This is a genomic window from Pseudomonas sp. FW300-N2F2, from assembly GCF_017351655.1.
In the GTDB taxonomy this organism is placed as follows: domain Bacteria; phylum Pseudomonadota; class Gammaproteobacteria; order Pseudomonadales; family Pseudomonadaceae; genus Aquipseudomonas; species Aquipseudomonas fluorescens_AA.
Window position 1 is genome coordinate 1365707 of record NZ_JACNDQ010000001.1, and the last position, 57671, is coordinate 1423377.

Sequence of the window (57671 nt, forward strand, 5' to 3'; positions counted from 1 at the left end):
CGTTCGCGCCTTCGAGCATTCCATTCCTGGCCTTGGGCTCGTGGATCCTGATTGTCGGCTGGTTCGGTTTCAACGTGATGAGTGCCCAGACCCTGCCTGGGGTGAGCGGGCTGGTGGCGGTCAATTCGTTGATGGCCATGGTGGGCGGTACCGTGGCGGCATTGATTGTCGGGCGCAATGACCCAGGCTTCCTGCACAACGGTCCGCTGGCCGGGTTGGTGGCGGTCTGTGCCGGTTCCGACCTGATGCACCCGGTGGGTGCGCTGGCCACCGGTGCCATTGCCGGTGCCTTGTTTGTCTGGTGCTTCACGGCGGCCCAAGGCAAGTGGAAGATCGACGACGTGCTCGGCGTCTGGCCGCTGCACGGGTTGTGCGGGGTCTGGGGTGGCATTGCCTGTGGCATCTTTGGCCAGGCTGCCCTGGGCGGCCTGGGTGGGGTCAGCCTGATCAGCCAGTTGATCGGCACGGCGCTGGGTGTTGTCGTCGCCCTGGCCGGTGGGTTCGCGGTCTATGGCGCGATCAAGGCCGTGCTGGGGCTGCGCCTGACCCAGGAAGAAGAGTATTACGGCGCCGACCTGTCGATTCACAAGATCGGCGCGGTCAGCCAGGACTGATCGTTGCACAGTATTTGTGATACAGGACACTAGGGCTCCTTGTCCTGGTTGCCAGGGTAAAAACCGTGGAGCAGGCGATAACGGTCGTGACGGACCTGATCCACATGATGCCGGACTTGTTGTTCGGGCAGGCCGAGCATGATCAGGGCGTGGGACGCCAGCATCAGGCTCGATTCCAACAGTTCCGGGACCACTTCGCTGGCCCCGGCGGCCTGCAACTCGGCCAATTGGCTGTCGTCTCGGGTGCGCACCAGGATCGGCACCTGTTGGTTGACCCGCCGGGCCGCCTTGAGCACGGTGATGGCGATGTCGGTCTTGTCCACCGCGATCACCAATAGCCTGGCGCGGCTCAAGCCAACGGCGGCGAGCAGGTCACCCCGTCGCGAATCGCCGTAATGCACGCAGTTTTCCCCGACGGTGGCTTCCTGGATGATCACCGGGTCGTCATCCAGGGCGACGAACGCCTGGCCTTCGCGGCGCAGAAAGCGCCCGATGGACTGGCCGACGCGCCCGTAGCCGCAAATCACCACGTGATCCGACAAGCCGGCATTGAGTGCGCTGATCTGGTCCAGTTGCGCCTCTTCGTTGGGTTTGCGATGCAGGCGCGCGGCGATGCGTGGTGCCGCACGCAGCAACAGCGGGGTCAGCAGCATCGAGCAGAATGTCGCGGCCAGCAGCAGGCCGCTGATGTCGGCGGGCATGAGACTGTTCTGTTGCATCAGCGCCATCAAGGCAAAACAGAATTCGCCGCCCTGGGCCAGGGCCAGGCCACTGCGCCAGGCGGTTTCCCCATCACTGCCGCGCCATTTCACCAGGGCGGCGACCACGCAGCCCTTGAGGAGCATCAAGCCGAGGGTCAATCCCAGGATCAAAAGGCCGTCATCGCGGAACAGTTGCAGATCGATCAGCATGCCGATGCTGACGAAAAACAGCCCCAGCAGGATGTCGCGGAACGGGCGTATGTCGGCTTCGATCTGATGCCGGTAGTGGCTTTCCCCCAGCAACATGCCCGCCAGGAAAGCCCCCAGGGCCGGCGACAAGCCGAGCAAGTGGGTCAGCCATGCCGTCAGCAGCACGATCACCAGGGCCAGCAGCACGAACAGTTCTGCGGACCGGGACGCCGCCACCTCATGGAACAGCCGGGGCAACAGCAGCCGGCTGGCCAGCAGCAGGCCACCGAACAACACCAGGGTCTTGCCCAGGGTCAGCGGTAGCGCCCAGTACCACGGGTGCTCGCTGCTGCCGGCGAAGACCGGCACCAGGGTCAACAGCAGCACCGCGACGACGTCCTGGAACAACAACACGCCAATGGCGTTCTGGCCGTGGCTGCTGAAGATCTCGCCCAGGCTGGTCAACTCCTTGCTGACAATGGCGGTGGAGGACAAGGCCAGCCCCGCACCGAGCAGCAGCGCGGCGATCACCGGCGCGCCGCACACGGCCAGCAATCCCGCCAGCAGCGCCCCCGAACACAACACCTGCAGGCTGCCGAGGCCGAACACGACCCGACGCAGTTCGAGCATTTTCGACAGGGAAAACTCCAGCCCCAACGAGAACAACAGGAACACCACCCCGAGCTCGGCCAGGTCTGGCAGTTCTTCGCTGTCGTTGACCCAGTCCAGCGCGGTAGGCCCGACCGCCAGCCCGACACAGAGATAACCCAGTACGGGCGGCAGGCGCAGCCGCCTGAAGAGGGCGATGACCACCAGGGACGAGGCAAGGATGATCAGCAGGTTGGCAAACAAGGGGAACTCCGTTTCAAGGCTACAACGCACAGCGTAGAGGGGAAAACGTGACCAGCGTCGCTGGAAAAGCATTTATGTTCAGTGATTTGCATCAGCGTTTTACCGAAACACCCGGAAGCGAGCCAGCGACTCGACGGTTTTCCGAGGCGGGCCTAGAATGACCGTCTATCTTTTTGGGGTCTACCCGCCATGCTTCCTGAATGCCAGTTGTTCGGCACCCTGGGGTGTCATCTTTGTGAGGTCGCCGAAGCTGAACTGATACCTTTCGTCGAACATGGATTGTTGGTGGAACTGGTGGACATTTCGGAACGTCAAGCCTGGGTGGACGATTATGGCCTGCGTATCCCCGTGCTGCGCAGGCTGGATACCGGTGCCGAACTGGACTGGCCCTTCGAGGCTGAACAGATCGTGACCTTCCTCCGTTGAACGGTTCGTCCTTCGGTTCCCAAGACAGCGGTTGGCGAAAGTAGCGAGCTTCGGTTACTGTATGTTCATACAGTTATCTGGAGTGCACCCCCTTGGTCAATGTCGAACAACTGAAAAGCAGCGTAAACAGGATGTCCGCGGACGTTGTGCGTGAGGCGGTCCTGGAGCTACGCCTGGATGGCTTGGTGACCGAAGGCAAGACGCCTTTCAATAAACTGCATTTCAACACCTGTTTCGCCGAGATCGAAGCGTTGTTCCAGCGTGCCGGCTATCACAAACAGTTGGATGTGGTGGGTTACCAGGGTTTGCTGTACGCGCTGTACGATCCAGGCCGCTGGGAGGCGGTGGAAGTGCTGCGCTGGTTGAAGGAGTTCACCGAAGCGGCGGCAAAATCGACGTCAGTCACGGCGTAAAGCAATCATCGCTGGGCTGACCGGTGCGACTGTCGGATAATGGCGCCCTGCAAAAACGCCTGAGAGTTTTCAATGTCCGGTTCATCGTTTTCCGCCGCTCATCATCAGGCCAGTACGCTGTATTTGCCGCCCGGGTCCTGGCCGACGGTGCTGGAGTGCCTGTGCGAGCATTTCAGCGCCATCAGTCGCGAGCAGTGGCTGGACCGGATCGCCCGGGGCAAGGTATTGGACGGGGAGGGCAAGGCCATCCATGTCGACTTGCCGTACCGCGAAGGCCTGCGCATCCACTACTTCCGTGAAGTACCCGACGAGAAGCCGATCCCGGTGGTGGAATCGATCCTGTACGCCGACGAGCATCTGGTGGTGGCAGACAAACCGCATTTTCTGCCTGTCACTCCGGCGGGCGAATACGTCGAGCAAACCTTGTTGCGGCGGCTGATCCGGCGGCTGGACAACCCGCATCTGGTGCCCCTGCATCGCATCGACCGGCACACGGCCGGGCTGGTGTTGTTTTCCGCCAATCCGCACACCCGTTCGGCGTATCAGTCGTTATTCCCGACGCGGCAGATCGAGAAGCGCTACCAGGCCATTGCCCGCGCGTTGCCTGGGTTGACCTTTCCCCGGGTGCATAGAAGCCGGATGATCGATGGTGAACCGTTCTTTCGGATGCAGGAAGGCCCTGGCGAGCCCAATACCGAAACGGCCATCGAAGTCCTGGAAAGACACGGTGACCTGTGGCGCTACGGGTTGTCTCCGGTCACGGGCAAGAAACACCAGTTGCGGGTGCATATGAATGCCCTGGGAGCGGGCATCTGCAACGATCCGTTTTACCCTGACGTGCTTCGGGACGCCGAGGACGACTACGCCAACCCGCTCAAGCTACTGGCACACGGGCTGCGTTTCATCGACCCGGTCACTGGCCAGGAGCGTGTATTCCAGAGCGAGATTACATTGCAGTGGTAGTGCCCATGGTTTTCGACCAGGCATAAAAAAGCCCGCAAATGCTGCGGGCTTTTCGTATCTGGCGGTAGCGTTGAAGATTAGAGGTCTTTAACGGTACGAACCTGATCCTTGTTCACGCGAGTCTGTTTGCCATCCAGTTGCTCGAATTCGTAGAAGCCGCTTTCTTCATCGTAATGAGGGGTATCGACGGCCTGGATTTCGCGACCGTCATTCAAGGTGATCACTGTTGGCGAAGCGCACCCGGCAAGGGTGGCGAGGCCCAGAGCGAGCATGAACGTGGCGAGGGTCCGTTGTATCATGGTGTTTCTCCGAATGGATTCTTCAAGTTACTGACCTTCAGACGTATACATTGCGCGCAAGTTCCTGGCTAGTGTCAATCTGACACGCCTTTATGTCGGGCCAGTAACTCCGGGGTGTTCAGATTGGCCAGCCGCGGATCGTCGGCAGGGCATTGCAAGGCAACGGCGTGCAGCGCGCGCATAACCCGACCGGGGCTGCGCTCGCCTTCGCTCCAGGCTTTTTCGAAGCTCGCTGCCAGGGCCAACGGGATGACACACAGCAGCGGTTCCCAATGCTCGCCGTGCCGCACCATCAATGGCTGATCGGGGTGCTGGCTGGCCGTCCTGCGCATGTTGTCGAGCAGGCTAGCGTCGACCTGCGGCACGTCGCACGGCAGCACCAGCAAATACGGATGCCTCGCAGCCTTGAGACCTGCCCGGATGCCCGCCAGTGGCCCGGGAAAGTCACCTTCCTCGTCATGCACCAACTGATCGGCATACGGTGCATAACGTTGCGCATTACGGTTGCAGGAAATGATCAGGTCATCGCTCATGGCGCGAGTCTGGCGATGGATATGGGCAATCAGCGGTTCGCCTTGCCAGTGCACCAAGCCTTTGTCCTGACCGCCCATGCGTTGCCCGCGGCCACCCGCCAAGAGCAGAATGGAGCAGGATGGCAGCGGCGTAATCGAGGTCATGGCGTGTCTCCGCACGGGCGAAAAAATGAAGCGCTGTGATATAACACCGGGCTGTTTCCTCCACAACTGGACGAGCCTATGAAAGCCAAGGCTGATGTACCTTTCGTGCCGCTCAATATCGCGGTGCTGACAGTCAGTGACACCCGTACCCTGGAAACCGATACGTCCGGGCAGGTCTTCGTCGATCGGCTCACGGCGGCCGGCCACAACCTGGCGGCGCGGGTCCTGCTCAAAGATGATTTGTACAAGATCCGGGCGCAAGTCGCGACCTGGATTGCCGAAGACGTGGTGCAAGTGGTGCTGATCACCGGCGGCACCGGCTTCACGGGGCGTGATAGCACGCCGGAAGCCGTCACGTGTCTGCTGGACAAGCAGGTCGATGGGTTTGGCGAGTTGTTCCGGCAAATATCAGTGGCCGACATCGGTACTTCCACTGTGCAGTCCCGCGCGCTGGCGGGCCTGGCCAATGGCACGCTGGTATGTTGCCTGCCGGGGTCGACCAACGCGGTGCGTACCGGATGGGATGGGATCCTGGCTGAACAATTGGATGTGCGGCATCGTCCGTGCAACTTCGTGGCCCATTTGAAACAGGCAGCCCCTTGTGAATCCCGTGGGTAAACCGGGCAAGGCCGGCGCCTTGATGGCCGTTGAGGTGGCGTTGGAGCGGCTGCTCGAGATGGCGGCGGCCACACCGATCGTTCAGCGCGAACATTTGCCTTTGGCCGCGGCGTCAGGGCGAGTGCTCGCCGAGGATCTGGTCTCGACCCTTGATTTGCCGCCATGGCCCAACAGCGCCATGGATGGCTATGCCTTGCGGCTGGCGGACTGGAACGGCGAGCCGTTGGTGGTCAGCCAGCGGATTTTCGCCGGCCAGGCTCCGGAGCCGTTGGCCGTTGGTACCTGCGCGCGGATCTTCACGGGGGCGCCAGTCCCTGCCGGAGCCGATTGCGTCGAGATGCAGGAAAACGCCGTGGTTGAAAGCGACCAGCGGGTGCGGTTTACCGAGCCCATGGTGAGTGGACAGAACATTCGTCCCCAGGGACAGGAGACCACCGTTGGCGAGCAAGTCCTTTCTGCCGGGACTCGCCTGGGGCCGATCGAGCTGGGCTTGGCGGCATCCTTGGGCCGTGCATCGCTGGACGTGGTGCGCAAGGCCCGCGTCGCCGTCCTGTCCACGGGCGATGAACTGGTCGAGCCCGGTCAGGCGTTGGGTCCTGGCCAGATCTACAACAGCAACCGCGTGCTGTTGTGTGGATGGTTGCAACGCATGGGCTGTGAAGTGGTTGACGCGGGTATCCTGCCCGACGACTTGTCGGCCACCCGCGAGCGCCTGGCACAGTTGTCGGATGTCGATCTGATCCTGTCCACCGGGGGGGTATCGGTGGGAGAGGCGGACTTCCTGGGTATCGCCTTGCGCGAGGACGGCGAGCTGGCGCTGTGGAAGCTCGCCATCAAACCGGGTAAGCCGCTGACGTTCGGGCATTACCGTGGCGTGCCGGTCATAGGCCTGCCTGGAAACCCCGCTTCGACCCTCGTGACGTTTGCCCTGCTGGCAAGGCCTTACCTATTGAGACGCCAAGGCGTTCAGTCGGTGGCGCCGCTCAAGTTCAAGGTGCCGGCCGGTTTCGCCTGGCCAAAGGCGGGCGGTCGCCGAGAGTACCTGCGAGGCCGTATGGAGAATGGTCGAGCGATCATCTACCGAAATCAGAGCTCGGGTGTCCTGCGCAGCGCGGCCTGGGCCGACGGGTTGGTCGAGGTGCTCGAAGGGCAGACGCTGGTGGAGGGCGACGAAGTGGGCTTCATTCCCTTGAGCGAAGTCCTGGGCTAGCACCTGGCAGGTGTTCTCCGGCCCGGGTTGGACGCCCGGGCCTTTGCGCGCCTCACCTTATCGCGTGAGCAGCGTCACCAACTGATCGAATCGATTGTTGGCAATCCAGCCCAGCAAACCGAGCACCACCGCCGCGGCGCCAGCCGAATAGGCCAGCCTGTGGCGGATCACCTTGACGTCGGTGCGTATTTCATCCATGTCTTTGCGGATGTATTTGAGGTGGGTTTCCAGTTCAACGACGCGCGGTTCCAAATCAATTCCTCCAACGGGATTACTGCAACTTTTGCATTCGTTTCGAGTATCGGCCTGCCCGCTTCCAAAGGACGCGAGCTGCCGGGGCGACAGCTTGTATTCACGGTTATGCATGGGACGGTCCATCCCCTTGGCCATAACTGTTCGAGCGACTGATCCGGCCCCTGCGGGCCGTGACGTATCCATCCATGGGAGAATGCTTCCTTGTGTGATGAGGGTTTAAGCGATCCAGCAAAACATGAAGCCAAGGTGTCTCAATACCGCTAGAGGGTCAATTGAGCTGATTCGCCAGATCTTGTAAGAAAACTCTTCGAATCAGGGCGTGTCGATCGGACCAGTCGTCCTGCTCGTTTAATAAATTGAGACGCGCCGGGCTTTTTCGCGCCAATGAGCGGTCCCATGCCTGAACCTTCCAATGACGGAGACCACGATGAGCAAAGGCAAGGCGCTGTTGATTCTGCATGGCAAGCAAGCGCTCAACGAAGAGGTTCGCTCGGCAGTGATGCTCAAGCGCGAACAGGGCTGGGAGCTGGCGGTACGGTTGACCTGGGAGGCCGGTGATGCCCAGCGATGTGTCGATGAAGCCCTGGATGCCGGTTATACGCGACTGATCGCCGGCGGCGGTGATGGAACCTTGCGTGATATCGCCGAAGCGATCGCCCACAAGTCCAGCGATGCCAGCCTGGTATTGCTGCCGCTGGGCACGGCCAATGATTTCGCCCGGGCGGCTGGTGTTCCGTTGGAACCCGCGCAGGCTCTGGATCTATTGGACGTTGCGCCCCAGGCTGTTGATGTGGGTGACGTCGGCGGGCGGATTTTCCTGAACATGGCCACCGGCGGTTTTGGCAGCCAGGTGACGGCAAACACCTCCGAGGATCTCAAGAAGGTCTTGGGCGGCGCCGCCTACCTGTTCACGGGCCTGTCTCGATTCAGTGAACTGAGTACCGCCTATGGTGAGTTGCAGGGCCCCGATTTTTACTGGCAGGGCGATTTGCTCGCGTTGGGCATCGGTAATGGCCGACAGGCGGGGGGAGGCCATGTGCTGTGCCCGCAAGCGTTGGCTGATGATGGGTTGCTGGACATCAGCATCCTGCCGGCGCCCCAGGAAGTGGTCAGTACGTTGAAAGACTTGCTGGCAGGCGGCCTGGGCATCGACAACATGTTTGTCCGCGCGCGCTTGCCATGGGTGGAAATCAAGGTCGCGCAAGGCCTGGACATCAACCTCGATGGCGAACCGTTGCAGGTCGATACCCTGCGCTTCACTGTCCGCCCGAAGGCGCTGCGGCTACACCTGCCGTCCGATTCGCCGCTGTTGGGCGGCGCGACGGCGCTCAGTCATCCAGGCTGATGATTTGCTCACGCACCGCGAACAGCACAAGGCCGGCCACGTCATGGATCTGCAAGCGCTTCATGACTTGCGCCCGGTGGGTTTCCACGGTCTTGACGCTCAGGTTCAGCCCACTGGCAATTTCCCGAGTGGACTTGCCGCGCACGATCAGCCGCAGAATTTCCAGCTGGCGTGCGGTCAGGTTATGGGCCTGGGCAGGGTCCGGCTGATGTTTCTGGACGCGGGTCAGCGCCTGGTTGATCACCGTGTGGGCGATGGCCGGGCTCAGGTAGCGTTCGTCATTGCGCAGCGCTTCCAGGGCGTGTTTCAGCTCGGTGGCGGTGGTGTCCTTGAGCAGGTAGCCATGGGCGCCTGATTCCAGCGCCTGCATGATCAGCGCAGGATCCGTATGCATCGACAGGATCAGCACCTTGCTGTGGGGGCGCACCCGCTTGAGCTGTTGCAAGGCATCCAGGCCGCTGGTGTCCTTCATGGAAATGTCCAGCAGCACGATGTCGGGGTTCAGTCGTTCTACCAGCTCCACCAATTGTGTGCCGTCATTGGCTTCGCCGATCACGGCATAGTCCGGGATATCCATGACCAGAGCTCGTACGCCGGCCCTGATCAGGGAGTGGTCATCTACCAGGAGCAAATTACAAATCAAAGGAGAACCTTATTCTTACTGGCTCGCTCCAGGGCACGCGGCGCCCAGGGAAAGCGTGCTTCGATGTGCGTGCCTTTGCCGGCCTCGCTCACGACCTTGAGGGTGCCGCCCAATTGTTCGACCCGCTCCGACATGCCGGCCATGCCCCGTTGACCTTCGCGAGCGGGGTGGCTGGCCGGGACAAATCCCTGGCCGTCGTCGCTGATCAGCAGGGTCAGGCCGTCGGGCTGGCGTTGCAGGCGTACCAGCAGATTCGTCGCCCGGGCATGGCGCAAGATATTGGTGATCGCTTCCTGGGTGATCCGGAACACCGCGACTGACATCTCCTCCGGGATACCGGTCATGCGCTGCTGGCAATCGAGGCTCCACTTCACCGGGACGTTGGCCAGGGTCTTGAGCAGGTGCGCCCGCAGGCTGGCCTCAAGCCCGAGGCTGGTCAGCTCCCTGGGGTTGAGGATCGCCGATACGTCGCGGACCTTGTTGAGGGTTTCGTCCAGGGTTTCGCACAGGAGTGCGCACTGACCTTGCAATTCTTCCGGCATCCGCCGCTTGAGCCATTCGCCTTGCAGTTTCGCCGCGGTCAGCAATTGGCCAATGTCGTCGTGCAATTCGCGGCTGAGCCGATGGCGCTCATTCTCCTGGACCTCGAGCAACCGCTCGGCCAGCTCCTGGGGCTGGAACTTGATGGACTTGCGCGACAATCGATGATGGATCCAGACACAGCTCAAGGCCGCGACATTCACGGCCAGCAGGCCCAGCGGCACCGTGTGGGCGTACAGGTAGGTCAGCAGGCAGCCGAGGGTCGAGCACATGCACAATAATAATGTGAAGCGACGGGCGTTTTCTCGGGAGGGAGGCCAGGTGATGAATGACTTGAGGCTGGCGTGCATAGCGGATGGAGCCAATGAATGTTCGCTGCGGGCAGGCCGGTCAGCTCATCTGACAGGCCGGGTCGGGTAAACGTTTCAGGTCGAAGGCAGCTTCGGTTGGCGGCTATTACGGCACTGCCTGGAAGTGGCTGACGCGGGAGATAGTACCACTTCGCCTATCGTTGGTCGCGCTCGGCATGGTGCGGTGAACGCACTAGGGAGCAGGCGTATTGCCATCGTATCAGGCTTGTTTCTGGGGATAAGACACCAACGCCAGCGGACGTGACGCGGCCAATGCCTGGTCGGGACTCTGGCCGACCTGGAAAGCGAATGCCTCGATCAAGGACGTTTGTTCGCTGTTGTCCAGGCTCAACTGGCCGGTGGTGTGATCGACCAGTTCCAATTGCCAGGCCATCAGCGTGAAGCAATCCTTCAAGGCATCCAGGGCCTGCTCATGCAACTCCATGTGGTTTTGCGCATGGCTGAGCAAGCCATGGATATGCAGGGAAAACTCCGAAACGGCTTCCAGCGCCAGGGCATTGGTCTTGTTTGCCAGTTTCAGCAAGGTGCTGAGCATGCAATCGATGGCGTCCTTGTCGTTGTTGATCAATTGCAGATGGCTCAGGCATTCCTCCGACTTGGCCAGCAGTGTCTCGGCCTCGATCAGAAGTTCGGGAAGACGTTGACTCCAGTTCCTACGATCGTTCGGCATGCTTATCTCCACAACATCATGTCAGGCGAAAGGAAACCGCGTATGGCGAACGGCTGGATCTCAAGGTCGACCGCGGACGGACGTGCGACGACACGCCCGTGCCGTTTAGCGAAGGTGAATTCGTAAACGATTGCACGGGTGGGATCGGCCGAAAGGCTGCAGGTCCGATGTCCTGTGGTCGCGCACAAAAGCCTGACTCCGTTCAGCAATGAGAATGGCGTCACATTAATGGCTATTGGATAACGGGAATATCAGGTTGGACCTGATTGTGCCTAGGGGAATCCCTTAGACAGGGGAACTTAGTGCGCAAACCGGAGTCGCGCAGCGGGATAAACAGCAGATGAAATCGTGAAGCCAGTAAAGCATGATGTTAATGTGATATCAATTCCCGTGCTGTATTTTATCCGGGGTCAAGATTCGGCTCGTGCAGCCGATATCGGTTTTATTGGATTCATCCGAACAAGCCCAGGAGTCATCGATGGCCGGCATTCTCGACACAGTAGATCAACGAACCCAACTGGTGGGTGAGAATCGCCTGGAAATTCTCATGTTTCGCCTGGCGGGTCGGCAGTTGTTTGCCATTAACGTATTCAAGGTCCAGGAAGTCCTGCAACTGCCGAAGTTGACCCTGATGCCGCAACGCCACCCGTTCGTGTGCGGCGTGGTCAATCTGCGAGGCCAGACGTTGCCGGTGATCGACCTGTCCCAGGCCATTGGCATGCGTCCGCTGGTGCCGGGTGCCAACAGCACCATCATCGTGACCGAATACAACCGTTCGGTTCAGGCGTTCCTGGTGGGCGGCGTCGACCGCATCGTCAACATGAACTGGGAAGCCATCCTGCCACCGCCGACCAGCGCCGGCCGCGAGCACTACCTGACCGCCATCAGCAAGGTGGACGATCAGTTGGTGGAAATCATCGACGTGGAAAAAGTCCTGGCCGAAATCGTGCCGTACAACGCCAAGGTCTCCCGGGACAAACTCGAAGACCCGGTGCTGGAGCGCGCCCGTGGCCGCGAAGTGCTGCTGGTGGACGACTCCAACGTTGCGCTCTCGCAATTGCGCGACACCCTGGGTCAACTGGGCGTGAAAATGCACATCGCCAGCGACGGCCTGAAGGCCCTGAACATGCTCAAGGCCTGGGCCGATACCGGCGAGGTCATGACCGACAAATTGCTGATGATCTTCACCGATGCGGAAATGCCGGAAATGGACGGCTACCGCTTGACCACCGAAATCCGCAACGACCCGCGTTTGCGTGGGCTCTATGTCGTACTGCACACCTCGCTGTCCGGCAGCTTCAACGATTCGATGGTCAAGAAGGTCGGTTGCGACAACTTCCTCTCCAAATTCCAGCCGGACAAGCTGGTCGATGTGGTGCGCCAGCGGCTGATGCTCGACTGAAACCGATGGTGGTTTGCTTCAATGGCCGGCTCGTATAAGGTGGCATTTTTTTGCCACCGGGGAAGTTGACCATGTTGCGGCTGAGCGCGCTGTATCGGTATCCGTTGAAGTCCGGCAAGGGCCAGCCCCTGCAGCAGATTGGCCTGGACAAGCTAGGGCTGGACGGTGATCGGCGCTGGATGCTGGTGGATGAGGGCACGGGGCGGTTCCTGACCCAGCGCGCCGTGGCGAAGATGAGCCAGCTTTCGGCCTTGTGGAACGAGGCGGGTGGCCTGACGCTCAGCGCGCCGGGCCATGGCGCCATCGATGTGCCGCTGCCACCCACCCAGCAAGAGCAGCGGCGCGGCGTGATCATCTGGCGTGACACCTTGCGTGTGCCGGATGCCGGGGATGAGGCGGCGGCCTGGGTCAGCGAATTCATTGGCAGCCCCACGCGGCTGGTGCATGTGCCGGTGGAACTGGCGCGCACCACCGCCGCCGGTTATGGCAAGGATGACGACAAGGTCGCCTTTGCCGATGGTTTCCCCCTGCTGCTGATTGGCCAGGCCTCATTGCAGGACCTGTCGAGCCGGGTCGGCCGTTCGCTGGAGATGTTGCGCTTTCGTCCCAACCTGGTGGTGGAGGGCAGTGAAGCGTTTGCCGAGGACGGTTGGAAGCGTATTCGTATCGGCGAGGTGGAGTTCCGGCTGGTCAAGCCCTGCTCGCGTTGCATCATGACCACGGTCGATCCGCACACCGGTGAACGCGATCCGAATCGCGAACCCTTTGCCACGTTGCAGCAATACCGTTCGACGCCGGACGGTGCGATGTTCGGCCAGAATCTGGTCAACGACAGCAACGGTCGGCTTGAAGTCGGCATGCCGGTTGAAGTGCTCGAATAAAAAGAACCGTGAACAAAAATGCCCGTGTCCAATGACCCGGGCATTTTTGTTTATCTGGCAACAGTTTTTCTAGCTTTTGTGGCGAGGGAGCTTGCTCCCGCTGGGCTGCGAAGCAGCCCCTCTTGCTAGCCGCAGGGGACGCTGGCGCGTCCAGCGGGAGCAAGCTCCCTCGCCACAGGGGGAACTGTGTCCCCGCTTTGTAGTGCGCTTAATCAGCCGCGATATTCACACAGGTAAGCGGTGTCGACGGCCACTTTGAGCTGGAACTTGCTGTTGGCCGGTACATTGAACTGGCTGCCGGCCGCGAAGGTTTCCCAATCGGTGCTGTCGGGCAGCTTCACGGTCAGGGCGCCGGAGACGACGTGCATGATTTCCCGTTGGGCCGTGCCGAACTCATATTCGCCCGGTGCCATGACGCCGATGGTCGCGGGGCCTTCGGCAGTGCCAAAAGCGATCGACTTGACGGTGCCGTCGAAGTACTCGTTGACTTTAAACATGGGCGATTCCTCGAAAAAGGGGCTGAAAAAGGCCGGCCAGTATGCACAAGGCTGCAACATTCGTCATCTGCCGCGCCGGGAAGTGGACGCCGCTCAACCCGGAAGCACCAGGGGCAACAACCGCGCGGTATTGCGGGCATCTTCCAGGGCGCGGTGCTGTTGCCCGCAAAATTGCAGGCCCGCCAGTTGCAGCGCGCCATTGAGGCCCAGCGGTCGTTCCAGTCGACGGGCCTTGGCGAAGCGTTGCTTGAGGTTCATGTGCGACACCTGGGCGAGGACACTGTGCAACTGCTGGCGCTGCCATTCCTGAAGCAGTTGCTTGCGGTCGTAGTCGCCCCAACTGACCCAGCTTTCCAGCTTCGGATGATACGGCGCCAGCCAGCGCTCGAACGCCGGCCAGACCTCGGTCAAGGGCGCGGCGCCGTCGATATTGGCCTGGGTGATGTGGGTCAGTTCGCGACAGAAAGGGGTGAGCAGCGGTCGTCTCAGGGGCCGCACGAAGCGCTGGAAGTGATCCACTTCGCGGCCGTCACGATTCACCAGCGTGGCGCCGATTTCGATAATTTCCATTTCGGTTACCGGCCAGCCACCCTCATCGGTGGTGGCCTCCAGATCAATCACCAGCCAGTGAGGCATTGCAGGGTTCCCGGTATCGGCGTGCTGATGGGTTTGAGCGTAGTCAAACCCCAGGCATCCGACTAGTGGGCTGTTTCAACGCGCAACAAAACCTGGCGTTTTCTCACCTGATCACCCTGTGTGACCTGCAATTGCCTGACCACCCCGTCGATGCCTGCCTTGAGTGGGTGCTCCATTTTCATCGCTTCGAGCACCATCAGCAGTTGGCCTTGGCGCACCGGGCTGCCTTCGCTGACCAGTACCTCGACAATGGCACCGTCCATGGGCGCCAGGAGCGTACTGGCACTGGCACTGGCCTTGCTGGCGACGGGGGCCAGGGTCCGGTCTTGCAGGTGCAGGCCGCCGGGGCGGGTGGACAGCCAGAGATCGTGGCCTTCGAGGCGCCAGGCATGGCGCTGGCCAATCCCGTCGATGACCAGCGTTGCGCCCTGCGCATCAACGTCGAGCAACCTCAGCTCGATCAAGTGCCCGGCGCTGCGGATGTTCAGTGTCCCGTCGGTTTCGGTTTCAAGGCTCAGCACCCAGTCGCGCTCCCCGACGCCGATCCGATAATGCAGCGCCGTGCCGATGCTGTTGCGCCACCCGCCCAGGCCGGGTGCATGCCGTGCCTGCGATGCCTGATAAAACGCCGCGGTGGCGATGGCCAGTTGTTCGACCGAGGGCTCAAGGGGCAGAAGCGCCGCATGATTGGCAAAATGCTGGCCGATGAAGCCGGTGTTGAAGTCGCCGTCGATGAACCGCGGATGCGCCAGCAAGCCGGCGAGCAAGCGCTGGTTGCTCTGGACCCCAAGCAGCACGCAGTCCTCTACCGCTCGCAACAGTTTGCGGCGTGTTTCGTCGCGGGTGGCGCCGTGGACGATGAGTTTGCCCAGCATCGAATCGTAGAACGGCGTGATGGCCTGGCCCTGCAGCAGGCCATGGTCGACTCGCACACCGTCGCGGATAGGGGGCTCCCAGCCAACCAAGCGCCCGGTCTGGGGCAGGAAGTCCGCCGCTGGGTCCTCGGCGTACAACCGCACTTGCAGGGCATGACCGCTGAGCGTCACCTGCTCCTGGCGCAGGGGCAGCGGCCTGCCGGCGGCGACGTCCAATTGCCAGGCCACCAGGTCCAGGCCGGTGATCAACTCGGTGACCGGGTGTTCGACCTGCAGGCGCGTGTTCATCTCCAGGAAGTAAAACCGACCGTCCGCCGCGAGCAGGAATTCCACAGTCCCGGCACCGACGTAATGCACTGCACGCCCCGCCTTGAGTGCCGCCTCGCCCATGGCCCGGCGCAGGTCGGCGGTCATGACCGGGCAGGGCGCTTCCTCGATGATTTTCTGGTGGCGTCGCTGGATCGAGCAGTCCCGTTCGCCCAGGTGGATCAACTGGCCGTGGTGGTCGCCGAAGATCTGCACCTCCACATGCCGCGGATCGATCAAGGCTTGTTCGAGGATCAACTCGTCGCTGCCGAAGCCGTGCAGGGCTTCCGAGCGTGCGCTGCGCAACTGCTCCAGCAGGTCCTCGGCGCGCTGGACCAGGCGCATGCCGCGGCCGCCGCCACCGGCACTGGCCTTGATCATCAGCGGGTAGCCGATGCGCCCGGCTTCGCGCTGCAGCGTGTCGTCGTCCTGGGCGGCGCCCTGGTAACCGGCGATGCAGGGAACACCGGCTTGGATCATGGCGATTTTTGCCCGGCGCTTGCTGCCCATCAGTTCGATGGCCTCGGGGCTGGGGCCGATGAAAACCAGGCCGGCCTGCGCGCAGGCGTGGGCGAACCGCGCATTTTCCGAAAGAAAGCCGTAGCCGGGGTGGATCGCATCGGCGCCGCTGCGCCGGGCCGCCTCGAGAATGGCCAAGGGGTCGAGGTAGGACTGCTGCACCGAGGCCGGGCCGATCAGCACGGCTTCATCGGCCATGCGCACGTGCAGCGCATCGGCGTCGGCCTCGCTGAACACCGCCACCGTGCGATAACCCAGGGCCTGGGCGGTACGCTGGATGCGACAGGCGATTTCGCCGCGGTTGGCGATGAGGATTTTGCTGAAGGCTGGCATGGGGGGCATTCCTGGGGGGATGGTGTTTATTCGGGCCTCATCGCGAGCGAGCTCGCTCCCACAGTGAGTGGTGAAAATGTGGGAGCGGGCTTGCTCGCGATAGCGGCCTGTCAGGCAAACCGCTCACTTGTTCTTCCCCGGCAAAATGCCCATGAGCTTGCAGATGATGCCCAGCATGATTTCGTCCGCGCCGGCGCCGATGGACACCAGCCGTACGTCGCGATAGGCGCGGGCGACCGGGTTGTCCCACATGAAGCCCATGCCGCCCCAGTATTGCAGGCAACTGTCGGTGGTTTCCCGGGCCAGGCGTCCGGCCTTGAGCTTGGCCATCGAGGCCAGTCGCGTGACATCCTGGCCGTGGATGTACTGCTCGGTGGCCTGGTAGACCAGCGCCCGCAGGCATTCGATTTCGCTGGCCAGTTCCGCCAGGCGGAAGTGGATCACCTGGTTGTCGATCAGGGCCGTGCCGAAGGTCTTGCGCTCCTTGCAGTACTCGATGGTGCTGTCGATGCAATGCTCCAGGCCCTTGAGCATGTTGGCCGCGCCGAACAAACGTTCCTCCTGGAATTGCAGCATCTGCATCATGAACCCGGCGCCTTCCTGGCCGATGCGATTGCGTTGTGGCACCCGCACGTCGTCGAAAAACACCTGGGCGGTTTCCGAGCTGCGCATGCCGAGTTTGTCCAGGTGCTGGCCGAGGCTGATGCCGGCGCTGCGCATCGGCACCATGATCAGCGATTTGTTGACGTGGGGCTTGTCGTCCGAGGTATTCGCCAACAGGCAGATGAAATCAGCGCTCGGTGCATTGGTGATCCACATCTTGCTGCCGTTGATGATGTAGTCGTCGCCGTCCTTGCGTGCCGTGGTCTTGAGGCCGGCGACGTCGGAGCCGGCACCGACTTCCGAGACGCCGATGCAGCCCACCTGTTCGCCGCGAATGGCCGGGCGCAGGAACGCTTCACGTAACTCATCGGAGCCGAAACGGGCCAGGGCCGGGGTGCACATGTCGGTCTGCACGCCGATGGACATCGGCACGCCGCCGCAATGAATAGTGCCGAACTCCTCGGCCGCGACGATCGAATAGCTGTAGTCCAGGCCCATGCCGCCGAAGGCCTGCGGCTTGGAAATACCCAGCAGGCCCAACTCGCCGGCCTTGCGGAAAATCTCGTGGATGGGGAAACGTCCGGCCCGCTCCCATTCGTCGACGTAGGGATTGATGTCGTGGTCGACAAACTGGCGGACGGTGCGCCGCAGTGCTTCGTGTTCCTGGGTGAAGATCATTTTTATTGTTCTCCTGGAGGTTGCGCTCAGAAGCGGGCCACGCCGAAGCTGTTGGCTTGCAGTGGCCGCTGCTCGGCCTCGTGACAGATGTCCAGCAGCAAGCCCAGCAAAGTACGGGTGTCGCGCGGGTCGATGAGCCCGTCGTCCCACAGGCTGGCGCTGCCGTAGAGGGCGGTGGATTGGCTGTCGAGTTTCTGCGCGGTGGTTTGCTCGAGCAGGTCCAGCATCTTCGGGTCGGGGCTCAGGCCGTTCTTGAGTTGCGTGGCCTCGGTGACCACCCGCAGGACCTTGCCGGCCTGGGCGCCGCCCATCACGGCGGTGTGGCTGTTGGGCCAGGCGAAGATGAAGCGCGGGTCAAGCCCGCGGCCGCACATGGCGTAGTTGCCGGCACCATAGGAGCCGCCCACCACGACGGTCAGCTTGGGCACCCGGGCATTGGCCACGGCCTGGATCATCTTGGCGCCATGCTTGATCACCCCTTGTCGCTCCGACTCGGTGCCGACCATGAACCCGGTGGTGTTGTGCAAGAACAGCAACGGCGTGCGGCTCTGATCGCACAACTGGATGAACTGCGCCGCCTTGGCCGCTCCCTGTGGCGTGATGGGGCCGTTGTTGCCGATCAGGCCGCAGGCATGGCCGCGAATGTGCAGGTGGCCGCAAATCGTCTGGGTGTCGAATTCGCTTTTGAAGGCCAGGAAATGCGAGCCGTCGGCGATGCGGGCGATGATTTCCCCCACGTCATAGGGTTTCTTCGGGTCGTCGGGCACCAGTCCCAATAATTCCTCGGCGGGATAGAGCGGCTCCGTCCAGGTCCGTTCGGGCTGTGGCGGCAATTGTGCATTCCAGGGCAGCAAGTCGAGGATTTCCCGGGCCAGGCGTATGCCATCGGCGTCGTTCTCCGCCAGGTATTCGGCAGTGCCGGCCACCTGCACGTGCATCAGCGCACCGCCCAGTTCCTCTTCGCTGGCCACTTCGCCGGTCGCGGCCTTGAGCAACGGCGGCCCGGCCAGGAACAGCCGCGCCTTGTCGCGCACCACCACAACATAATCCGACAAACCCGGCTGATAAGCGCCGCCGGCCGTGGCCGAGCCATGCACGACGGTGATCTGCGGCAGGCCCATGGCCGACATACGTGCCTGATTGGCGAAGCAGCGCGCGCCTTCGACGAAAATCTGCGCCGCGTAATTGAGATTGGCGCCGCCACTTTCGGCGAGGGTGATGACCGGCAGTTTGTTTTCCATGGCGATCTGTTGCAGGCGCAGGGTCTTGTGCAAACCGCTGGGGGAAATCGTGCCGCCCTTGATCGCGCTGTTGTTGGCCACCACCAGTGCCCGCACCCCGGACACGTAGCCGATTCCGGCGATCAGGCCGCCGCCGGCCTGGCTGCCGTCCTTGTCGTCATGGAGTTTGTAGCCGGCCAGACTCGCCAGCTCGAGGAACGGTGCGCCGGGGTCCAGCAGCAGGTTCAGGCGCTGGCGGGGCAACAGTTGGCCGCGCTGGTCGAACTTGTCCTGGGCCTGGGCGGCTTTCGCCAGCACGGCCCGTTCGAGTTGGCGCAGTTGTTCGACACCGGCCAGCATCGCCGCGTGGTTGCGTGCGAAGTCAGCGCTGTGGGGATCCAGGTGCGATTCGATGACCGGCATGCAGACTCCTCGTGTTGGAACGGATCAGAGAACTCCTGTGGCGAGGGAGCTTGCTCCCGCTCGATTGCGCAGCAATCGCAAAAGCCGGGGTCGCTGCGCAACCCAGCGGGAGCAAGCTCCCTCGCCACAGGGGCTGCTGATCGTTTATTTGCCATGGCGACCGCCCTTAGCCGACCTGATCGGCAATGCTTTGCGGCACCGGTATCTGAATCTCCAGCAACTGCTGGGCGAACGCCTTGCCCTGGGGATCGATGCGCAGGCTGGCGACACCGCCGCCAGCGAGGGCGTTTTCCAGCAGGAAATTCAAACTGTGGGTGCCCGGCAGGTACCAGCGTTCGACCCGGCCCAGCAGCGGGTCGAGCACGTGGCTCATCCAGTCGACCATCACCTCCGGGGTCAGCGCCTCGGCGATCCAGGGCAGGTATTCGGGTTCCCGGGCGATCACGCCAATGTTGCTGTGGTTGCCCTTGTCGCCGGAGCGCGCCACCGCCAGTTTGATCAGCGGCACGCTGGCGTCGGCCCGGCCCTGGGGTTTGGGCGGGGTCGGGGCGACCGGCAGATCGGTGGTGTGCAGTGGTTCGAAAGCGGGCAGGGAGCAGGGGTGGCGCTGGCCGTCGAGTTCGATGTCGAGCCGGCAGGTGGTTTTGTCGATCAGGAACGAGAACAGGCGAATCAACGGCGACACCGTCGGCCGGCCACCGACCAGGCCGGTCAGTCCCGGCGCCATGCCAGTGGCGGCCTGGGCGATTTCCCTGGAAAACAGCACCAGCGGCTGTTTATCCGGGTGCCGTACCGCCAGCTTGATCACCACCTCTCGGCTGTCCCGGCGCTGGCCGTGCTGGCCATAAGTGGCTTCGCTGCCCAGCAGTTCGATGTTCACGTCGCTGTAGGGCGCCCAGCCACGTTGACGCAACAGCTGTGAGGTCTTGGCGACGATCGCCTGGCTGACCCGTTCAGCCTTGGCCACCGCATCGATGCCGGCGATCAGGCAGGTGGTGGTGCAGCGCCAGCCGTCCAGCCAAGTGGCGCAGACCTTGTACCGGTCGCCGGGCGGCAGGCCCCTGGCCCCATGGACGCGCACGGCGTGCTTGCCCTGCTGGATCAACCTGACCTGGCTGAAATCGCAGATCACGTCGGGCAGCAGGTAGCCTTGCGGGTTGCCGATTTCGTAGAGCAACTGCTCGCCGACGGTCAACGGCGTAACCAGCCCGCCGCTGCCTTCGGTCTTGGTGACAATGAACTGGCCATCGGTGCTGACTTCGACGATGGGAAAGCCGATGTGCTCGTAATCCGGCACTGCCTGCCAGTCGGTAAAATTACCGCCCGTGCACTGGGCGCCACACTCGATGAGATGCCCCGCGAGCGCGGCCTGGGCCAATCTGTCGTAATCGTCCCAGGCCCAGCCGAACTCATGCACCAGGGCGGCGCTGACCACGGCACTGTCCACCACGCGGCCGGTGATCACCACATCGGCGCCCAGGCGCAGTGCCTCGACGATGCCGGGCGCGCCGAGGTAGGCGTTGATGGACACACACGCGGGAGGCAGGGGCTCGCCGCTGAACATCTCGTCGATGCCCTGGGCGGCGAGCCGTTCGTGTTGCGGTTGCAGGTCATCCCCCAGCAGCACGGCAATCTTCAGCGCTACGCCGGCCTGATCGCAGGCTGCTTGCAGAGCCTTCGCACAGGCCTGGGGATTGACCCCGCCGGCGTTGCTGATGACGCGGATCCCGTCGTCATGCAAACGCTGAAGCAGCGGGGTGAGGACCTCGATGAAGTCCGTGGCATAGCCGCTCGAAGCGTCTTTCAGGCGTGCCCCGGCCATGATCGACATCGTGACTTCGGCCAGATAGTCGAACACCAGGTAATCCAGCGCACCGCCCTCGACCAGTTGCGCCGCCGCGGTGCAGGTGTCGCCCCAAAAGGCGCTGGCGCAACCGATTCGGATCGTTTTGGGCATGGCGTTCCCTCCGGCAAAGGTGGCTCGAGACTACCAAGCAAGCGCTTGGTTTGTAAACGGCCGCCGGTTCTTCTGGCCGAGCGCTTGCTTGGTTGCTTCGCTCGGCTTAAATTGCCCGCGCCACCGATGGTTTGCTGTGCAGTGGCGGCGCGTTGGTTGATCGACTGTAGGAGAGAATGGGTGGACGAGCAAAAAGCCCTGGGCGTGATGCGTGAGCTGGTCGACAACGGGCAACTGACCGACCCGGACAGTGCGCGCGGCAAACTGCTCCAGACTGCCGCCCACCTGTTTCGCAACAAGGGCTTCGAGCGCACCACGGTGCGCGACCTGGCCAGTGCCGTGGGCATCCAGTCGGGCAGCATCTTTCACCATTTCAAGAGCAAGGACGACATCCTGCGGGCGGTGATGGAAGAAACCATCCGCTACAACACCGCCTTGATGCGCGCTGCCCTGGCCGAGGCCGACAACGTACGGGAGCGGGTGCTGGCGCTGATTCGCTGCGAATTGCAGTCGATCATGGGCGGCACTGGCGAGGCCATGGCGGTGCTGGTCTATGAATGGCGTTCGCTCTCGCCGGACGGACAGCGGCACGTGCTGGCCCTGCGTGATACATATGAAGACTTGTGGCTCGAGGTCTTGGGCCAGGCCAAGGAGGCCGGGTATATTCGCGGGGACGTGCCCATTACCCGGCGGTTCCTCACGGGAGCATTGTCCTGGACCACCACCTGGTTTCGCGCCGAAGGCAGCCTGAGCCTCGATGAACTGGCCGAGCAGGCCCTGATCCTGGTGCTTGAAGAAAAACAATAATCGAACGGCGCTTTAAATGGCCGGATGGCTGGCTAAGCGGCTGAAACCGCCTAGCTTGATTGTAGTGATGGGGACTTTTGGGGAGTGGGTTATCTTGACGTTTTCGCCGATGGGGATGACCTCCCGTGTGCTGCTGGCCACTCTGGCCGTTTTCCTGGCGTTGCCGATCGAGGCGGCGCAACTGGTGCGGATCGGCGCGGCCCACTTTCCACCCTATACCGTTCGTCCCGAGAACGGTGCCGACACCGGCCTGCTGCCGCAGATGGTGGAGGCCTTGAACCAGTCGCAAAGCGACTATCAGTTCATCCTGGTGCCGACGTCGATCCCGCGCCGGTTCAATGATTTCAAGCAGGGCCGGGTCGACATGGCGATTTTCGAGAACCCCGAATGGGGTTGGCAGGATGTGCCGCACACGTCGGTGGACATGGGCCTGGAAGATGCGGAAGTCTTCGTCGCCCAGCGCCAGCCGGAGCGCCAGCAAAGTTATTTCGCCGACCTCAGGGGCAAGCGCCTGGCGCTGTTCAGCGGTTATCACTACGCCTTTGCCGAATTCAACGCCGACCCCAAGTTTCTCGCCGGTCAATACAACGCCACGCTGACGTATTCCCACGACAGCAATCTGCTGATGGTCTTGCGCGGGCGGGCGGATATCGCCCTGGTGACCCGTTCGTACCTCAACGATTACGTGTTGCGCAATCCCGAAGTCGGCCCGCAGCTGCTGGTGTCTGAGCGCATCGATCAGGTTTACCACCATTACGCGCTGATCCGGCCACAGGCGCCCATTTCCAGTGAAGCGTTTGCACAGTTGCTGCAAACGCTGCGGGATAACGGTCAGATGCTGAAGATTTTCCAGCCCTACCAGATCCAACTGGTCTCCACGCATGCCCATTGAAGGCGACCCTAAATTTCCCGCCCCGGCTCACGTCACACGTTGACTACCGACGAATACGCGAGCCGTTCCCATGTCCAACCTCAACCACCCGACGACGCTGCCCTTGCCCGGTGGCCGTCGTCTCGGCGCCGATGAAACCGAACGCCACCTGAGCCTGATGCTCGAAGGTGCGCCGCTGATCCGGCTGCGCCTTGTGCGCGGCCCCGAGTTGCATGTGCATTTGCAGGAAATCAACGACCGCCCAGTGGGTCCGGCGCTATGGGCGGCCTGCTATTGGCTGTTTGCCCGCGATCCCGAGTGTCGGCACCTGACCTGGCACCTCGACGAGCGCCCCGGCGAAGCCTTGCTCAGCGGTTTATTGACGGTCACGGAGCGTGCCGGTGAATACCGTTGCGAGCGCACGATGTTCTGGCAGTTGCCGCAGCCCTGGCTGGGGGAGTCGTTCAGCGGCAGTTACCCGCAACAGATGGTCATCACCGATGGCCGCCGCCATCCGCGCCGGCCCATGAAGCCGCGTGGCGAGGTGTATCGACGTTTCGATGCGCGGCTGGGGGCCTGGGTGTCCTTGCGCACCCTGGAAATCGAGCAGGACCTGGAGCGTTTCAACCGCTGGCAGAACAGCCCGCGAGTGGCGAGCTTCTGGCAGGAGGAGGGCAGCCTGGAACAGCATCGCGAGTACCTGGGCAAGCTGCAGGCCGATCCCCGGGTCTTGACCCTGATCGGTTGCTTCGATGACCAGCCGTTCGCTTACTTCGAAGCCTATTGGGCCAAGGAGGATCGGATCGCGCCGTTCTATGAAGCCGACCACTACGATCGCGGCATCCACATGCTGGTGGGCGAAGAGCAGCACCGCGGGCCGCACAAGGTGGCGAGCTGGTTGTCGGCGTTGGTGCATTACCTGTTCCTGGACGACCCGCGCACCCAGCGCGTGGTCGCCGAGCCCCGGGCCGACAATGCGCGGATGATCGGGCACCTGCACAACCAGTGCTTCCATTGTGAAAAGGAATTCGATTTCCCCCACAAGCGCGCGGCGCTGATGATCCTGGGGCGTGAGCGGTTTTTTGATCGGTGTGGGTTGATGTAGGGCCTTATGGCCTTATGGCCTCATCGCGAGCAAGCTCGCTCCCACAGTTTTGTGGTCACTGAAGATCCACTGTGGGAGCGAGCTTGCTCGCGATAAGGCCGGCAAAACCACCACAAGTCAGCGCCGGGCGAAAGTATCCCCCCGAACCCCCGACACCTTGCGGCAATGCACCAGTGCGTCGCGGATCATGAAGTTCACCAGGGTCGGCGAGACCCCCAGTTCCTTGGCGATGTCCTTCTGTGGCACGCCGTGCAGGCGGTACATCTCGAAGGCATAGCGGGTGCGGCTGGGCAGTTCGGTCAGCGCGTCGGCGATGTGCTCCAGCGTGGAGAAGTTGATATGGGAGGTTTCTGGCGAAGCACCCTGGATCACCACGTTCAACCCTTCCTCCTCCGGCCCCGAGTATTTCTGTTCCAGCGCCTGCTTGCGGTAGTGGTCGATCGCCAGGTTGCGCACGATCTGGAACAGATAACTGAGTTGCGCCTTGAACGAGGAGGTGATCTGTGGTGCCGATTGCAGCCGGAAAAAGGCGTCCTGCACCACATCTTCCGCGCGGGACCGGCAACCGGTAATGCGCGCCGCGATCTTGACCAGGATCAGTCGGTTATCGACGAACGCCTGGAGTAACGGTGAGTCGCACCTGCTTGTGGATACTTGTTCCGTCATGGAATTCACCTTGCTGCAAAAAGTTAGCGGGACGTCCGGATGCCGGACCCGTCCTACACATCGAGCGCCAAATTAGGCTTAATGATAATGATTGTCAATTGAGAAGAAGAATTATTGATGTAATAAAGTCCAGCCTCGGCGCCGCGACCCATTGCCGCGGTGCCTGGCCGCTGGCTACTTCGCTGCATGCCTCGGTGAGTCGGCTGCCGGACTAATTATTTACCGCGGCTATCCGTTCCATGGGGGACAACTTGCAAGCCGAATTCAGGCAGGAAACCCCCATGACCGACGCGTTCGAACTCCCCAGCACCCTGGCTCATGCCCTCCAGCGCCGCGCCGCGTTGACGCCGGACCGGGTGGCCCTGCGCTTCCTTGCCGACACCCCTGGGCAGGGTGTGGTGTTGAGTTATCGCGACCTGGACCTGCGCGCCCGGACCATCGCCGGCGCCTTGCAGGCCGAAGCGGCGCTGGGTGATCGCGCCGTGCTGTTGTTCCCCAGTGGTCCGGATTACGTCGCGGCGTTCTTTGGCTGCCTCTACGCCGGGGTGATCGCGGTGCCGGCCTATCCGCCGGAGTCCGCCCGTCGCCACCATCAGGAGCGCCTGCTGTCGATCATCGCCGACGCCGAACCGCGCCTGCTGCTCACCAGCAGCGATCTGCGCGAACCGTTGCAGGCCATCGAGTCGGCGCCGCCGGTGTTGTGCGTCGATACCCTCGACCCGGCCCACGCCGGGCAATGGCGGATGCCGACGCTGCAGGACGATGACATTGCCTTCCTGCAATACACCTCCGGCTCCACCGCGCTGCCCAAGGGTGTGCAGGTCAGCCACGGCAACCTGGTGGCCAACGAACTGCTGATCCGCCATGGCTTCGGCATCGACCTGAACCCCGACGACGTCATCGTCAGCTGGCTGCCGCTGTACCACGACATGGGCCTGATCGGCGGTCTGTTGCAGCCGGTGTTCAGCGGCGTCCCCTGCGTATTGATGTCCCCGGCTTATTTCCTGGCCCGCCCCGTGCGTTGGCTCGAAGCGATCAGCGAGTACGGCGGCACCATCAGCGGCGGCCCGGATTTCGCCTATCGGTTGTGCAGCGAGCGGGTCAGTGATTCGGCCCTGGAACGTCTCGACCTGAGCGGCTGGCGCGTGGCCTATTCCGGCTCCGAGCCGATCCGCCTCGACACCCTGGAGCGTTTTGCCGAGAAATTCGCTCCGTGCGGCTTCACGCCGGACAATTTCATGGCCTCCTATGGCCTGGCCGAAGCGACTTTGTTCGTCGCCGGCACGCCGCGCCGCCACGGCATTCCTTCGTTGCGAGTGGATGACGCGGCCTTGGCGCAAAACCGCGCCGAGCCGGGGCAGGGCAGCGCGGTGATGAGTTGCGGTGTCAGCCAGCCCGGGCACGCGGTGCTGATCGTCGAGCCCGCCACGTTGCAGCCGTTGGCCGACAATCAGGTCGGTGAAGTCTGGGCCGCCGGGCCGAGCATCGCCCTGGGTTACTGGCGCAACCCTGAAGCCAGCGCCAAAACCTTTGTCCAGCACGACGGCCAGACCTGGCTGCGCACTGGCGACCTGGGTTTCCGGCGCGACGGCGAACTGTTCATCACCGGTCGCCTGAAAGACCTGCTGATCGTGCGCGGGCACAATCTCTATCCCCAGGACATCGAGCAAACCATCGAGCGCGAAGTGGAGGTGGTGCGCAAGGGCCGGGTGGCGGCGTTCGCGGTCAACGACAACGGCGAGGAGGGCATCGGCATCGCCGCGGAAATCAGCCGCAGCGTGCAGAAAATCCTGCCGCCCGAAGCCGTGATCAACGCCATTCGCCAGGCCGTGGCCGAGGCCTGCCAGCAAGCCCCGAGCGTGGTGGTGCTGCTCAATCCCGGCGCGCTGCCCAAGACCTCCAGCGGCAAGTTGCAGCGCTCGGCCTGCCGCATCCGGTTGGCCGACGGCAGTTTGGACAGTTACGCACAGTTCCCGTCAGCTGAAGCAGACGTGGCTGACGAACCCGCCCCGTCCTCCGAGTTGCAAGCCCTCATCGGTCAGGTCTGGCGGGAGCAATTGCAGGTCGGGCAGGTCCGGGCCGACGATCATTTCTTCCTGCTGGGCGGCAACTCCATCGCCGCCACCCAGGTGATCGCACGCCTGAGCGAAACCCTCGGGCTGGCGCTCAACCTGCGCCTGCTGTTCGAAGCGCCGACCCTGGCTGCGTTCGCGGCCGCGGTGGCGAACCAGCAGCAGGACGGCGGCCAGGCCCAGGGCGCGATCAGCCCATTGCCGCGCCATGCGCCACTGCCGCAATCCCTGGCGCAGAACCGTTTGTGGATCACCTGGCAGCTCGACCCGGCGAGCCGTGCCTACAACATTCCCGGCGCCTTGCACCTGCGCGGCGAGCTGGACGAAGACGCGCTGCGTGCCAGTTTCCAGCAACTGATCGAGCGTCACGAGTCCTTGCGCACGCGGTTCCTGGAGCGGGATGGGGTGGCCTTGCAACAGGTCGATCCGGCCGGCGAATTCAAGCTGCAGGTGATCGATCTCAGTGACGAACCTGCCAACCGGCGCGAAGCCCGGGCGCGGCAGGTTCGAGAAGACGAAGCGGCCACGCTGTTCGATCTGGAGAAGGGGCCGCTGCTGCGGGTCACCCTGTTGCGCCTCGACGAGGATGACCATCAACTGCTGGTGACGCTGCACCACATCATCGCCGACGGCTGGTCGATGAATGTATTGATCGAAGAATTCTCCCGCGTGTACGCCGCCGCCTCCCAAGGCCAGGTTGCTGAACTGACGCCATTGCCTTTGCAATACGCCGACTACGGCAGTTGGCAACGCCAGTGGCTCGCCCAGGGCGAGGGCGAGCGCCAACTGAGCTACTGGAAGCAGCAGCTGGGCGCTGAACAATCGCCCCTGGTGCTGGGCACGGATCATCCACGCAGCGCTCAACGCCAGTGCAGCGCCGCGCGGCACAGCCTGCGCCTGGACAAGGACCTCGGCGGGGCCCTGCGCCACGTAGCCCAGGCCCATGACGCGACGCCGTTCATGCTGTTGCTGGCGGCTTTCCAGGCGCTGTTGCAGCGTTACACCGGGCAATCCGACATCCGCGTCGGTGTGCCCAACGCCAACCGTCCGCGCCTGGAAACCCAGGGGCTGATCGGCTTCTTCATCAACACCCAGGTCTTGCGCGGGCAGGTCGATTCCCGTCAACCGTTTGCCGCGTTGCTGGCCCAGGCCCGGGAAGCCACGCTCGGGGCCCAGGCCCACCAGGACCTGCCATTCGAGCAACTGCTCGAAGCGTTTCCCGAGGCGCGCGAGCAAGGCCTGTTCCAGGTGATGTTCAACCACCAGCAGCGTGACCTGAGTGCCTTGCGCCGTCTGCCGGGGCTGCTGGCCGAGGAGTTGCCGTGGCACAGCCGCGAAGCCAAGTTCGACCTGCAATTGCACAGCGAAGAAGATCGCAACGGCCGGTTGACCCTGTCGTTCGACTACGCCGACGAACTGTTCGAGGCGGCGACCATCGAACGGCTGGCAGCGCATTACTGCAACCTGTTGCGGGCGGTCTGTGCCGATCCGCAGCAAGCCATCGGCGATGTACCGTTATTGACCGCCGATGAACACAGCCAACAGCAGCACTGGAGCGCGGCCCCGTGCGCGCCGGCCAGCCAATGGCTGCCGGAGCTGTTGAACGAGCAGGCCCGCAGCACGCCGCAACGGATCGCCCTGCGCTGGGACGGTGGTCAACTCGATTATGCCGAGCTGCACGCCCAGGCCAACCGCCTGGCCCATTACCTGCGGGACAAGGGCGTTGGCCCGGATGTGTGCGTGGCGATTGCCGCCGAGCGTTCGCCACAGTTGCTTATCGGCGTGTTGGCCATCATCAAGGCCGGCGGTGCCTATGTGCCGCTGGATGCGGACTACCCGGCCGAACGCCTGGCCTACATGCTCGACGACAGCGGCGTCGACCTGCTGCTGACCCAGACCGCGTTGCTGGAGCGTTTACCAGTCTGCGACGGCGTCAGTGTCATCGCCATGGACGCCTTGCACCTGGAACAATGGCCGAGCAACCCGCCGGGCCTGCACCTGCACGGCGATCACCTGGCCTACGTGATCTACACCTCCGGCTCCACCGGCCAGCCCAAAGGCGTCGGCAACACCCACGCGGCTTTGGCCGAGCGCCTGCAATGGATGCAAGCGACCTATGGGCTGGATGCCACCGATGTGCTGATGCAAAAGGCCCCCATCAGTTTCGACGTGTCGGTCTGGGAGTGCTTCTGGCCGCTGATCACCGGCAGTCAACTGGTCCTGGCTGGCCCCGGCGAGCACCGTGACCCGCACCGCATCGCCCAGTTGGTGCAGCAGTTTGGCGTCACCACGCTGCACTTCGTGCCGCCGTTGCTCAGCCTGTTTGTCGAAGAGCCGCTGAGTGCCCGCTGCACCAGCCTGCGCCGGCTGTTCTGTGGCGGTGAGGCCTTGTCGGCCGAATTGCGCAACCGGGTGTTGGCGCAACTGCCGTCGGCGCAATTGCACAACCGCTACGGCCCGACCGAAACCGCGATCAACGTCACCCATTGGCATTGCACCGAAGCTGATGGCGAGCGCTCGCCCATCGGTCGACCCCTGGGCAACGTGCTGTGCCGGGTGCTCGACAGCGACCTCAATCCCGTGCCGGCCGGTGTGCCGGGCGAGCTGTGCATTGGCGGCCTGGGCCTGGCCCGGGGTTACCTCGGGCGTCCGGGCCTGAGCGCCGAGCGTTTCGTCGCCGACCCAATGGGACCGGCCGGTGCGCGGTTGTACCGCACCGGCGACCGGGCGCGTTGGGGCGCCGACGGCGTGATCGAATACCTCGGCCGCCTCGACCAGCAGGTCAAGCTGCGCGGCTTCCGGGTCGAACCGCAGGAAATCGAAGCGCGCCTGCTGGCCCAGGACGGCGTCGCCCAAGTGACGGTGCTGGTGCGCGACACCTCGGCCGGCCCGCAGTTGATCGGTTATTACACCGCGCCGGAGGTCGCCCAGGGCCAGGACGAATTGAACACCCGGCTCAAGGCCGCCCTGGCCGCCGAACTGCCGGACTACATGGTGCCCGCCCAATTGCTGCGCCTGGACGCCATGCCCTTGAGCCCGAGCGGCAAGCTCGATCGCCGCGCCTTGCCTGAACCGCAATGGCAGGTGCGCGAGCATGTTGAGCCGGTCAGCGCCCTCGAACAGCAAATCGCCGGCATCTGGCGCGACGTGCTGGGACTGGCGCGCATCGGCCTGCGGGACGATTTTTTTGCCCTCGGCGGTCATTCGCTGCTGGCGACCCAGATCATTTCCCGCACTCGCCAGGCCTGTGACGTGGAACTGCCGTTGCGAGCGCTGTTCGAGGCGAGTGAACTGGGGGCTTTCGCCGAGCAAGTGCGCTTGATCCAGGCCAGCGGCCAGACCAATCGCCAGCCGCCCATCGAGAAGGTCGACCGCAGCCAACCGGTGCCGCTGTCGTATTCCCAGCAGCGCATGTGGTTCCTCTGGCAGATGGAGCCGGACAGCCCGGCCTACAACGTCGGTGGCATGGCGCGGTTGCGCGGGGTGCTGGATGTCGGGCGCTTCGAGGCGGCCTTGCAGGCGTTGATCCTGCGCCACGAAACCCTGCGCACCACGTTCCCGAGCGTCGACGGCGTGGCCTGCCAACAGGTGCACGGCGAGACGGGCCTGCGCATGGACTGGAAGGATTTCTCGATGCTGGCCGCTGACATTCGTCAGCAGCGGGTGCAGCAACTGGCCGACAGCGAGGCGCACAAGCCCTTCGACCTGGAAACCGGACCGCTGCTGCGGGCCTGCCTGGTCAAGACCGCCGAGCATGAGCATTACTTTGTGCTGACGCTGCACCACATCGTCACCGAAGGCTGGGCGATGGACATTTTCGCCCGTGAACTGAGCGCGCTGTACGAAGCCTTTGTCGACGACCGTGAATCCCCGCTGGAGCCGTTGCCGGTGCAGTACCTGGACTACAGCGTCTGGCAGCGCCAGTGGCTGGAATCCGGTGAGCGCCAACGGCAGCTGGACTACTGGACCGCGCAACTGGGCCGCGAGCATCCGCTGCTGGAGCTGCCCGGCGACCGCCCGCGTCCGTCGGTGCAGAGCCATCGCGGTGAACTGTTCCGTTTCGATCTCAGTGATGAGCTGGCCGCGCGGGTCCGCGCCTTCAACGCGCAACAGGGCCTGACCCTGTTCATGACCATGACCGCCGCCCTGGCCGTGCTGCTCTACCGTTACAGCGGCCAGACCGACCTGCGCATCGGCGCGCCGGTGGCCAACCGCATCCGCCCGGAAAGCGAAGGGCTGATCGGTGCGTTCCTCAATACCCAGGTGTTGCGTTGCCAGCTCGACGGGCAGATGTCGGTGGGCGAACTGTTCGAACAGGTGCGCCACACCGTCATCGAAGGGCAGTCCCATCAGGACCTGCCGTTCGATCATCTGGTGGAAGCCCTGCAACCACCGCGCAGTGCGGCCTACAACCCGTTGTTCCAGGTGATGTGCAACGTGCAGCGCTGGGAATTCCAGCAGAGCCGCACGCTGGCCGGCATGACCGTCGAATACCTGGTCAACGACGCCCGGGCCACCAAGTTCGACCTCAACCTGGAAGTCACCGACCTGGATCAGCGCCTGGGTTGCTGCCTGACCTACAGCACCGACCTGTTCGACGAACCGCGCATCGCGCGCATGGCCGGGCACTGGCGCAATCTGCTGCAAGCGCTGCTGGACGATCCGAGCCGACGGCTGAGCGAGTTGCCGTTGCTCGATGCCGGCGAGCAGCAACAACTGCTCGACAGCCTGGGCGTCGAGCCCGGTGAGCATCGCCTGGACCAATGCATTCACCCACTGTTCGCCGAACAGGCTCGGGCGCGTCCCGACGCACCGGCCCTGACCTTCGCCGGGCAGACCCTGACGTATGCGCAACTGGACAGCCGTGCCAATCGCTTGGCCTGGCGCCTGCGCGAGGCAGGCGTCGGGCCGCAGGTGCGGGTCGGCCTGGCCCTGGAGCGCTCGCTGGAAATGGTCATTGGCCTGCTGGCGATTCTCAAGGCCGGCGGTGCCTATGTGCCGCTGGACCCGGAATACCCGCTGGATCGCCTGCACTACATGATCGAAGACAGTGGCATCAGCCTGCTGCTCAGCGACCGGGCGATGCTCCAGGCCCTCGGTGCATTGCCCGAGGGTGTGGAGTGCTGGTGCCTGGAAGATGATTCGCCGGCCTTGGCGCAGTACCCGGATCACGCGCTGCCGCTGATCAACCTGCCGCAACACCAGGCCTATCTGATCTATACCTCCGGTTCCACCGGCAAGCCCAAGGGCGTGGTGGTGTCCCACGGTGAAATCGCCATGCATTGCCAGGCGGTGATCCAGCGCTTTGGCATGCGCCCGGACGACTGCGAGCTGCATTTCTATTCCATCAACTTCGACGCGGCCACCGAACGCCTGTTGGTGCCGCTGCTCAGTGGTGCCCATGTGGTGTTGCGGGCCCAGGGCCAGTGGGACGCCGAGGAAATCTGCGGGCTGATTCGCCAGCACCGCATCAACATCCTGGGTTTCACCCCCAGCTACGGCAGCCAGTTGGCGCAGTGGTTGGCGACCCAGGGCCAGACCTTGCCGGTGCGCATGTGCATCACCGGCGGCGAAGCCCTGACGGGCGAGCACTTGCAGCGCATTCGCGCGGCGTTCAGCCCGAGCCTGTTCTTCAATGCCTATGGCCCGACCGAAACCGTGGTCATGCCCCTGGCGAGCCTGGCCCCCGAGCAATTGGAGGAGGGCGCGGCCAGTGTGCCGATTGGCAGCGTGATCGGTGCCCGGGTGGCGTACATCCTCGACGCCGACCTGGCGTTGGTGCCGCCAGGTGCCACGGGCGAGTTGTATGTGGGCGGCGCCGGTCTGGCCCAGGGGTATCACCAGCGTCCGGGGATGACCGCCGAGCGTTTCGTCGCCGACCCGTTCGCCACCGACGGTGGACGCCTCTATCGCACCGGCGACCTGGTGCGCCAGCGTGCCGACGGGTTGGTGGAGTACCTGGGAAGGATCGACCATCAGGTGAAAATCCGTGGTTTCCGCATCGAACTGGGGGAAATCGAAACCCGCCTGCTGGAACATGAGGCGGTGCGCGAGGCCGTGGTCCTGGCCCTCGACACGCCTGGCGGCAAGCAACTGGCCGGCTACCTGGTGAGCGACATCGCCAGCCAGGATGACGAGCGACAAGCGGCCCTGCGCGACGCCTTGAAAAACCACCTCAAGGCCCAGTTGCCGGACTACATGGTGCCCACGCACCTGATCCTGCTGGCGAGTATGCCGCTGACCGCCAACGGCAAGCTCGACCGCCGCGCCTTGCCGCTGCCCGATCCTGAACTCAATCGCCAGCACTACGTGGCGCCGAGCAACGCCCTGGAACAGACTTTGGCGGCGATCTGGTGCGACGTGCTGAACGTGGCGCAGGTGGGCCTCAACGATAATTTCTTCGAGTTGGGCGGTGATTCGATCCTGTCCATCCAGGTGGTCAGCCGTGCCCGGCAACAGGGCATTCATTTCACGCCCCGGGACTTGTTCCAGCACCAGACCGTACAGACCCTGGCCGCCGTCGCCACGCGCAGCCAGCAAGTGCATGCCGAGCAGGGCCTGTTGCAGGGCGAGTCCGGGTTGACGCCGATCCAGCACTGGTTTTTCGAGCGCCCGATCCCCAACCGCCATCACTGGAACCAGGCATTGCTGCTGGAACCGACCACGGCCCTGGACCCGCAACGGCTGGAGCAGGCGCTGCGTAGCGTCTTCCAGCACCACGATGCCTTGCGCCTGGGCTTTGACGAAAGCGCCGGACATTGGCGTGCCGAGCACCAGTCGCTGACTGACGCTGTGCTGCTGCAGCAGGTCAGCGTGGACACTGCCCAGGCATGCGAAGCGTTGTTTGCCGAGGCGCAGAGCCGTTTCAATCTAGCCACCGGGCCGTTGCTGCGTGCCGTGCTGGCGCAGTTGCCGGATGGTCGGCAACGGTTGTTGATCGTCATTCATCACCTGGTGGTGGACGGTGTGTCGTGGCGGGTGCTGATGGACGATCTGCAAACCGTCTACCGCCAGCTCGTCGCCGGGCAGGCGGCGCAACTGCCGGTCAAGACCAGCCCGTTGCGCGACTGGGCCGCGCGCTTGCAGGCCTACGCCGGCAGCGAGTCCCTGCGCGAGGAGCTGGGTTGGTGGCAAGCGCAGTTGAGTGGCGCGCAAGTGCAACTGCCGTGCGCGAATCCTGACGGCGGGTTGCAGGAGCGTCACGGGCAAACCGTCAGCGTGCGCCTGGACGCCGAGCGTACCCGGCAACTGCTGCAACAGGCGCCAAGCGCCTACCGCACCCAGGTCAATGACCTGCTGCTCACGGCGTTGGCCCGGGTGCTGTGCCGTTGGAGCGGCCATGATTCGGCCTTGGTCCAGCTCGAAGGCCACGGCCGCGAAGCGCTGTTCGACGACCTCGACCTGACCCGCACCGTCGGCTGGTTCACCAGCATCTATCCCGTGCGCCTGAGTCCAGCGGTTGAAGATTTCAGCGTCTCGATCAAGGCCATCAAGGAGCAACTGCGCGCGGTGCCCCACAAGGGCCTCGGTTATGGTGTGCTGCGTTACCTGGCGGACGCGCCGACTCGCGAGGCGATGGCCGGCCTGCCGCACGCGGCGATCACCTTCAACTACCTGGGCCAGCTTGACCAGACCCTGGGCCAGGAGGCGCTGTTCCAGCCGCTGGATGCGCCCCTGGGTGCCATCCACGATCCCGATGCGCCGCTACCCAACGCGTTGAGCGTCGACAGCCAGGTCAGCGGCGGTGAGTTGGTGCTGCGCTGGACCTTCAGTGCCCAGCGCCATGAGCGCCAGGCCATCGCCGCCCTGGCCGAGGCTTACCTCGATGAGTTGCAACGCCTCATCGAACACTGCCTGACGGACGAGGCGGGCGGGCTGACGCCATCGGACTTCCCCCTGGCGAAGCTGACCCAGGGCCAGTTGGACAGCCTGCCCGTGCCGGCCGCGCAGATCGAAGACGTCTACCCGTTGACGCCCATGCAGGAAGGCATGCTGTTGCATACCCTGCTGGAGCCGGGCACCGGCCTGTACTACATGCAGGATCGCTACCGCATCGACAGCGCACTGGACCCGCAGCGTTTTGCCCAGGCCTGGCAGGCGGTCATCGCCCGTCACGAAGCCTTGCGCGCATCGTTCTGCTGGAACGTCGGCGAAGACATGCTGCAAATCATCCACAAGCCAGGCCGCACGCCGGTGGATTACCTCGACTGGTCCGAGGTGCCTGAAGACGCCCAGGAAGCCAAGCTCCAGGCCCTGCTCAAGGATGAACGCGAGGCCGGTTTCGATCTGTTGAACCAGGCGCCATTCCACCTGCGGCTGATTCGGGTCGGCGCGGCGCGCTACTGGTTCATGATGAGCAACCACCACATCCTCATCGATGCCTGGTGCCGTTCGCTGCTGATGGATGACTTCTTCGAGATCTACACCGCCCTGGGTGAGCAGCGCGAGCCGCAGTTGGCCGTGCCGCCGCGCTATCGCGACTACATCGGCTGGCTGCAACACCAGAGCCTGGACGCAGCCCGGCAGTGGTGGAAGCGCAACCTGCAAGGCTTCGAGCGGACCACGCCGATCCCTGGCGACCGGCCGTTCCTGCGCGAGCACGCCGGTGACAGCGGCGGCATGATCGTCGGCGATTGCTACACCCGTCTCGATGCCCGGGACGGCGCACGGCTGCGGGAACTGGCCCAGGCCCATCAACTGACGGCCAATACCTTCGCCCAGGCGGCGTGGGCCCTGGTCCTGCGCCGGGTCAGCGGCGACCGCGACGTGCTGTTCGGCGTCACCGTGGCCGGGCGCCCGGTGGAACTGCCGCAGATGCAACGCACCGTCGGGCTGTTCATCAACAGTATCGCTTTGCGCGTGCAGATGCCCGAGGACCATCAGCGCTGTAGCGTACGGCAGTGGCTCAGCGATTTGCTGGACAGCAACATGCAACTGCGCGAGTACGAATACCTGCCGCTGGTGAGCATCCAGGAAGTCAGCGAACTGCCCAAGGGCCAACCGTTGTTCGACAGCCTGTTCGTGTTCGAGAACGCGCCGGTGGAAGTCTCGGTGCTGGACCGTGCCCAAAGCCTCAATGCCACCTCCGACTCGGGCCGCACCCACACCAACTTCCCGCTGACGGCGGTCTGCTACCCCGGGGATGACCTGGGGCTGCACCTTTCCTACGACCAGCGCTACTTCGATGAAGCCACCGTCCAGGGTTTGCTGAGTGAGTTCAAGCGGCTGCTGCTGGCGCTGATGGAGGGCTTGCACGGTGACATGAGCGAGTTGCCGCTGATCGGTGCCCAAGAGCAGGACTTCCTGGTCGAAGGCTGCAACCAGAGCGAGCATGCCTATCCGCTGGAGCAGAGCTACGTCGAGCTGTTCGAGGCGCGGGTCGCGGTTCATCCGCAACGTCTTGCGGTCAGTTGCCTGGACACGACCTACAGCTACGCCGAGTTGAATGCGCGCAGCAACCGCCTCGGCCACGCGCTGATCGCGGCCGGGGTCGGTCTGGATCAGCCGGTGGCGTTGCTGGCTGAACGGGATGCGCAACTGCTGGGCATGATCATCGGCAGCTTCAAGGCCGGTGCCGGCTACTTGCCGCTGGATCCCGGCCTGCCGAGCCAGCGCCTGAGCCGCATCATCGAATTGAGCCGCACGCCTTTGCTGGTCTGCACCCAGGCCTGCCAGGCCCAGGCCCAGGCGTTGCTGGACGAGTTCGCCTGTTCCGGACGGCCGAAGTTGCTGGTGTGGGAAACCGTCCAGGCCAGCGACTTTTCGTCGCAAAACCCTGGCGTCTACAGCGGGCCGGACAACCTCGCCTACGTGATCTACACCTCCGGCTCCACCGGCCTGCCCAAAGGCGTGATGGTGGAACAGCGGGGCATGCTCAACAACCAGCTGAGCAAAGTGCCGTACCTGGCGCTGAGCGAGGCGGATGTCATCGCCCAGACGGCGTCCCAAAGCTTCGATATTTCGGTCTGGCAGTTCCTGGCCGCGCCGTTGTTCGGCGCCCGGGTCGACATCGTGCCCAACGCCATCGCCCACGACCCGCAAGGGCTGCTGGAGCATGTGCAGCAACAGGGCATCACCGTGCTGGAAAGCGTGCCGTCGCTGATCCAGGGCATGCTCGCCCAGGAGCGCATCGGTCTGGACGGCCTGCGCTGGATGCTGCCCACTGGCGAGGCGATGCCGCCGGAGCTGGCCCACCAGTGGTTGTTGCGTTACCCGGACATTGGTCTGGTGAATGCCTATGGGCCGGCGGAATGCTCCGATGACGTGGCGTTCTTCCGCGTCGACCAGGCGTCGACCCGTGGCACTTACCTGCCGATTGGTACGCCCACCGACAACAACCGTTTGTACCTGCTCGACGGCGCGCTGGAGCTGGTGCCGCTGGGTGCGGTGGGTGAGTTGTGCGTGGCGGGCACCGGGGTCGGGCGCGGTTATGTCAGCGATCCGTTGCGCACCGCCCCGGTCTTTGTGCCGAACCCGTTCGGGGCACCGGGAGAGCGGCTGTACCGCACCGGCGACCTGGCGCGGCGGCGCAGCGACGGGGTCTTGGAATACGTCGGACGCATCGACCATCAGGTGAAGATTCGCGGCTACCGCATCGAGCTGGGGGAAATCGAAGCGCGCTTGCATGAGCAGCCGGAAGTGCGCGATGGGGCGGTGGGCGTGCAGGAGGGCGCCAATGGCAAGCATCTGGTGGGCTACCTCGTGGCCACCGACTCGGCACTCAAACCCGCCGAACGCCTGGAGCGTATCAAGCAGCGCCTGCGGGCCGAACTGCCGGAATACATGGTGCCGCTGCACTGGCTGTGGCTCGATCGCCTGCCCCTCAACGCCAATGGCAAGCTCGACCGCAAGGCCTTGCCGGCCCTGGAGATCGGCCAGTTGCAAAGCCAGGACTATCAGGCACCCGGTAATGAACTGGAGCAGACCCTGGCAGACATCTGGGCCCAGGTGCTGAAAGTCGAGCGGGTAGGGGTACGGGACAACTTCTTCGAGTTGGGCGGTCATTCCTTGCTGGCGACGCAAATCGCTTCACGGGTGCAAAAGGCCCTGCAACGCAACGTGCCGCTGCGGGCGATGTTCGAGTGCAGCACGGTGCTGGAACTGGCCGATTACATCGATGGGCTGGCGGCCAGCGAAATCACTGAGGAGAAGGTGGACCGGTTGAATGATTTGATGGCGGAATTGGAAGGCATGTAGTTTTGCGGCGTCTATGAAGAGCTCTTCGCGAGCAAGCTCGCTCCCACAGGGTTTTGTGAACGACGCAAATCCCATGTGGGAGCGAGCTTGCTCGCGATGGCGGCTGCACAAACAGCGCAAAACCCAAGGTTGACGCCTCGTGCTTCGCGGCTCAGGCTCCCCAAGGCTTTTTTCCAGACTCAAACAAGGAGGTCACCCATGCCCTTTGCAACGATCGACGGACAACCGCTTCACTACCTGGACCAAGGCCAGGGCCCGGTGGTGCTGCTGGGCAGCAGCTACCTGTGGGACCACAGCATGTGGGCGCCGCAGATCGAGGTGTTGTCGCGGGATTATCGGGTCATCGCCCTGGACTTATGGGGCCACGGCCAGTCCGGGCAATTGCCTGAGGGCATGACCTCCCTGGACGACCTGGCCCGCCAGGCACTGACATTGATGGATCACCTGGGCATCGACCGCTTCAACCTGGTCGGGCTTTCAGTGGGCGGGATGTGGGGGGCGCGGCTGGCGTTGGCGGCGCCTGAGCGTGTGCAGACGCTGGTATTGATGGACACCTACGTCGGCGTCGAGCCGGAGCCGACCCGCCAGTACTATTTCTCGCTGTTCGACAAGATCGAAGCCAGCGGCAGCATTCCCGAGCCATTGCTGGACATCGTCGTGCCGATCTTCTTCCGACCGGGTATCGACCCGCAGTCGGCGCTCTACCAGCAGTTTCGCGCCACATTGGCCGCGCTGCCGACCGATCGCCTGCGCGCCAGCATCGTGCCGCTGGGGCGGATCATTTTCGGTCGGGACGACATCCTGCCGCGCCTGCATGCACTGGATGCCAAGGGCACAGTGGTGATGTGCGGCGACCAGGACAAACCGCGTCCGCCGTCCGAGGCCAAGGAAATGGCCGAACTGATCGGTTGCCCCTGCCTGCTGATACCGGAAGCGGGGCACATTTCCAATCTTGAGAATCCGCAGTTCGTGACCGAGGCGTTGCTGAAGGTCTTGCGCAGCTGATCCACCGCATCGCGAGTAAGCTCGCTCCTACTGGAATTTTGTGACCGATGCAAATCCACTGTGGGAGCGAGCCTGCTCGCGATTGCTGTGTGTCTGTCACATCAATGCTGACTGATCTGCCGTCATCGCGAGCAAGCTCGCTCCCACAGGGGTTGCAGTGGTTGTCGGTCACTTCGGCCCGAGAATCTTCACCAGCTTGTCCGGTGAGGGCGCGCCTTGCTGCTGTTGCAGGTCGCCTTTGTCATCCAGATAGAAAATCGCCGGGGTGGCGGACAGTTCCAGTTCGTCCATCAACTGCTGGTTGGCGTCCAGTTTGGCCTGGATGGCGGGCGGTATGTCCTTGAGCGGCTTGAGCGGGCTGCCCTTGCCGGCCTTTTCATGCTCGGCCAGGTTTTTTTCCGGGTCCTTGGCGGCCAGCAAGGCGGCGGATTTACCCGGGCTGTCTTCGCGGATGATGCCCACCATGATGTGGCGCAACTGCACCTTGCCGGCCTTGACCCAAGGCCGGGCCTGTTCCCAGAACATGTTGCAGTACGGGCAGTTCGGGTCGCTGAACAGGTACACCGTGCGCGGTGCGTCCTTGTTGCCGTCGGCGATCCAGTTGCTCGCTTCCATCTTCGTCCAGATGGCCTTGGCCATCGGTGCATAGACCAGTTTTTGCAGCGGCTCGGCGCTCAGGTCCTTGCCCTCGGCGTCGTACAGGTTGCCCAGCAGGACGTGCTGCCCATCCGGGGTCAGGTACAGCGCCATGCCGCGGTTCTGGTATTGCGCCGCGTAACCGCGCAACCCGTCCGGGGCCTCGAAAGTGCCGACGATTTTCGCGCCCTTGGCTTCGATCTTCTTGATGGCCGCAGGCAATTCTTCGGCCTGCAGCAGCGGGGCCTGCGACAGTGCGGCGGCGACGGCCAGGGTCAGCAGGTGGCGGAGGCGGGGCATGGCGGTTTCCTTGTGGCGGAGTGGGGCGTCGTGGACGAATCCGGCGTTTCGAAGTTTTCCAGGGCGCGGGCCAGGCTCGCTTCCGACAATTCACCCAGGTGGCTGCCCAGCAGGCGACCGTCGGCGCTGTAGAACAGGGTGGTCGGCAGGGCCATGGAACCCACGGCCTGGCCGAGGCGGCCGCTGCCATCGAACAATACGTTGGTCAGGCTCAGGCCCTGGGTGGCCAGGTAGGTGCTGACGCTTTGCATGCTTTCGGCCTGGTTGACGAACAGGAAGGTCAGGTCCGGACGCTGTTGCTGGGCTTCTTCGAGCACCGGCATTTCACGTCGGCAGGGCGGGCACCAGGTGGCCCAGAGGTTGATCACCAGGGGCCCGCCCTGGTAGTCGGTGAGTTTCACGGTCTGGCCGTCGGCGGTGCGCAGGGTGATGTCCGGCAACCGGGTGCCCTGTTCATAAATCGTCAACGACAGGCTCGCCACCAGCCAGAACAGCAAGCCGCTGCCGACGCCGAAGCCCAACGGGCGGCGCAGGGCCGGGCGGCGCCGGGCCCACAACAAGGCGCCCATCAGGAGCGCCACGATCCCCGGCCAGGCGAGGAAACCGCCGTCCCGCAGGTCGACGATCTGCCACGGGTCGTCCCGGTAATGTTGCCAATAGGCGACGACGAAGCCGATCCGTGCGGCCAAAAGCCCCAGTAGAAACAACACGAACAGCACCGACTCAGGGTTCTCGCCACCGCGCCTGGCCACCCGCCAGCCGACGAAGGTCGCCAGGGCCAGGGCGCTGATCAGCAACAGATGGTTAAGGGCGATGGCGAAGGTGCCCAGGGTGAGCGTCAGCATCAGCGCGCGTCCCGGGTGAGGTTCCAGCGCTCCAGGAACGCCTTGGCGTCGACTTCCCCGGTGATCCGCTGGCTGCGGCGCTCTTCACCGTCGGCGCCGATCCACAGCAGGCTCGGCGGCCCCGGTACCTGGTAACGGCTCAGCAACGCGCGGCTGGCGGGGCTGTCGGCGGTGACGTCGAGGCGCAGCAGGCGCACGCCTTGCAGGGCGTCCAGCACCTCGGCGCGGCCGAATACCTGTTTTTCCATGATCTTGCAGGACACGCACCAGTCGGCGTAATAGTCCAGCAGCACCCACTGGCCCTGGGCCTTGGCGGCGTCCAGTTCCCGTTGCAGGGCGGCGGGTTCGCTGACGGTGACGAATGTGTCGTGGGCTTTGACGGTCGCGCTAGCCTCGCTGCCGGCGTAGACCTTCAGGGGGTGGAAGAGATCATCGCCACCGCCCGCTGCGCCAATCACCAGCAGGCTGCCCCACAGGCCGAACAGCAACGAAGCGCTGCCGCAGAGGTAGGCCATGCGACCGAAGCCTTCGGTCTGGCGCCAGGCGCTGTAGGCGGCGATCAACAGCAACACGCCCCACAGTCCGATCCACAGCGAGCCGTCGATGATCGGGCGAATCATCAGCAGCGCGGTACCCAGGAACAGGAAGCCGAACACGCCCTTGAGCAGGTTCATCCAGGCGCCGGGCTTGGGCAGGAAGCGGTTGCCCACGGTCACCAGGAGCAACAGTGGCAGGCCCATGCCGATGCCCATGGTGAACAGGATCAACCCGCCGTGCAGCGCATTGCCGCTCTGGGCGATATACAGCAGGGCGCCGGCCAGCGGGGCGGTCATGCACGGGCCCACCAACAGGCCGGACAGAGCGCCGAGCACGCCGGCGCCCACCAGGCTGCCACCGCGTCGCTGGCGTCCGGCGTTTTCCAGGCGGTCACGCAGCGCCGCGGGCAATTGCAATTCGAAGAAGCCGAACATCGGCAGCGCCAGCAACACGAATACGGCCGCGAAGCTGCCCAGCAGCCACGGTTGTTGCAGCAGTGCCTGGAGGTTGGCCCCCAGCAGAGCGGCGAGCACGCCCATGGCCGCATACACCAGGGCCATGCTGATCACGTAGCTGCCGGCCAAGGCCAGGCCGCGTCTCGGTCCGGCGCCGCTGCCCACCACCAGCCCGGCCAGGATCGGCAGCATCGGCAGCGAACAAGGGGTGAACGCCAGCAGCAGGCCCAAGCCGAAGAACACCAGCAGGCTCCAGCCCAAGGCCCGTTGTTGCAGGCCGCTGGCCAGGGCCTGGTCCGGCGCCTCGCCGGTGGCGGCCGCCGGTGCGCTGCCGCCCAGGTCAATCACCTGGGTCTGGGGCGGATAGCACAGGCCGGCGTCGGCACAGCCCTGGAAACCCACCTTGATCTTGCCCGTGGCACCGGCGGGGATCTTCAGTTCCAGCGCCTGGCGATAGACTTGCTGGTCGCCGAAAAACTCGTCGCTGTGGGCCTCGCCCTCCGGCAACTTGGGTTTCTGTGCCTCGGCCAGGCCCTCGAACTTGAGCCGCTGCTTATACAGGTAGTACCCATCGGTAATCTGCCAGAACAGCTGCGTTTCACCGGAGTCCAGGCGTTCGGAGGTCAACACGAACGCCTTTTCCACCGGCAGGAAATCGGGTTTGGTTTCGAAGGGATTGGCGGCCTGGGCCAGGCCCGAGATCAGAAACAGCCACAGCAAAAACAATCGACGCATGGATAAAGCCTTAGAACGAAGCGAGTGGAAAACACAATGGCGACTGGCGATTAACCGTCGATTAACCCGACGGCGACCGGCAGGCCGTAATGATCGCCCATGTTTGCCGTACTCGTCGCATAATGTCGGCTTAATCGGCCGGCGGCCTAATGTACCTTTTTCCACGGGGCTTACCATGCGCGTACTGGTCTGCGAAGACGATGAGTTGATTGCCAGCGGGATCGTTGCCGGCCTCACGGCGCAGGGCCTGACGGTCGAGCACGTGGCCACCGCATCGGCGGCGCGGGCGATGGTCGGCGTGGCGGAGTTCGATGTCATGGTGCTGGACCTGGGATTGCCCGATGAGGACGGTCTCAAGCTGCTGCGGCAACTGCGCCAGCAGGGGCTGGAGACGCCGGTGCTGATCCTCACCGCCCGTGACTCGGTGACCGACCGGGTCGATGGCTTGCAGGCCGGGGCCGATGACTATCTGCTCAAACCCTTCGACCTGCGCGAGCTTGCGGCGCGCCTGCACACGTTGCTGCGGCGCGTGGCGGGGCGCAGCGTCAACCTGATCGAGCACGGTCGCCTGACCTACGACCCCAGCAGCCGGGAAACCACCCTGGACGGCCAGCCGGTGGATCTGTCCCGGCGCGAACAATCGCTGTTGCAGGCGCTCTTGCACAGTCGCGGCCGGGTGCTGTCCACCGAGCAACTCAAGGACAGCGTCTACGGGTTCAACGACGAGCTGGAAAGCAATGCCCTCAACGTCCATATCCATCACCTGCGGCGCAAGCTGGGTAACGGCATTGTCGAGACCGTGCGCGGCCTGGGCTATCGCCTGGGGCCGGCCGACGGCGCAGAGTCCTCCAAGTGATGAGCCTGCGACTGCGCCTGAGCCTGACCCTCGGCGCCGCCTTCGCCCTGATCTGGGCCCTGGCCGCGGCGTGGATGCTCAGCGACCTGCGCAACCAGATGATGTTCTCCCTCGACCAGCGTCTGGTGGCCTCGGCGCGGATGGTTGCCGGGTTGCTGGAGCAGATGCCGCCGTTGCCCAGCAAGGGCGACGGCACGCACTTGAGCTCCGAGCAATTGAGCATTCCCGGCGGCATGGCCTGTCAGGTCAGTTCCTTGCGCGGCGAGATTCTGGCCCGCAGCCACGGGACCCCGGAACAGGCCCTGGAAGCCGAGAAAATGGGCTTCCACGACCAGATGATCGACGGTGCGCCCTGGCGCAGCTTTACCCTGGCCCGAGGGGACTTGCGCATCACCACCGCCGACCGCCAGATCGAGCGCGAAGCCCTGAACATGTCGATACTGCTGGCTGCCTCGGTGCCAGTGGGCGTGGCGTTGCTCGGTTGCCTGTGCCTGTTGTGGCTGGGCATCGGCCAGGGCCTGGCGCCGCTCAATCGCATGCGCGATGCGCTGATGCGGCGCAATGCCGATTCCCTGGAGCCTTTGCAGATCCATCCACTGCCCAGCGAGTTGCGACCGTTGCTGGAGACCCAGAACCAGCTGTTCCAGCGTATCGGCAAGACCATCGAGCGTGAGCGACGGTTGACCGGCGACGCTGCCCACGAGCTGCGCAGCCCGTTGACCGCCATCAAGACGCACCTGCAAGTGGCGCGCATGACCGAGGGCGCCGCCCGCGACCAATCCCTGGCCCGGGCCGAGGAGGGCGCCGACCGCATGCATCGCACACTCGAACAGTTGCTGCTGCTGGCTCGGGTCGAAGGCAGCCTGTCGTTCGACGATGGCGTGCACTGCAACGCCGAGCAGGTTGCGCGACTGGCGATCCAGGACGCGGCCAGCAGTGAGTCCCGGCGAATCCAATTGCACTTGGCCCCAGGGCTGTCCGACGCGCCGGTGCAAATGCCGGCGGTGCTCTCCATCGCCGCCTTGCGCAACCTGCTGGACAACGCCCTGCGCCATACCCCCAACGATACCGATGTGGAACTGAGCCTGGAAATGATCGGCCAGCGCGTGCGTTTCCAGGTCCGCGACCATGGCCCCGGCATCGCCGCCGACGACATCCAGCACTTGACCCAACGCTTCTGGCGCAACGGCCAGAGCACCGGCTGCGGGCTGGGGCTGGCGATCGTCCAGGCCATCGTCCAGCGTTGCGGTTGCGGCCTGCATTTCGACAGCCGCCCGGATGGATTGCGGGTCGAATTGACCATGCCGGTGCAGCATCCCTGATCAAACGAGGGGTTCCGTGGCGAGGGAGCTTGCTCCCGCTGGGCTGCGCAGCAGCCCCAAAACCAGCGGGTGCGGTGAGCCTAGTGGTGCCGGGCGACGGATTTGGGCCCGCTTCCGGTCCAGCGGGAGCAAGCTCCCTCGCCACAATGATTCAGGCTACGACCCAAGGGCACTGGGCATCCTTCGGCGTGGGTTTTGTACATCTACTGTAACGACCTGCCATTGGCGCCCCGGCCTTATCCGGGTCTATGTTTTTTTCAGCTCGACTCAAGGACTGAGGAAAACCGCGCCATGGACACCTTCATCGAAATCTGCACGGCCACGCCCAGCGATGCCGGCATCATCAGCCGGATCGCCGAACGCTCCATCCGGGTCGGGTGTGCCGCCGAACATCGCAACGATCCCACTGTCGTCGCCGCCTGGGTACGCAACAACACCCTCGCGCATATCCGCCCCTGGCTGGCCGACCCACGCTTGCGCCTGACCCTGGCCCGTTTGCAGGGGCGGCCGGCGGGTGTCGCCATGGCCTCGGCCAGTGGCCGGATCGCCTTCTGCTACGTACAGCCGGAGTCCTTCCGCCGCGGTGTCGGCCAGGCGCTGGTGCGGGACATCGAGGCCTGGCTGCGCGGGCGCGGGGTGGCCCGGGTGCGCCTCAACAGCACCCGTAGCAGCCAGGCGTTCTATCGACACCTGGGGTTCGAGCAAAGCGCTGATGCCTTCGCCATCGGCGGGGTCAAGGCCATTGCGATGCACAAGCCACTGATCGCGCCACAGGAGAAAGTGCTGCCCGCGAGTAAATCCCCCCGTGGCTGATGCGTTTCCACTACAGGAAACCTGCATGTGCGCCCCGACCGGATGCGCACCTGCCCGGTGTGTCGTTTTGGGTCACTACGTACTGCGGGGTCGAGAGATGTCAGTCGCCAACAGCCTTATCGAAGCACAGCCGGCCCGGGTCAGCCCCGTGCCGGCCGAGACGCTCTACCAGTTCAATGAGTCGCCGCTGCTGGCTCGCCAGAGTCGGCAGGAGTCCAATGCCCGCAGCTATCCACGGCGCATACCCCTGGCGCTCAAGCGCGCCAAGGGGTTGTATGTCGAGGACGTCGAGGGCCGCACCTTCATCGATTGCCTGGCCGGCGCCGGCACGCTGGCGCTGGGGCATAACCACCCGGTGGTGATCGACGCGATCCAGCAGGTGCTGGCCGATGAGCTGCCGTTGCACACCCTGGACCTGACCACGCCGGTCAAGGACCGCTTCGTCCAGGACCTGTTCGGCCTGTTGCCGGTGGAGCTGGCCGCCGAGGCGAAGATCCAGTTCTGCGGCCCCACCGGTACCGACGCGGTGGAAGCCGCCCTCAAGCTGGTGCGTACCGCGACCGGACGCAGCACCGTGCTGTCGTTCCAGGGCGGTTATCACGGCATGAGTCAGGGGGCATTGAGCCTGATGGGCAGCCTGGGGCCGAAGAAACCCTTGGGCGCCTTGCTCAGCAGCGGCGTGCAGTTCATGCCATACCCCTACAATTACCGCTGCCCGTTCGGGCTGGGCGGTGTCGAGGGCGTGAAGGCCAACCTGCATTACCTGGAAAACCTGCTGAACGACCCGGAGGCCGGCGTGCAATTGCCGGCGGCGGTCATCGTCGAAGTGGTGCAGGGCGAGGGCGGAGTCATTCCCGCCGACCTGGATTGGCTGCGCGGCTTGCGGCGGATCACCGAGCAGGCAGGGGTGGCGTTGATCGTCGACGAAATCCAGAGCGGCTTCGGTCGTACCGGCAAGATGTTTGCCTTCGAGCATGCCGGGATCATCCCGGACGTGGTGGTGTTGTCCAAGGCCATTGGCGGCAGCCTGCCGCTGGCGGTGGTGGTTTACCGCGACTGGCTCGACACCTGGTTGCCGGGCGCTCACGCCGGGACCTTCCGTGGCAATCAGATGGCCATGGCCGCCGGCTCCGCTGTCATGCGTTACCTGCGAGAGCACGACCTGCCGGCCCACGCCGCCGCCATGGGCGAACGCCTGAGCGAGCACCTGCACATCCTGCAGCGGGACTACCCGCAACTGGGCGATATCCGCGGTCGCGGGCTGATGCTCGGTGTCGAGTTGGTGGACCCGGCGGGCAAGCCGGACGCCCAGGGCCATCCACCGGTGCATGCCCAGCTGGCGCCACGCCTGCAACGCGAATGCCTCAAGCGCGGGCTGATCCTGGAGCTGGGCGGTCGCCAGGGCGGCGTGGTGCGGTTCCTGCCACCGTTGATCATCACCCGCGCCGAAATCGACCGGGTCGCCGAGATTTTCGGGCGAGCCCTGCATGCGGCGGTCACCGAGAGCTAATTTTCAGCCGGCCCCGTACGTTCCTTTCATATCCTGGCTGCGCATGTGACGCAGCGAACCTCGAGCAAAGATGGAGAGACACCCATGACTTCAGTATTCGACCGCGAGGACATCGTCTTTCAGGTCGTGGTCAACCACGAAGAGCAATATTCGATCTGGCCAGACTACAAGGCCGTCCCCGAGGGCTGGCGTACCGTCGGTAAAAGCGGCTTCAAGAAGGAGTGCCTGGCCTACATCGAAGAAGTCTGGACCGACATGCGCCCGCTGAGCCTGCGCAAGAAAATGGACGAGCAGGCGGCTGCGACCCACTAAAATGTAGAGCCTGTGGCAGCAAGAAAGTTATCCACAGGAAGGCTGCGGGAGAATGCAAATCTTGCAGTCACATCAGAACCGCTGTGGGAGCGAGCTTGCTCGCGATAGCGGTGGATCGGCAACATCAATGCCGGCTGACACTCCGCAATCGCGAGCAAGCTCGCTCCCACAGAGGCCGGCCGGCGTTACCAGCTATTGCTCGATCAAAAAATCAATCAACGCCCGTGCCGCCGCCGGCAATTGCCGATGGGGCGGGTAGATGATTGAAAAGGGTCGGCTGCGCCCGCCAAAGTCCTCCAGCAAAGCCACCAGTTCCCCACGCTCGATTCGCTCCCGGACAATGAATTCATAGGTCTGGCAGATCCCCATCCCGGCCTGTGCCAGGGACACGATACCCAATACATCATCGGACACTTGCACATTGCCCGCCGGCAGCCATTCCCGGTCTTCATGATTGTCGCGAAACAGCCAGGGGGCGATGCGTCCGCTGCTGGGCATTACGAAGGGCAGGCAGGCGTGGGCAGCCAGTTCATCGACGTGCCGGGGCATCCCGGCGCGTTCCAGGTAATGCGGCGCGGCCACCAGGCACAGGCGGGCGTCTTCGAGCTTGCGTCCGACCAGGCCGCTGTCCGGCAGCGGCCCAAGGCGGATCGCCAGGTCATACCCCTCGGCCACCAGATCGACATTGCGGTTGGTGATACTCAGTTCGACCCGAACTTGCGGGTAAGCCTCGGCGAAACGCGACAGCAGCGATGGCAGGCGGTAATGGCCGTAGGTGGTCGGCACGCTCAAGCGCACACGACCGGTCAAGACACCGTCCTGGCCCTGGATTCGCCGCTCGGCGTCGTCAATCAGGGCAAAGGCCGAGCGCGACTGTTCCAGGTACAACGTGCCGGCATCGGTCAGGTTCAGGCGCCGGGTCGTGCGTCGCAACAGTTGCACCCCGAGCCGGGCTTCGAGGCGGGAGATGGCGCGGCTCAGGACCGAAGGCGTGGTGCCCAGCGCCACGGCACCGGCGCTGAGCGTGCCTTTTTCCACGACCGTGACGAAGGCTTCCACGTCGGCCAGATAATCGAATCGACGGGCCATTGTTGCCTCCAGGGGCCAAGTGATGTTCCGGTGCGCCAGTTTATCGCCGGTGAACGCATCAATACAGTGGGCGCATCTTTTATCGAAACAGCCTGGAGTCATCATGAAAAAGCTCACGACCTTGGCAACGTCTGTCGTTCTGGCGGGTATTGGCGTCGCGGCCCATGCCGATAACGTGCTGGTGGTCCTGTCGGATTCCGATCATCTGGATCTGAACAATGGCAAGGTCTTCTCCACCGGGTTTTACCTCAACGAATTGCTGCAACCGGTGAAGCTGTTGCTGGATGCCGGTCACCACGTGACATTCGCCACCCCGGAGGGCAAGGCGCCGACTCTGGACCGGTCCTCGGTGGACAAGATGTACTTCAACAATGATCCGGCGGAGCTGGAGCGCTACCAGGCGTTGCTGGTGCAACTGAACATCACTTCGGCCAAGGACTCGCCGGTGATCAGCCTGGCCCGTGTCGAGCAGATCGGTCTGGAGCAGTTCGATGCCCTGTACATTCCCGGCGGGCATGCGCCCATGCAGGATTTGCTCACGAGCGCACCGCTGGGGCGGGTGTTGACGCACTTCCATGACAAGGGCAAGACCACCGCGCTGGTTTGCCACGGGCCGATCGCATTGCTGTCGACCCTGCCTGATGCCAAGGGCTTCGTTGGTCAGTTGACTACCAAAGGCCAGGCCTCGGCCCCGTCGAATTGGATCTACGCCGGGTACAAAATGACCGTGATCAGCAATCAGGAAGAAGAACTGGCCAAGGGGCTGCTGGGCGGTGGGAGCATGAAATTCTACCCACAGACCGCGTTGCAGCAGGCTGGCGGGCAGTACAGCAGCAACACCACGCCGTGGACTGCCCATGTGGTGACGGATCGGGAATTGATTACCGGCCAGAACCCGGCGTCGGCGCTGGCGGTGGGGCAGGCGTTGGTTGAGCGGTTGAAACCATAGGCCGGAAGACTTCCCAACCCTTGTGGGAGCGAGCTTGCTCGCGATTGCGGCGGGTCAGCAAGATCAATGTTGGCTGACACTCCGTCATCGCGAGCAAGCTCGCTCCCACAGGTTCCCGGCACACCGTCTGGTTATTTGAACCGCCGTTCCACCCCTTTCTCCACCAGGATCTTCGCCGAAATCTCTTCCACGGAAAAATGCGTGGAGTTGATATGGGGAATGTTCTCCCGTCGGAACAGGTTTTCCACCTCACGCACTTCGAACTCGCACTGGGCGTAGCTTGAATAACGACTGTTGGGCTTGCGCTCGTTGCGGATCGCCGTGAGGCGGTCCGGGTCGATGGTCAGGCCGAACAGCTTGTGCTGGTGGGCGCGCAGGGCGCTGGGCAGTTGCAGGCGCTCCATGTCGTCTTCGGTCAGCGGATAGTTGGCCGCGCGGATGCCGAATTGCATCGCCATGTACAGGCACGTCGGTGTCTTACCACAACGCGACACGCCCACTAGGATCAGGTCGGCCTTGTCGTAATAATGCGTGCGGGCGCCGTCATCGTTGTCCAGCGCGAAGTTGACCGCCTCGATCCGCTCCATGTAGTTGGAGTTGTGGCCAATGGAATGGGACTTGCCGACCGAGTAGGAGGAATGCTCGCTCAGTTCCTGTTCCAGGGGCGCCAGGAAGGTGGAAAAAATGTCGATCATGAAACCATTGGACGTTGCAAGAATCTCACGGATGTCCTGATTGACGATGGTATCGAAGATGATCGGGCGGAAACCGTCGGTTTCGGCGGCTTTATTGATTTGCTGTACCATGGCCCGCGCCTTGTCGACGCTGTCTATGTACGGACGTGTCATCTTGGCGAAGGTAATGTTTTCGAACTGTGCCAACAGGCTTTGGCCTAGCGTTTCGGCCGTGATGCCGGTGCCGTCGGAGATAAAGAAAGCAGATCGTTTCATTTGCGCCTTGGGCCTTAAGCTAGTGAGCTAGTGACGATTCTTGGATATGATAGGCGCGATTTGCCGGCCGCCAGTGGCCTGCATTCTCACTTATTTTCCAGGTCCAGGCCATATCGCCGGCAAGCGCTCCCCTGGAGCCGCCGGTGCCTTGAGCTTTTCCAACACAGTTAGTGGAGAGATCACCTTGGTAGAGTACGTAGTTTCCCTCGATAAGCTCGGCGTCCATGATGTGGAGCATGTGGGGGGCAAGAACGCATCCCTGGGCGAGATGATCAGCAACCTCGCCGGTGCCGGCGTATCGGTGCCAGGTGGCTTCGCCACGACCGCCCAGGCTTATCGTGATTTCCTGGAACTGAGCGGCCTGAACAAGCAGATCCACGATGCGCTCGATGCCCTGGACGTCGATGACGTCAACGCCCTGGCCAAGACCGGTGCCCAGATCCGTCAATGGATCATGGAAGCCGAGTTCCCCGAGAAACTGAACGCCGAGATCCGCACCGCTTTCGCCAAACTGTCCGAAGGCAATCCCGATATCGCCGTCGCCGTGCGTTCATCGGCCACCGCCGAAGACCTGCCGGATGCCTCCTTCGCCGGCCAGCAGGAAACCTTCCTGAACATCCGTGGCGTGGAAAACGTCATCCGTGCCGCCAAGGAAGTCTTCGCCTCCCTTTTCAACGACCGTGCCATTTCCTACCGCGTGCACCAGGGCTTCGACCACAAGCTGGTCGCCCTGTCCGCCGGTGTGCAGCGCATGGTCCGCTCCGAAACCGGCACCGCCGGCGTGATGTTCACCCTCGACACCGAGTCCGGCTTCCGTGACGTGGTGTTCATCACCGGCGCCTACGGCCTGGGTGAAACCGTCGTGCAGGGCGCGGTGAACCCGGATGAGTTCTACGTTCACAAGGGCACGCTGCAAGCCGGTCGTCCGGCCATCCTGCGCCGCAACCTGGGCAGCAAGGCCATCAAGATGATCTACGGCGACGAAGCCAAGGCCGGTCGCTCGGTGAAGACCGTCGACGTGGACAAGGCCGAGCGCGCGCGTTTCTGCCTGAGCGACGCCGAGGTCAGCGAGCTGGCCAAGCAGGCGATGATCATCGAGCAGCACTACAAGTGCCCGATGGACATCGAGTGGGCCAAGGACGGTGACGACGGCAAGCTGTATATCGTGCAGGCCCGTCCGGAAACCGTGAAAAGCCGCACCCAGGCCAACGTCATGGAGCGCTACCTGCTCAAGGAAACCGGCACCGTGCTGGTGGAAGGCCGGGCCATCGGCCAGCGCATCGGCGCGGGCAAGGTGCGGATCATCAAAGACGTCTCGGAGATGGACAAGGTCCAGGCCGGCGACGTACTGGTCTCCGACATGACCGACCCGGACTGGGAACCGGTGATGAAGCGCGCCAGCGCCATCGTCACCAACCGCGGCGGGCGTACCTGCCACGCGGCGATCATCGCCCGTGAACTGGGGATCCCGGCCGTGGTCGGTTGCGGCAACGCCACCCAACTGCTCAAGGACGGCCAGGGCGTGACCGTTTCCTGCGCCGAAGGCGACACCGGCTATATCTTCGAGGGCGAACTGGGCTTCGACATCAAGAAGAACTCCGTGGACGCCATGCCGGATCTGCCGTTCAAGATCATGATGAACGTCGGCAACCCGGACCGTGCCTTCGACTTCGCCCAGTTGCCGAACGCCGGTGTGGGCCTGGCCCGCCTGGAGTTCATCATCAACCGCATGATCGGCGTGCACCCCAAGGCACTGCTGAACTACGACGGCCTGCCCCAGGAAATCAAGGACAGCGTCGACAAGCGCATTGCCGGCTACAACGATCCGGTCGGTTTCTACGTCGAGAAGCTGGTGGAAGGCATCAGTACCCTGGCGGCGGCGTTCTGGCCGAAAAAGGTCATCGTGCGTCTGTCGGACTTCAAGTCCAACGAATACGCCAACCTGATCGGCGGCAAGCTCTACGAGCCGGAAGAAGAGAACCCGATGTTGGGCTTCCGTGGCGCGTCGCGCTACATCAGCGAATCGTTCCGCGACTGCTTCGAGCTCGAGTGCCGCGCCCTCAAGCGCGTGCGCAACGAGATGGGCCTGACCAACGTCGAGATCATGGTGCCGTTCGTGCGGACCCTGGGCGAAGCGAGCCAGGTCGTCGACCTGCTGGCGGAAAACGGCCTGGCCCGTGGCGACAATGGCCTGCGCGTGATCATGATGTGCGAATTGCCGTCCAACGCCATCCTGGCTGAAGAGTTCCTCGAGTTCTTCGACGGTTTCTCCATCGGTTCCAACGACTTGACCCAGCTGACCCTGGGCCTGGACCGCGATTCCGGGATCATCGCCCACCTGTTCGACGAGCGGAACCCGGCGGTCAAGAAGCTGCTGGCCAATGCCATCGCCGCCTGCAACAAGGCTGGCAAGTACATCGGCATCTGCGGCCAGGGTCCTTCGGACCACCCGGACCTGGCCAAGTGGCTGATGGAACAGGGCATCGAAAGCGTTTCGTTGAACCCCGACTCCGTGCTGGAAACCTGGTTCTTCCTGGCCGAGGGTCAGGCGGCGGTCTGATCGAGTGAAGGGGCCTCACCGGTAATGTAAGCCGGGTAACCTTTGTGGGAGCGAGCTTGCTCGCGATAGCGGAGTGTCAGCCAAGATTATTTTGCTGATCCAACGCAATCGCGAGCAAGCTCGCTCCCACAGTCGTCTTTTTTTGTGCAAGAAGATTATGCAAAGCAGCAGCGACCTATTTCCTGTCGCCCTGATCAGCGCCGAGCGGCGCGGTGATCTGAGCGAAGATGTCTATCGCTTGAAACCCGGCAACAGCCCGGACTACAGCGTCGAACTGGCCGTGACCCGGCTGGGCATGGCCGATGCCGGCCAGACCCGTGGCGTCCCGGTGATCCTGTTGCACGGCAGTTTTTCCAACCGGCGCTTCTGGTATTCGCCCAAGGGCCTGGGCCTGGGGGCGTACCTGGCACGCCTGGGATTCGACGTGTGGATCCCCGAGATGCGCGGCCATGGGCTCTCCCAGCGCAACCAGGGCTATCGCCACAATCGAGTGGCCGACTACGCCCGCTACGATTTGCCGGCCATTGGCGCCTTCGTGCGTGAACAGAGCGGGCAGGTTCCCCACTGGATTGGTCATTCCCTGGGGGGCATCACCCTGGCGGCAGCCTTGGGCGGCCACTACCTGGGCGAGCCTGCCGTGGCGTCGGCGGCGTTTTTCGGCACCCAGGTCAGCCGCACCTACTGGCCGCTGAAGATTCCGCCGGTGGAATGGAGCGGTCGCTTCATTCTCAAGCGCTTTGCCCAGTTATCCGGCTCGAGGCTCAAGCGTGGCCCCGAGGACGAGCCTATCGGCCTGGCCCTGGAAAGTATGCGTTGGTACGGTTTGTTCGGGCGTTTCGGCGATGCCGAGAAGAACTGGTGGGCCGGGTTGGCCGATGTCCAGTTGCCGGTGCTGGCGGTGAGTGCCGCGGGTGATCACCAGGACCCGACCTGGGCTTGCCGCAAGCTTTTCGATCAGATCGGCTCCGTGCACAAGCAGTTTGTCTGCCTGGGCCGGAGACAGGGTTTCACTGACGATTTCGGTCATGTCGAGATGCTGGTCAGCAAGGCCGCCCACCTTGAGGTCTGGCCGTTGGTGGCGCGTTGGCTCGAGGATCAACAGGCCCCCCTGCTGGCAGAACAGCCCCAGTTGGCCGAGGCGGTTTGAGGCGAAGGCTCTGACAAGGGCATTTCGCTCTGGTCGGCTTGCGGCTAAGATATGACGCTTCAAGCAGTTCCAGTCACAAACGGTTGCTCATTCAGTCTGACGTTCCAGCCTTCCAGGAGTTGTTCGATGAACCATTACCTCACGCCCGACCTGTGCGACGCCTACCCGGAACTGGTGCAGGTGTTGGAACCGATGTTCAGCAATTTCGGTGGCCGCGATTCCTTCGGCGGCGAAATCGTGACCATCAAGTGCTTCGAGGACAACTCGCGGGTCAAGGAGCAGGTTGAATTCAAAGGCAACGGCAAGGTGCTGGTGGTCGACGGCGGCGGTTCCCTGCGCCGGGCACTGCTGGGGGACATGCTGGCGGAAAAAGCCGCGAAAAATGGCTGGGAAGGGCTGGTGATCTACGGTTGCATCCGCGACGTCGATGTCATCGCCCAGACCGACCTCGGGGTCCAGGCCCTGGCCAGCCATCCGATGAAGACCGACCGGCGTGGTGTCGGCGAGCTCAATGTGGCAGTGACCTTTGCCGGCGTGACGTTCCGCCCGGGCGAGTATGTCTACGCCGACAACAACGGCGTGATCGTTTCGCCAAGCCCGCTGAAAATGCCTGAATGAAGCGCTGCAGCCATAAGGGATGAGGATGTTCGAGGAAGAAAACGCGCAATGGGGGCTGGTGCATGCCCTGGTGCTGGACGGTAAAGGCGGCGCGCGTTCCATAGCCCGGACCGAACTCGACGATTTGCAGTTGCAGGCCCACGAAAGCCTGTGGCTGCACTGGGATCGCAGTCATCCGCAAACCCACACCTGGCTGCGCAAATCCAGCGGCCTGAGCGAATTCAACTGCGACCTGCTGCTCGAAGAGAACACCCGGCCGCGCTTGTTGCCGTTGCCCAACGCCGAACTGCTGCTGTTCCTGCGGGGGATCAACCTCAACCCGGGCGCCGAGCCGGAAGACATGGTGTCGGTACGGATCTTCGCGTCCGCCCAGCGGGTGATCTCCCTGCGCCTGCGTCCGTTGCGCGCCACCGATGAACTGTTGGCGCAACTGGCCGAGGGCAAGGGGCCGAAAACGGCGTCTGAACTCATCCTTTATATGGCGCAATACCTCACCAACAAGGTGCAGGACCTGGTCACTTGCCTGTCCGAAATCGTCGATGGCGAGGAAGAAAAGCTTGATACCGACGAACGGTATACCCCCGAGCACGACGCCATTTTGCACATCCGTCGAAGGGCCGCCGGACTCAAGCGATTCCTGGCGCCACAGCGGGACATCTTCGGCCAGATGACGCGGCTCAAGCTGCCCTGGTTTTTCGACGACGACGGCGACTATTGGAACGAATTGAACAACAGCCTGACCCGTTACCTCGAGGAGCTGGAATTGACTCGAGAGCGCGTGGGGCTTGTGCTGGAGGCCGAAGACCGGCGCCTTTCGGTACGCATGAACCGCACCATGTACCGCTTCGGCATCGTCACCGGGATTTTCCTGCCGATGAGTTTTCTCACCGGCCTTTTAGGTATCAACGTCGGCGGCATTCCGTTTTCCGAAAGCCCCTACGGTTTCATGGTCGCGTGCCTGCTGATGATCTGCGTGGCACTGGGGCAGTGGTGGTTGTTCCGCCGTTTGCGCTGGGTGTGACAGGGGTTTCATGTGACCCGACGAAATTTGATCGCGTCTTCCACAGACATCACGAGAGGTGCGTATGCACGATCCGTTTGAACAGTCTTTGCGCGACATGCTCAAGGCTTCGCCGTCCAGCCGGGACGACGATGCATGCCTGGGACGTGTACTGAAAACCGCCAACCGCCAGGTCGGCGCGGGCGATCTGTTCAGCCTGCTGGGCCGTTGGTTGCCCGCGCTGATGATCGCCCTGAATAACGGATCGGCCCATGTCTCGCCGGTTTCCCGCCGTAAACCTGTTACTCGCACCGCTGATAAGGCTGATTGAATATGGAACTTGATCTCTGGACCCAGAGCCTCGTCACGGCAATGACTGCGTTGTGGACCAAGGTAGCCAACTTCATCCCGAACCTCTTCGGGGCGCTGGTGGTGCTGTTGTTGGGTTTTGTCGTGGCCAAGCTGCTGGATACACTGCTGTCCAAGTTGCTCGCCAAGCTGGGCCTCGATCGCCTGATGGGCGGCACCGGCCTGACCAAGTTGCTGTCCCGTGGCGGCATCCAGGTGCCGATCTCGACCTTGGTCGGCAAGATTGTCTATTGGTTCGTATTGCTTATTTTCCTGGTTTCCGCAGCAGAATCCCTTGGCCTTGAGCGAGTTTCAGCTACGCTCGATATGCTTGCATTGTATTTGCCGAAGGTTTTTGGTGCCGCGCTGGTATTGCTGGTGGGGGTCCTGCTGGCACAACTGGCCAATGGGCTGGTACGCGGTGCGGCCGAAGGCGTCGGGCTGGACTATGCCGCTGGCGTGGGGCGTATCGCCCAGGGCCTGGTGATTATCATCAGCATTTCGGTGGCGATCAGCCAGTTGGAGGTCAAGACTGACCTGCTCAACCACGTGATCGTGATCGTATTGATTACCGTTGGTCTGGCGGTTGCGCTGGCAATGGGATTGGGAAGCCGGGAAATCGCCGGTCAGATTCTTGCGGGAATCTATGTGCGTGAATTGTATGAGGTTGGGCAACAAGTGCGTGTTGGCGAGGTCGAAGGCCAGATCGAGGAGATCGGCACGGTGAAAACCACATTGCTGACCGAGGAGGGCGAGTTGGTGTCGCTTTCCAATCGGATCCTGCTGGAACAGCATGTGAGTAGCCGCTAACCCGGCAAACCCTGCTAATGTATGCCGCCGCGAAATGCCTGCTAGCACAGGCTGCGGCGCACATTGACCTAGACTGTCGGCCCGACTTGTTTTGAACAAACCCCAATCGCTATCCACGCGCTACGACCCCCGTGATCTCTCCGATGAGGAGTTGGTCGCGCGCGCACATACGGAGCTGTTCCACGTAACACGCGCCTATGAAGAGTTGATGCGTCGCTACCAGAGAACTTTATTTAACGTTTGTGCGCGTTATCTCGGGAACGATCGTGATGCTGACGATGTCTGTCAGGAGGTGATGTTGAAGGTGCTGTATGGCCTGAAGAACTTCGAGGGGAAATCGAAGTTCAAGACCTGGCTCTACAGCATCACGTACAACGAATGCATCACGCAGTATCGCAAGGAACGGCGAAAGCGTCGCTTGATGGACGCGTTGAGCCTGGACCCTCTCGAGGAAGCGTCGGAAGATAAGGCGCCCAAGCCCGAGGAAAAGGGTGGACTCGATCGCTGGCTGGTCTATGTAAACCCGATCGACCGGGAAATTCTGGTGCTACGATTTGTCGCAGAGCTGGAATTCCAGGAGATCGCAGACATCATGCACATGGGTTTGAGCGCGACAAAAATGCGTTACAAGCGCGCTCTTGACAAATTGCGTGAGAAATTTGCGGGCATTGCTGAAACTTAGTTCGGCGCAAATATCTCTTACGCGTAGGCAAGTTCTGATAGACTTGCCGCCGAGTTGTCCCCCGGTTTGCGGGACTGCTTCACAATCACCAGATGGGGATTTAACGGATGAAACTGAAAAACACCTTGGGCTTTGCCATTGGTTCTTTGATTGCTGCCACTTCGTTCGGCGCTCTGGCACAAGGCCAAGGCGCAGTTGAAATCGAAGGCTTCGCCAAGAAAGAACAATTCGACAGCGCTCGTAACTTCAAGAACAACGGCAACCTGTTCGGCGGTTCGGTTGGTTACTTTCTGACCGACGACGTTGAACTGCGTCTGGCCTACGACGAAGTGCACAACGCACGTACCGACGACGGCACT

At 63.2% G+C, this 57671-nt stretch carries 47 protein-coding genes (2 of these 47 running past the window's edge); 28 read left to right on the top strand and 19 right to left on the bottom strand.

Annotated features, from left to right (window positions below):
- Positions 1-614: the 3' portion of an ammonium transporter gene (locus tag J4E63_RS06245; protein WP_207281387.1), read on the top strand. The gene continues 595 nt to the left of window position 1, outside the view; 614 of the gene's 1209 nt are visible here — the last part of the coding sequence; its start codon lies off the left edge, out of view; it ends in the stop codon at positions 612-614.
- Between the two features lie 29 nt (positions 615-643).
- On the opposite strand, the gene J4E63_RS06250 is transcribed toward J4E63_RS06245, so the two are convergent.
- The gene (locus J4E63_RS06250) at positions 644-2356 is read right to left on the bottom strand and encodes a monovalent cation:proton antiporter-2 (CPA2) family protein (RefSeq protein ID WP_207281388.1); all 1713 of its coding nucleotides are present in this window, start codon (positions 2354-2356) and stop codon (positions 644-646) included.
- A gap of 189 nt (positions 2357-2545) precedes the next feature.
- Between J4E63_RS06250 and J4E63_RS06255 the strand changes: the two genes are divergently transcribed.
- The 3 genes from J4E63_RS06255 to J4E63_RS06265 all read left to right on the top strand — a co-directional run bounded on the left by J4E63_RS06255 (position 2546) and on the right by J4E63_RS06265 (position 4158).
- A complete protein-coding gene (locus J4E63_RS06255; protein WP_060738523.1) occupies positions 2546-2782 on the top strand; it encodes a glutaredoxin family protein in 237 nt (78 codons plus the stop codon).
- A gap of 92 nt (positions 2783-2874) precedes the next feature.
- On the top strand, positions 2875-3195 hold the full coding sequence (locus J4E63_RS06260; RefSeq protein WP_003199451.1) for a hypothetical protein: 321 nt from the start codon (positions 2875-2877) through the stop codon (positions 3193-3195).
- A 72-nt stretch (positions 3196-3267) separates the two neighbouring features.
- Complete coding sequence (locus J4E63_RS06265) at positions 3268-4158, top strand: pseudouridine synthase (RefSeq protein WP_207281389.1); 891 nt, start codon at positions 3268-3270, stop codon at positions 4156-4158.
- 77 nt (positions 4159-4235) lie between these two features.
- Here J4E63_RS06265 and J4E63_RS06270 read toward each other — a convergent pair whose 3' ends face one another.
- Both J4E63_RS06270 and mobA read right to left on the bottom strand, forming a co-directional pair.
- Positions 4236-4457 carry a YgdI/YgdR family lipoprotein gene (locus J4E63_RS06270; RefSeq protein WP_092197592.1) on the bottom strand — a complete coding sequence of 74 codons (222 nt, stop codon included), beginning with the start codon at positions 4455-4457 and terminating at the stop codon, positions 4236-4238.
- Positions 4458-4531: 74 nt separating this feature from the next.
- Complete coding sequence (gene mobA / locus J4E63_RS06275) at positions 4532-5134, bottom strand: molybdenum cofactor guanylyltransferase MobA (protein WP_207281390.1); 603 nt, start codon at positions 5132-5134, stop codon at positions 4532-4534.
- A gap of 78 nt (positions 5135-5212) precedes the next feature.
- On the opposite strand from mobA, the gene moaB reads away from it, so the two are divergent.
- Together moaB and glp are read left to right on the top strand one after the other, a co-directional pair.
- A complete protein-coding gene (gene moaB / locus J4E63_RS06280; RefSeq protein ID WP_053120541.1) occupies positions 5213-5752 on the top strand; it encodes a molybdenum cofactor biosynthesis protein B in 540 nt (179 codons plus the stop codon).
- 22 nt (positions 5753-5774) lie between these two features.
- Positions 5775-6962, top strand: coding sequence for a gephyrin-like molybdotransferase Glp (gene glp / locus J4E63_RS06285; RefSeq protein WP_207282454.1), 1188 nt, complete (start codon positions 5775-5777; stop codon positions 6960-6962).
- 57 nt (positions 6963-7019) lie between these two features.
- Here glp and J4E63_RS30770 read toward each other — a convergent pair whose 3' ends face one another.
- Positions 7020-7328 carry a hypothetical protein gene (locus J4E63_RS30770; RefSeq protein ID WP_259333577.1) on the bottom strand — a complete coding sequence of 103 codons (309 nt, stop codon included), beginning with the start codon at positions 7326-7328 and terminating at the stop codon, positions 7020-7022.
- A 316-nt stretch (positions 7329-7644) separates the two neighbouring features.
- Between J4E63_RS30770 and yegS the strand changes: the two genes are divergently transcribed.
- A complete protein-coding gene (yegS, locus tag J4E63_RS06295; protein ID WP_207281391.1) occupies positions 7645-8562 on the top strand; it encodes a lipid kinase YegS in 918 nt (305 codons plus the stop codon).
- Here yegS and J4E63_RS06300 read toward each other — a convergent pair.
- The 3 genes from J4E63_RS06300 to J4E63_RS06310 all read right to left on the bottom strand — a co-directional run bounded on the left by J4E63_RS06300 (position 8546) and on the right by J4E63_RS06310 (position 10786).
- Complete coding sequence (locus tag J4E63_RS06300; protein WP_207281392.1) at positions 8546-9205, bottom strand: response regulator transcription factor; 660 nt, start codon at positions 9203-9205, stop codon at positions 8546-8548. The two genes, yegS and J4E63_RS06300, sit on opposite strands and share 17 nt — an antisense overlap.
- Entirely contained in the window at positions 9202-10095 is an 894-nt protein-coding gene (locus J4E63_RS06305) for a sensor histidine kinase (protein WP_207282455.1), read from the bottom strand. Before J4E63_RS06305 ends, J4E63_RS06300 begins: the two co-directional genes overlap by 4 nt.
- Before the next feature lie 220 nt (positions 10096-10315).
- The gene (locus J4E63_RS06310) at positions 10316-10786 is read right to left on the bottom strand and encodes a hypothetical protein (RefSeq protein ID WP_207281393.1); all 471 of its coding nucleotides are present in this window, start codon (positions 10784-10786) and stop codon (positions 10316-10318) included.
- Between the two features lie 478 nt (positions 10787-11264).
- Between J4E63_RS06310 and J4E63_RS06315 the strand changes: the two genes are divergently transcribed.
- Both J4E63_RS06315 and J4E63_RS06320 read left to right on the top strand, forming a co-directional pair.
- Positions 11265-12188 (top strand): chemotaxis protein CheV, encoded by a 924-nt coding sequence (locus J4E63_RS06315; protein ID WP_053120553.1) that lies wholly within the window; start codon positions 11265-11267, stop codon positions 12186-12188.
- 71 nt (positions 12189-12259) lie between these two features.
- Complete coding sequence (locus J4E63_RS06320) at positions 12260-13069, top strand: MOSC domain-containing protein (protein ID WP_207281394.1); 810 nt, start codon at positions 12260-12262, stop codon at positions 13067-13069.
- Between the two features lie 212 nt (positions 13070-13281).
- On the opposite strand, the gene J4E63_RS06325 is transcribed toward J4E63_RS06320, so the two are convergent.
- From J4E63_RS06325 to J4E63_RS06350, 6 genes are all read right to left on the bottom strand, one after another.
- Positions 13282-13566 (bottom strand): pyrimidine/purine nucleoside phosphorylase, encoded by a 285-nt coding sequence (locus J4E63_RS06325; RefSeq protein ID WP_003183665.1) that lies wholly within the window; start codon positions 13564-13566, stop codon positions 13282-13284.
- Between the two features lie 93 nt (positions 13567-13659).
- Entirely contained in the window at positions 13660-14202 is a 543-nt protein-coding gene (locus J4E63_RS06330) for an exonuclease domain-containing protein (RefSeq protein WP_192259656.1), read from the bottom strand.
- A gap of 62 nt (positions 14203-14264) precedes the next feature.
- Entirely contained in the window at positions 14265-16235 is a 1971-nt protein-coding gene (locus J4E63_RS06335; protein WP_207281395.1) for an acetyl/propionyl/methylcrotonyl-CoA carboxylase subunit alpha, read from the bottom strand.
- A gap of 123 nt (positions 16236-16358) precedes the next feature.
- Positions 16359-17516 (bottom strand): acyl-CoA dehydrogenase family protein, encoded by a 1158-nt coding sequence (gene atuD / locus J4E63_RS06340; RefSeq protein WP_207281396.1) that lies wholly within the window; start codon positions 17514-17516, stop codon positions 16359-16361.
- A gap of 26 nt (positions 17517-17542) precedes the next feature.
- Entirely contained in the window at positions 17543-19159 is a 1617-nt protein-coding gene (gene atuC / locus J4E63_RS06345) for an acyl-CoA carboxylase subunit beta (protein ID WP_207281397.1), read from the bottom strand.
- Positions 19160-19325: 166 nt separating this feature from the next.
- Positions 19326-21116 carry an acyclic terpene utilization AtuA family protein gene (locus J4E63_RS06350; protein ID WP_207281398.1) on the bottom strand — a complete coding sequence of 597 codons (1791 nt, stop codon included), beginning with the start codon at positions 21114-21116 and terminating at the stop codon, positions 19326-19328.
- A 180-nt stretch (positions 21117-21296) separates the two neighbouring features.
- On the opposite strand from J4E63_RS06350, the gene J4E63_RS06355 reads away from it, so the two are divergent.
- From J4E63_RS06355 to J4E63_RS06365, 3 genes are all read left to right on the top strand, one after another.
- Entirely contained in the window at positions 21297-21923 is a 627-nt protein-coding gene (locus tag J4E63_RS06355; RefSeq protein WP_207281399.1) for a TetR/AcrR family transcriptional regulator, read from the top strand.
- Positions 21924-22038: 115 nt separating this feature from the next.
- Positions 22039-22815: an ABC transporter substrate-binding protein gene (locus J4E63_RS06360; protein ID WP_060743063.1), complete on the top strand. Its 777-nt coding sequence runs from the start codon at positions 22039-22041 to the stop codon at positions 22813-22815.
- A 70-nt stretch (positions 22816-22885) separates the two neighbouring features.
- Complete coding sequence (locus tag J4E63_RS06365) at positions 22886-23899, top strand: GNAT family N-acetyltransferase (RefSeq protein WP_207281400.1); 1014 nt, start codon at positions 22886-22888, stop codon at positions 23897-23899.
- A 117-nt stretch (positions 23900-24016) separates the two neighbouring features.
- On the opposite strand, the gene J4E63_RS06370 is transcribed toward J4E63_RS06365, so the two are convergent.
- Positions 24017-24565, bottom strand: a complete 549-nt coding sequence (locus tag J4E63_RS06370; protein WP_024619408.1) for an RNA polymerase factor sigma-70 — start codon at positions 24563-24565, stop codon at positions 24017-24019.
- A 281-nt stretch (positions 24566-24846) separates the two neighbouring features.
- On the opposite strand from J4E63_RS06370, the gene J4E63_RS06375 reads away from it, so the two are divergent.
- Positions 24847-37833, top strand: coding sequence for a non-ribosomal peptide synthetase (locus tag J4E63_RS06375; RefSeq protein WP_207281401.1), 12987 nt, complete (start codon positions 24847-24849; stop codon positions 37831-37833).
- A gap of 198 nt (positions 37834-38031) precedes the next feature.
- Complete coding sequence (locus J4E63_RS06380) at positions 38032-38838, top strand: alpha/beta fold hydrolase (RefSeq protein ID WP_207281402.1); 807 nt, start codon at positions 38032-38034, stop codon at positions 38836-38838.
- Positions 38839-39006: 168 nt separating this feature from the next.
- Here J4E63_RS06380 and dsbG read toward each other — a convergent pair whose 3' ends face one another.
- The 3 genes from dsbG to dsbD are packed head-to-tail and all read right to left on the bottom strand — an operon-like array spanning position 39007 to position 42346.
- Positions 39007-39774 carry a thiol:disulfide interchange protein DsbG gene (gene dsbG / locus J4E63_RS06385; protein ID WP_207281403.1) on the bottom strand — a complete coding sequence of 256 codons (768 nt, stop codon included), beginning with the start codon at positions 39772-39774 and terminating at the stop codon, positions 39007-39009.
- Entirely contained in the window at positions 39750-40619 is an 870-nt protein-coding gene (locus tag J4E63_RS06390; protein ID WP_192259673.1) for a TlpA disulfide reductase family protein, read from the bottom strand. The genes dsbG and J4E63_RS06390 overlap by 25 nt, the downstream gene beginning before the upstream one ends.
- Positions 40619-42346 carry a protein-disulfide reductase DsbD gene (gene dsbD, locus J4E63_RS06395; protein WP_207281404.1) on the bottom strand — a complete coding sequence of 576 codons (1728 nt, stop codon included), beginning with the start codon at positions 42344-42346 and terminating at the stop codon, positions 40619-40621. The genes J4E63_RS06390 and dsbD overlap by 1 nt, the downstream gene beginning before the upstream one ends.
- Positions 42347-42521: 175 nt before the next feature.
- On the opposite strand from dsbD, the gene J4E63_RS06400 reads away from it, so the two are divergent.
- From J4E63_RS06400 to J4E63_RS06420, 5 genes are all read left to right on the top strand, one after another.
- On the top strand, positions 42522-43202 hold the full coding sequence (locus tag J4E63_RS06400; RefSeq protein WP_060738500.1) for a response regulator: 681 nt from the start codon (positions 42522-42524) through the stop codon (positions 43200-43202).
- Positions 43199-44524 carry an ATP-binding protein gene (locus tag J4E63_RS06405; RefSeq protein WP_207281405.1) on the top strand — a complete coding sequence of 442 codons (1326 nt, stop codon included), beginning with the start codon at positions 43199-43201 and terminating at the stop codon, positions 44522-44524. Before J4E63_RS06400 ends, J4E63_RS06405 begins: the two co-directional genes overlap by 4 nt.
- A gap of 291 nt (positions 44525-44815) precedes the next feature.
- Positions 44816-45337 (top strand): GNAT family N-acetyltransferase, encoded by a 522-nt coding sequence (locus tag J4E63_RS06410; RefSeq protein ID WP_207281406.1) that lies wholly within the window; start codon positions 44816-44818, stop codon positions 45335-45337.
- Positions 45338-45434: 97 nt separating this feature from the next.
- The gene (locus tag J4E63_RS06415; RefSeq protein ID WP_060738497.1) at positions 45435-46847 is read left to right on the top strand and encodes an aspartate aminotransferase family protein; all 1413 of its coding nucleotides are present in this window, start codon (positions 45435-45437) and stop codon (positions 46845-46847) included.
- Between the two features lie 84 nt (positions 46848-46931).
- Positions 46932-47159, top strand: a complete 228-nt coding sequence (locus J4E63_RS06420) for an MbtH family protein (protein WP_060738496.1) — start codon at positions 46932-46934, stop codon at positions 47157-47159.
- A 192-nt stretch (positions 47160-47351) separates the two neighbouring features.
- Here J4E63_RS06420 and J4E63_RS06425 read toward each other — a convergent pair whose 3' ends face one another.
- Complete coding sequence (locus J4E63_RS06425) at positions 47352-48248, bottom strand: LysR family transcriptional regulator (RefSeq protein ID WP_207281407.1); 897 nt, start codon at positions 48246-48248, stop codon at positions 47352-47354.
- A 103-nt stretch (positions 48249-48351) separates the two neighbouring features.
- Here J4E63_RS06425 and J4E63_RS06430 point away from each other — a divergent pair, with 103 nt between their 5' ends.
- Positions 48352-49197: a type 1 glutamine amidotransferase domain-containing protein gene (locus J4E63_RS06430; RefSeq protein WP_207281408.1), complete on the top strand. Its 846-nt coding sequence runs from the start codon at positions 48352-48354 to the stop codon at positions 49195-49197.
- Between the two features lie 131 nt (positions 49198-49328).
- Here the strand turns inward: J4E63_RS06430 and J4E63_RS06435 are convergent, their stop codons facing one another.
- Entirely contained in the window at positions 49329-50147 is an 819-nt protein-coding gene (locus J4E63_RS06435; protein ID WP_072407939.1) for a pyruvate, water dikinase regulatory protein, read from the bottom strand.
- Positions 50148-50331: 184 nt separating this feature from the next.
- Here J4E63_RS06435 and ppsA point away from each other — a divergent pair, with 184 nt between their 5' ends.
- The 8 genes from ppsA to J4E63_RS06475 all read left to right on the top strand — a co-directional run.
- Positions 50332-52707, top strand: coding sequence for a phosphoenolpyruvate synthase (ppsA, locus tag J4E63_RS06440; protein ID WP_014337327.1), 2376 nt, complete (start codon positions 50332-50334; stop codon positions 52705-52707).
- 157 nt (positions 52708-52864) lie between these two features.
- On the top strand, positions 52865-53854 hold the full coding sequence (locus tag J4E63_RS06445; RefSeq protein WP_207281409.1) for an alpha/beta fold hydrolase: 990 nt from the start codon (positions 52865-52867) through the stop codon (positions 53852-53854).
- A gap of 126 nt (positions 53855-53980) precedes the next feature.
- Positions 53981-54472, top strand: a complete 492-nt coding sequence (gene rraA, locus J4E63_RS06450) for a ribonuclease E activity regulator RraA (protein ID WP_207281410.1) — start codon at positions 53981-53983, stop codon at positions 54470-54472.
- A 25-nt stretch (positions 54473-54497) separates the two neighbouring features.
- A complete protein-coding gene (locus J4E63_RS06455; protein ID WP_060738490.1) occupies positions 54498-55493 on the top strand; it encodes a zinc transporter ZntB in 996 nt (331 codons plus the stop codon).
- Between the two features lie 64 nt (positions 55494-55557).
- A complete protein-coding gene (locus J4E63_RS06460) occupies positions 55558-55803 on the top strand; it encodes a hypothetical protein (protein ID WP_014337331.1) in 246 nt (81 codons plus the stop codon).
- Between the two features lie 2 nt (positions 55804-55805).
- Positions 55806-56630, top strand: a complete 825-nt coding sequence (locus tag J4E63_RS06465) for a mechanosensitive ion channel family protein (protein WP_003199523.1) — start codon at positions 55806-55808, stop codon at positions 56628-56630.
- Between the two features lie 91 nt (positions 56631-56721).
- Positions 56722-57312, top strand: a complete 591-nt coding sequence (sigX, locus tag J4E63_RS06470) for an RNA polymerase sigma factor SigX (RefSeq protein ID WP_003183614.1) — start codon at positions 56722-56724, stop codon at positions 57310-57312.
- A 107-nt stretch (positions 57313-57419) separates the two neighbouring features.
- On the top strand, positions 57420-57671 hold the 5' end (the start) of the coding sequence (locus tag J4E63_RS06475; RefSeq protein ID WP_060738489.1) for an OmpA family protein. Its footprint extends 783 nt past the window's final position; only the first 252 of its 1035 coding nucleotides appear in the window; it begins with the start codon at positions 57420-57422; its stop codon lies beyond the right edge, outside the window.

Excerpts from the sequence above, each read along its gene's own strand:
- J4E63_RS06430 (WP_207281408.1), top strand. The coding sequence starts at position 48,352 with ATGAAAAAGCTCACGACCTTGGCAACGTCTGTCGTTCTGGCGGGTATT.
- J4E63_RS06270 (WP_092197592.1), bottom strand. The coding sequence starts at position 4,457 with ATGATACAACGGACCCTCGCCACGTTCATGCTCGCTCTGGGCCTCGCC.
- J4E63_RS06320 (WP_207281394.1), top strand. The coding sequence starts at position 12,260 with ATGTTGCGGCTGAGCGCGCTGTATCGGTATCCGTTGAAGTCCGGCAAG.
- J4E63_RS06390 (WP_192259673.1), bottom strand. The coding sequence starts at position 40,619 with ATGCTGACGCTCACCCTGGGCACCTTCGCCATCGCCCTTAACCATCTG.
- J4E63_RS06365 (WP_207281400.1), top strand. The coding sequence starts at position 22,886 with ATGTCCAACCTCAACCACCCGACGACGCTGCCCTTGCCCGGTGGCCGT.
- J4E63_RS06415 (WP_060738497.1), top strand. The coding sequence starts at position 45,435 with ATGTCAGTCGCCAACAGCCTTATCGAAGCACAGCCGGCCCGGGTCAGC.
- J4E63_RS06330 (WP_192259656.1), bottom strand. The coding sequence starts at position 14,202 with ATGCCTCACTGGCTGGTGATTGATCTGGAGGCCACCACCGATGAGGGT.
- J4E63_RS06350 (WP_207281398.1), bottom strand. The coding sequence starts at position 21,116 with ATGCCCAAAACGATCCGAATCGGTTGCGCCAGCGCCTTTTGGGGCGAC.
- J4E63_RS06455 (WP_060738490.1), top strand. The coding sequence starts at position 54,498 with ATGTTCGAGGAAGAAAACGCGCAATGGGGGCTGGTGCATGCCCTGGTG.
- dsbD (WP_207281404.1), bottom strand. The coding sequence starts at position 42,346 with ATGCGTCGATTGTTTTTGCTGTGGCTGTTTCTGATCTCGGGCCTGGCC.
- J4E63_RS06325 (WP_003183665.1), bottom strand. The coding sequence starts at position 13,566 with ATGTTTAAAGTCAACGAGTACTTCGACGGCACCGTCAAGTCGATCGCT.
- J4E63_RS06410 (WP_207281406.1), top strand. The coding sequence starts at position 44,816 with ATGGACACCTTCATCGAAATCTGCACGGCCACGCCCAGCGATGCCGGC.
- J4E63_RS06425 (WP_207281407.1), bottom strand. The coding sequence starts at position 48,248 with ATGGCCCGTCGATTCGATTATCTGGCCGACGTGGAAGCCTTCGTCACG.
- yegS (WP_207281391.1), top strand. The coding sequence starts at position 7,645 with ATGAGCAAAGGCAAGGCGCTGTTGATTCTGCATGGCAAGCAAGCGCTC.
- J4E63_RS06435 (WP_072407939.1), bottom strand. The coding sequence starts at position 50,147 with ATGAAACGATCTGCTTTCTTTATCTCCGACGGCACCGGCATCACGGCC.
- J4E63_RS06370 (WP_024619408.1), bottom strand. The coding sequence starts at position 24,565 with ATGACGGAACAAGTATCCACAAGCAGGTGCGACTCACCGTTACTCCAG.
- J4E63_RS30770 (WP_259333577.1), bottom strand. The coding sequence starts at position 7,328 with ATGCATAACCGTGAATACAAGCTGTCGCCCCGGCAGCTCGCGTCCTTT.
- dsbG (WP_207281403.1), bottom strand. The coding sequence starts at position 39,774 with ATGCCCCGCCTCCGCCACCTGCTGACCCTGGCCGTCGCCGCCGCACTG.
- rraA (WP_207281410.1), top strand. The coding sequence starts at position 53,981 with ATGAACCATTACCTCACGCCCGACCTGTGCGACGCCTACCCGGAACTG.
- J4E63_RS06255 (WP_060738523.1), top strand. The coding sequence starts at position 2,546 with ATGCTTCCTGAATGCCAGTTGTTCGGCACCCTGGGGTGTCATCTTTGT.
- J4E63_RS06400 (WP_060738500.1), top strand. The coding sequence starts at position 42,522 with ATGCGCGTACTGGTCTGCGAAGACGATGAGTTGATTGCCAGCGGGATC.
- moaB (WP_053120541.1), top strand. The coding sequence starts at position 5,213 with ATGAAAGCCAAGGCTGATGTACCTTTCGTGCCGCTCAATATCGCGGTG.
- J4E63_RS06305 (WP_207282455.1), bottom strand. The coding sequence starts at position 10,095 with ATGCACGCCAGCCTCAAGTCATTCATCACCTGGCCTCCCTCCCGAGAA.
- J4E63_RS06380 (WP_207281402.1), top strand. The coding sequence starts at position 38,032 with ATGCCCTTTGCAACGATCGACGGACAACCGCTTCACTACCTGGACCAA.
- J4E63_RS06315 (WP_053120553.1), top strand. The coding sequence starts at position 11,265 with ATGGCCGGCATTCTCGACACAGTAGATCAACGAACCCAACTGGTGGGT.
- J4E63_RS06420 (WP_060738496.1), top strand. The coding sequence starts at position 46,932 with ATGACTTCAGTATTCGACCGCGAGGACATCGTCTTTCAGGTCGTGGTC.
- glp (WP_207282454.1), top strand. The coding sequence starts at position 5,775 with ATGGCCGTTGAGGTGGCGTTGGAGCGGCTGCTCGAGATGGCGGCGGCC.
- atuC (WP_207281397.1), bottom strand. The coding sequence starts at position 19,159 with ATGCCGGTCATCGAATCGCACCTGGATCCCCACAGCGCTGACTTCGCA.
- J4E63_RS06375 (WP_207281401.1), top strand. The coding sequence starts at position 24,847 with ATGACCGACGCGTTCGAACTCCCCAGCACCCTGGCTCATGCCCTCCAG.
- atuD (WP_207281396.1), bottom strand. The coding sequence starts at position 17,516 with ATGATCTTCACCCAGGAACACGAAGCACTGCGGCGCACCGTCCGCCAG.
- mobA (WP_207281390.1), bottom strand. The coding sequence starts at position 5,134 with ATGACCTCGATTACGCCGCTGCCATCCTGCTCCATTCTGCTCTTGGCG.
- J4E63_RS06310 (WP_207281393.1), bottom strand. The coding sequence starts at position 10,786 with ATGCCGAACGATCGTAGGAACTGGAGTCAACGTCTTCCCGAACTTCTG.
- J4E63_RS06265 (WP_207281389.1), top strand. The coding sequence starts at position 3,268 with ATGTCCGGTTCATCGTTTTCCGCCGCTCATCATCAGGCCAGTACGCTG.
- J4E63_RS06335 (WP_207281395.1), bottom strand. The coding sequence starts at position 16,235 with ATGCCAGCCTTCAGCAAAATCCTCATCGCCAACCGCGGCGAAATCGCC.
- J4E63_RS06445 (WP_207281409.1), top strand. The coding sequence starts at position 52,865 with ATGCAAAGCAGCAGCGACCTATTTCCTGTCGCCCTGATCAGCGCCGAG.
- J4E63_RS06460 (WP_014337331.1), top strand. The coding sequence starts at position 55,558 with ATGCACGATCCGTTTGAACAGTCTTTGCGCGACATGCTCAAGGCTTCG.
- J4E63_RS06360 (WP_060743063.1), top strand. The coding sequence starts at position 22,039 with ATGACCTCCCGTGTGCTGCTGGCCACTCTGGCCGTTTTCCTGGCGTTG.
- J4E63_RS06465 (WP_003199523.1), top strand. The coding sequence starts at position 55,806 with ATGGAACTTGATCTCTGGACCCAGAGCCTCGTCACGGCAATGACTGCG.